The sequence below is a fragment of the Microbacterium hatanonis genome (assembly GCF_008017415.1).
GTDB lineage: Bacteria > Actinomycetota > Actinomycetes > Actinomycetales > Microbacteriaceae > Microbacterium > Microbacterium hatanonis.
Genome location: NZ_VRSV01000001.1, coordinates 1,186,084 through 1,242,140 on the forward strand (window position 1 = coordinate 1,186,084; position 56,057 = coordinate 1,242,140).

58 protein-coding genes and 1 tRNA gene (2 of these 59 only partly in view) are annotated in these 56,057 nt (G+C 69.9%); 21 read left to right on the forward strand and 38 right to left on the reverse strand.

Annotated elements, in window-relative coordinates; translation table 11 throughout:
• The 3 genes in view from FVP77_RS05710 to FVP77_RS05720 are tightly spaced (at most 9 nt apart) and all read left to right on the forward strand, a layout consistent with a single transcriptional unit that may run on beyond the window.
• Positions 1–173: the end of an HAD family hydrolase gene (locus tag FVP77_RS05710; RefSeq protein WP_147893637.1), read on the forward strand. Its footprint begins 511 nt before the window's first position; only the last 173 of its 684 coding nucleotides appear in the window; the start codon falls outside the window, past its left edge; the stop codon is at positions 171–173.
• Positions 170–1,177: a tRNA (adenine-N1)-methyltransferase gene (locus FVP77_RS05715; protein WP_147893638.1), complete on the forward strand. Its 1,008-nt coding sequence runs from the start codon at positions 170–172 to the stop codon at positions 1,175–1,177. The genes FVP77_RS05710 and FVP77_RS05715 overlap by 4 nt, the downstream gene beginning before the upstream one ends.
• A gap of 9 nt (positions 1,178–1,186) precedes the next feature.
• The gene (locus FVP77_RS05720) at positions 1,187–2,119 is read left to right on the forward strand and encodes an FKBP-type peptidyl-prolyl cis-trans isomerase (protein WP_147893639.1); all 933 of its coding nucleotides are present in this window, start codon (positions 1,187–1,189) and stop codon (positions 2,117–2,119) included.
• 25 nt (positions 2,120–2,144) lie between these two features.
• On the opposite strand, the gene FVP77_RS05725 is transcribed toward FVP77_RS05720, so the two are convergent.
• Positions 2,145–3,155, reverse strand: coding sequence for a linear amide C-N hydrolase (locus FVP77_RS05725; RefSeq protein WP_187266827.1), 1,011 nt, complete (start codon positions 3,153–3,155; stop codon positions 2,145–2,147).
• 97 nt (positions 3,156–3,252) lie between these two features.
• Between FVP77_RS05725 and FVP77_RS05730 the strand changes: the two genes are divergently transcribed.
• From FVP77_RS05730 to lnt, 6 genes are all read left to right on the forward strand, one after another.
• Entirely contained in the window at positions 3,253–4,245 is a 993-nt protein-coding gene (locus tag FVP77_RS05730; RefSeq protein ID WP_147893641.1) for a helix-turn-helix transcriptional regulator, read from the forward strand.
• Positions 4,242–5,216 (forward strand): helix-turn-helix transcriptional regulator, encoded by a 975-nt coding sequence (locus tag FVP77_RS05735; RefSeq protein WP_147893642.1) that lies wholly within the window; start codon positions 4,242–4,244, stop codon positions 5,214–5,216. The genes FVP77_RS05730 and FVP77_RS05735 overlap by 4 nt, the downstream gene beginning before the upstream one ends.
• Positions 5,217–5,291: 75 nt before the next feature.
• Positions 5,292–5,549 (forward strand): Sec-independent protein translocase subunit TatA, encoded by a 258-nt coding sequence (gene tatA / locus FVP77_RS05740; protein ID WP_147893643.1) that lies wholly within the window; start codon positions 5,292–5,294, stop codon positions 5,547–5,549.
• Between the two features lie 63 nt (positions 5,550–5,612).
• Positions 5,613–6,371, forward strand: a complete 759-nt coding sequence (gene tatC / locus FVP77_RS05745) for a twin-arginine translocase subunit TatC (RefSeq protein WP_147894454.1) — start codon at positions 5,613–5,615, stop codon at positions 6,369–6,371.
• Positions 6,368–8,851, forward strand: coding sequence for a DEAD/DEAH box helicase (locus FVP77_RS05750; RefSeq protein WP_147893644.1), 2,484 nt, complete (start codon positions 6,368–6,370; stop codon positions 8,849–8,851). Before tatC ends, FVP77_RS05750 begins: the two co-directional genes overlap by 4 nt.
• Positions 8,852–8,896: 45 nt before the next feature.
• Entirely contained in the window at positions 8,897–10,429 is a 1,533-nt protein-coding gene (gene lnt, locus FVP77_RS05755) for an apolipoprotein N-acyltransferase (RefSeq protein ID WP_187266829.1), read from the forward strand.
• Between the two features lie 44 nt (positions 10,430–10,473).
• Here lnt and FVP77_RS05760 read toward each other — a convergent pair whose 3' ends face one another.
• The 4 genes from FVP77_RS05760 to FVP77_RS05775 all read right to left on the reverse strand — a co-directional run bounded on the left by FVP77_RS05760 (position 10,474) and on the right by FVP77_RS05775 (position 13,326).
• The gene (locus FVP77_RS05760) at positions 10,474–10,848 is read right to left on the reverse strand and encodes an RNA polymerase-binding protein RbpA (protein WP_116646666.1); all 375 of its coding nucleotides are present in this window, start codon (positions 10,846–10,848) and stop codon (positions 10,474–10,476) included.
• A 93-nt stretch (positions 10,849–10,941) separates the two neighbouring features.
• A complete protein-coding gene (locus FVP77_RS05765) occupies positions 10,942–11,730 on the reverse strand; it encodes a glycerophosphodiester phosphodiesterase family protein (RefSeq protein WP_147893645.1) in 789 nt (262 codons plus the stop codon).
• Positions 11,727–12,830 (reverse strand): SPFH domain-containing protein, encoded by a 1,104-nt coding sequence (locus FVP77_RS05770; RefSeq protein WP_147893646.1) that lies wholly within the window; start codon positions 12,828–12,830, stop codon positions 11,727–11,729. The genes FVP77_RS05765 and FVP77_RS05770 overlap by 4 nt, the downstream gene beginning before the upstream one ends.
• Positions 12,823–13,326, reverse strand: coding sequence for an NfeD family protein (locus FVP77_RS05775; RefSeq protein WP_147893647.1), 504 nt, complete (start codon positions 13,324–13,326; stop codon positions 12,823–12,825). Before FVP77_RS05775 ends, FVP77_RS05770 begins: the two co-directional genes overlap by 8 nt.
• 121 nt (positions 13,327–13,447) lie before the next feature.
• Between FVP77_RS05775 and FVP77_RS05780 the strand changes: the two genes are divergently transcribed.
• A complete protein-coding gene (locus tag FVP77_RS05780; RefSeq protein ID WP_147893648.1) occupies positions 13,448–14,212 on the forward strand; it encodes an SDR family oxidoreductase in 765 nt (254 codons plus the stop codon).
• Positions 14,213–14,214: 2 nt separating this feature from the next.
• The gene (locus FVP77_RS05785) at positions 14,215–16,209 is read left to right on the forward strand and encodes a S9 family peptidase (RefSeq protein ID WP_147893649.1); all 1,995 of its coding nucleotides are present in this window, start codon (positions 14,215–14,217) and stop codon (positions 16,207–16,209) included.
• A 48-nt stretch (positions 16,210–16,257) separates the two neighbouring features.
• On the opposite strand, the gene FVP77_RS05790 is transcribed toward FVP77_RS05785, so the two are convergent.
• The 5 genes from FVP77_RS05790 to FVP77_RS05810 all read right to left on the reverse strand — a co-directional run bounded on the left by FVP77_RS05790 (position 16,258) and on the right by FVP77_RS05810 (position 20,063).
• Positions 16,258–16,815 (reverse strand): HdeD family acid-resistance protein, encoded by a 558-nt coding sequence (locus FVP77_RS05790; RefSeq protein WP_147893650.1) that lies wholly within the window; start codon positions 16,813–16,815, stop codon positions 16,258–16,260.
• 104 nt (positions 16,816–16,919) lie between these two features.
• The gene (locus FVP77_RS05795) at positions 16,920–17,837 is read right to left on the reverse strand and encodes an AEC family transporter (protein ID WP_147894456.1); all 918 of its coding nucleotides are present in this window, start codon (positions 17,835–17,837) and stop codon (positions 16,920–16,922) included.
• 4 nt (positions 17,838–17,841) lie between these two features.
• Positions 17,842–18,303 carry a hypothetical protein gene (locus FVP77_RS05800; RefSeq protein WP_147893651.1) on the reverse strand — a complete coding sequence of 154 codons (462 nt, stop codon included), beginning with the start codon at positions 18,301–18,303 and terminating at the stop codon, positions 17,842–17,844.
• Positions 18,300–19,442: a serine/threonine-protein kinase gene (locus FVP77_RS05805; protein WP_147893652.1), complete on the reverse strand. Its 1,143-nt coding sequence runs from the start codon at positions 19,440–19,442 to the stop codon at positions 18,300–18,302. Before FVP77_RS05805 ends, FVP77_RS05800 begins: the two co-directional genes overlap by 4 nt.
• Before the next feature lie 45 nt (positions 19,443–19,487).
• On the reverse strand, positions 19,488–20,063 hold the full coding sequence (locus FVP77_RS05810) for a GNAT family N-acetyltransferase (RefSeq protein WP_147893653.1): 576 nt from the start codon (positions 20,061–20,063) through the stop codon (positions 19,488–19,490).
• A gap of 60 nt (positions 20,064–20,123) precedes the next feature.
• Between FVP77_RS05810 and FVP77_RS05815 the strand changes: the two genes are divergently transcribed.
• From FVP77_RS05815 to FVP77_RS05825, 3 genes are all read left to right on the forward strand, one after another.
• Entirely contained in the window at positions 20,124–20,603 is a 480-nt protein-coding gene (locus FVP77_RS05815; RefSeq protein WP_147893654.1) for a hypothetical protein, read from the forward strand.
• Positions 20,604–20,776: 173 nt separating this feature from the next.
• On the forward strand, positions 20,777–21,298 hold the full coding sequence (locus tag FVP77_RS05820; RefSeq protein ID WP_147893655.1) for a hypothetical protein: 522 nt from the start codon (positions 20,777–20,779) through the stop codon (positions 21,296–21,298).
• Positions 21,295–21,504 (forward strand): hypothetical protein, encoded by a 210-nt coding sequence (locus FVP77_RS05825; protein ID WP_147893656.1) that lies wholly within the window; start codon positions 21,295–21,297, stop codon positions 21,502–21,504. The genes FVP77_RS05820 and FVP77_RS05825 overlap by 4 nt, the downstream gene beginning before the upstream one ends.
• Before the next feature lie 24 nt (positions 21,505–21,528).
• Here the strand turns inward: FVP77_RS05825 and FVP77_RS05830 are convergent, their stop codons facing one another.
• Positions 21,529–22,428 carry an alpha/beta fold hydrolase gene (locus FVP77_RS05830; protein WP_187266830.1) on the reverse strand — a complete coding sequence of 300 codons (900 nt, stop codon included), beginning with the start codon at positions 22,426–22,428 and terminating at the stop codon, positions 21,529–21,531.
• Positions 22,429–22,530: 102 nt separating this feature from the next.
• On the opposite strand from FVP77_RS05830, the gene FVP77_RS05835 reads away from it, so the two are divergent.
• The 3 genes from FVP77_RS05835 to FVP77_RS05845 are packed head-to-tail and all read left to right on the forward strand — an operon-like array spanning position 22,531 to position 24,576.
• Positions 22,531–22,872 carry a YciI family protein gene (locus tag FVP77_RS05835; protein WP_147894457.1) on the forward strand — a complete coding sequence of 114 codons (342 nt, stop codon included), beginning with the start codon at positions 22,531–22,533 and terminating at the stop codon, positions 22,870–22,872.
• A 34-nt stretch (positions 22,873–22,906) separates the two neighbouring features.
• The gene (locus FVP77_RS05840; protein ID WP_147893658.1) at positions 22,907–23,806 is read left to right on the forward strand and encodes an alpha/beta hydrolase fold domain-containing protein; all 900 of its coding nucleotides are present in this window, start codon (positions 22,907–22,909) and stop codon (positions 23,804–23,806) included.
• A complete protein-coding gene (locus tag FVP77_RS05845; protein WP_147893659.1) occupies positions 23,803–24,576 on the forward strand; it encodes an SDR family oxidoreductase in 774 nt (257 codons plus the stop codon). The genes FVP77_RS05840 and FVP77_RS05845 overlap by 4 nt, the downstream gene beginning before the upstream one ends.
• Here FVP77_RS05845 and FVP77_RS05850 read toward each other — a convergent pair.
• Complete coding sequence (locus FVP77_RS05850) at positions 24,548–25,663, reverse strand: hypothetical protein (RefSeq protein WP_147893660.1); 1,116 nt, start codon at positions 25,661–25,663, stop codon at positions 24,548–24,550. The two genes, FVP77_RS05845 and FVP77_RS05850, sit on opposite strands and share 29 nt — an antisense overlap.
• Before the next feature lie 79 nt (positions 25,664–25,742).
• On the opposite strand from FVP77_RS05850, the gene FVP77_RS05855 reads away from it, so the two are divergent.
• A complete protein-coding gene (locus FVP77_RS05855; protein ID WP_246133992.1) occupies positions 25,743–26,291 on the forward strand; it encodes an ASCH domain-containing protein in 549 nt (182 codons plus the stop codon).
• Here FVP77_RS05855 and FVP77_RS05860 read toward each other — a convergent pair.
• Positions 26,261–26,515, reverse strand: a complete 255-nt coding sequence (locus FVP77_RS05860) for a DUF6458 family protein (RefSeq protein WP_121149527.1) — start codon at positions 26,513–26,515, stop codon at positions 26,261–26,263. The genes FVP77_RS05855 and FVP77_RS05860 overlap by 31 nt on opposite strands.
• Before the next feature lie 239 nt (positions 26,516–26,754).
• Between FVP77_RS05860 and FVP77_RS05865 the strand changes: the two genes are divergently transcribed.
• Entirely contained in the window at positions 26,755–27,318 is a 564-nt protein-coding gene (locus FVP77_RS05865) for a dihydrofolate reductase family protein (protein WP_147893661.1), read from the forward strand.
• Here the strand turns inward: FVP77_RS05865 and FVP77_RS05870 are convergent.
• The 5 genes from FVP77_RS05870 to polA all read right to left on the reverse strand — a co-directional run bounded on the left by FVP77_RS05870 (position 27,302) and on the right by polA (position 34,878).
• On the reverse strand, positions 27,302–28,063 hold the full coding sequence (locus tag FVP77_RS05870; RefSeq protein WP_147893662.1) for an SGNH/GDSL hydrolase family protein: 762 nt from the start codon (positions 28,061–28,063) through the stop codon (positions 27,302–27,304). The two genes, FVP77_RS05865 and FVP77_RS05870, sit on opposite strands and share 17 nt — an antisense overlap.
• 18 nt (positions 28,064–28,081) lie before the next feature.
• On the reverse strand, positions 28,082–29,431 hold the full coding sequence (locus FVP77_RS05875) for an MFS transporter (RefSeq protein ID WP_147893663.1): 1,350 nt from the start codon (positions 29,429–29,431) through the stop codon (positions 28,082–28,084).
• 25 nt (positions 29,432–29,456) lie between these two features.
• Positions 29,457–30,491, reverse strand: coding sequence for an LLM class flavin-dependent oxidoreductase (locus FVP77_RS05880; protein WP_147893664.1), 1,035 nt, complete (start codon positions 30,489–30,491; stop codon positions 29,457–29,459).
• 64 nt (positions 30,492–30,555) lie between these two features.
• Entirely contained in the window at positions 30,556–32,229 is a 1,674-nt protein-coding gene (locus FVP77_RS05885; protein ID WP_147893665.1) for a DUF885 domain-containing protein, read from the reverse strand.
• Positions 32,230–32,238: 9 nt separating this feature from the next.
• Positions 32,239–34,878 (reverse strand): DNA polymerase I, encoded by a 2,640-nt coding sequence (polA, locus tag FVP77_RS05890; protein ID WP_147893666.1) that lies wholly within the window; start codon positions 34,876–34,878, stop codon positions 32,239–32,241.
• Positions 34,879–34,933: 55 nt separating this feature from the next.
• On the opposite strand from polA, the gene FVP77_RS05895 reads away from it, so the two are divergent.
• A complete protein-coding gene (locus FVP77_RS05895; RefSeq protein WP_147893667.1) occupies positions 34,934–35,365 on the forward strand; it encodes a hotdog fold thioesterase in 432 nt (143 codons plus the stop codon).
• 56 nt (positions 35,366–35,421) lie between these two features.
• Here FVP77_RS05895 and FVP77_RS05900 read toward each other — a convergent pair whose 3' ends face one another.
• From FVP77_RS05900 to rpe, 17 genes are all read right to left on the reverse strand, one after another.
• Positions 35,422–36,039, reverse strand: coding sequence for an ANTAR domain-containing response regulator (locus tag FVP77_RS05900; RefSeq protein ID WP_116646635.1), 618 nt, complete (start codon positions 36,037–36,039; stop codon positions 35,422–35,424).
• A 100-nt stretch (positions 36,040–36,139) separates the two neighbouring features.
• Positions 36,140–36,222, reverse strand: a tRNA-Leu gene (locus FVP77_RS05905).
• A 64-nt stretch (positions 36,223–36,286) separates the two neighbouring features.
• The gene (pyk, locus tag FVP77_RS05910) at positions 36,287–37,735 is read right to left on the reverse strand and encodes a pyruvate kinase (protein WP_147893668.1); all 1,449 of its coding nucleotides are present in this window, start codon (positions 37,733–37,735) and stop codon (positions 36,287–36,289) included.
• A 49-nt stretch (positions 37,736–37,784) separates the two neighbouring features.
• On the reverse strand, positions 37,785–39,251 hold the full coding sequence (locus tag FVP77_RS05915) for a glutamate synthase subunit beta (protein WP_147893669.1): 1,467 nt from the start codon (positions 39,249–39,251) through the stop codon (positions 37,785–37,787).
• Positions 39,244–43,824, reverse strand: coding sequence for a glutamate synthase large subunit (gltB, locus tag FVP77_RS05920; RefSeq protein WP_147893670.1), 4,581 nt, complete (start codon positions 43,822–43,824; stop codon positions 39,244–39,246). Before gltB ends, FVP77_RS05915 begins: the two co-directional genes overlap by 8 nt.
• Positions 43,825–43,879: 55 nt before the next feature.
• Positions 43,880–44,881: a prolipoprotein diacylglyceryl transferase gene (gene lgt / locus FVP77_RS05925; protein WP_147893671.1), complete on the reverse strand. Its 1,002-nt coding sequence runs from the start codon at positions 44,879–44,881 to the stop codon at positions 43,880–43,882.
• Between the two features lie 10 nt (positions 44,882–44,891).
• Positions 44,892–45,683, reverse strand: coding sequence for a tryptophan synthase subunit alpha (trpA, locus tag FVP77_RS05930; protein ID WP_147893672.1), 792 nt, complete (start codon positions 45,681–45,683; stop codon positions 44,892–44,894).
• Entirely contained in the window at positions 45,680–46,939 is a 1,260-nt protein-coding gene (gene trpB / locus FVP77_RS05935) for a tryptophan synthase subunit beta (RefSeq protein ID WP_147893673.1), read from the reverse strand. The genes trpA and trpB overlap by 4 nt, the downstream gene beginning before the upstream one ends.
• Positions 46,936–47,730: an indole-3-glycerol phosphate synthase TrpC gene (gene trpC, locus FVP77_RS05940; protein WP_147893674.1), complete on the reverse strand. Its 795-nt coding sequence runs from the start codon at positions 47,728–47,730 to the stop codon at positions 46,936–46,938. The genes trpB and trpC overlap by 4 nt, the downstream gene beginning before the upstream one ends.
• Before the next feature lie 2 nt (positions 47,731–47,732).
• Positions 47,733–47,963, reverse strand: coding sequence for a DUF6704 family protein (locus FVP77_RS05945; protein ID WP_121149513.1), 231 nt, complete (start codon positions 47,961–47,963; stop codon positions 47,733–47,735).
• Positions 47,964–48,025: 62 nt separating this feature from the next.
• Positions 48,026–48,619: a Trp biosynthesis-associated membrane protein gene (locus tag FVP77_RS05950; RefSeq protein WP_147893675.1), complete on the reverse strand. Its 594-nt coding sequence runs from the start codon at positions 48,617–48,619 to the stop codon at positions 48,026–48,028.
• Entirely contained in the window at positions 48,616–48,975 is a 360-nt protein-coding gene (gene hisI, locus FVP77_RS05955; protein ID WP_147893676.1) for a phosphoribosyl-AMP cyclohydrolase, read from the reverse strand. The genes FVP77_RS05950 and hisI overlap by 4 nt, the downstream gene beginning before the upstream one ends.
• A complete protein-coding gene (gene hisF, locus FVP77_RS05960; protein ID WP_147893677.1) occupies positions 48,972–49,736 on the reverse strand; it encodes an imidazole glycerol phosphate synthase subunit HisF in 765 nt (254 codons plus the stop codon). The genes hisI and hisF overlap by 4 nt, the downstream gene beginning before the upstream one ends.
• 1 nt (position 49,737) lies before the next feature.
• On the reverse strand, positions 49,738–50,580 hold the full coding sequence (gene hisG / locus FVP77_RS05965; protein ID WP_147893678.1) for an ATP phosphoribosyltransferase: 843 nt from the start codon (positions 50,578–50,580) through the stop codon (positions 49,738–49,740).
• A gap of 44 nt (positions 50,581–50,624) precedes the next feature.
• The gene (locus FVP77_RS05970) at positions 50,625–50,888 is read right to left on the reverse strand and encodes a phosphoribosyl-ATP diphosphatase (RefSeq protein WP_116646622.1); all 264 of its coding nucleotides are present in this window, start codon (positions 50,886–50,888) and stop codon (positions 50,625–50,627) included.
• Positions 50,889–50,948: 60 nt separating this feature from the next.
• Positions 50,949–51,494, reverse strand: coding sequence for a hypothetical protein (locus FVP77_RS05975; RefSeq protein ID WP_147893679.1), 546 nt, complete (start codon positions 51,492–51,494; stop codon positions 50,949–50,951).
• Between the two features lie 22 nt (positions 51,495–51,516).
• Positions 51,517–52,194: a ribulose-phosphate 3-epimerase gene (gene rpe, locus FVP77_RS05980; RefSeq protein ID WP_147893680.1), complete on the reverse strand. Its 678-nt coding sequence runs from the start codon at positions 52,192–52,194 to the stop codon at positions 51,517–51,519.
• A 151-nt stretch (positions 52,195–52,345) separates the two neighbouring features.
• On the opposite strand from rpe, the gene FVP77_RS05985 reads away from it, so the two are divergent.
• On the forward strand, positions 52,346–53,299 hold the full coding sequence (locus FVP77_RS05985) for an alpha/beta fold hydrolase (protein WP_147893681.1): 954 nt from the start codon (positions 52,346–52,348) through the stop codon (positions 53,297–53,299).
• 9 nt (positions 53,300–53,308) lie between these two features.
• Here FVP77_RS05985 and FVP77_RS05990 read toward each other — a convergent pair whose 3' ends face one another.
• The 3 genes in view from FVP77_RS05990 to FVP77_RS06000 are tightly spaced (at most 8 nt apart) and all read right to left on the reverse strand, a layout consistent with a single transcriptional unit that may run on beyond the window.
• On the reverse strand, positions 53,309–54,670 hold the full coding sequence (locus tag FVP77_RS05990; RefSeq protein WP_147894459.1) for an RsmB/NOP family class I SAM-dependent RNA methyltransferase: 1,362 nt from the start codon (positions 54,668–54,670) through the stop codon (positions 53,309–53,311).
• 2 nt (positions 54,671–54,672) lie between these two features.
• On the reverse strand, positions 54,673–55,599 hold the full coding sequence (gene fmt, locus FVP77_RS05995; protein ID WP_147893682.1) for a methionyl-tRNA formyltransferase: 927 nt from the start codon (positions 55,597–55,599) through the stop codon (positions 54,673–54,675).
• 8 nt (positions 55,600–55,607) lie between these two features.
• On the reverse strand, positions 55,608–56,057 hold the 3' portion of the coding sequence (locus FVP77_RS06000) for a primosomal protein N' family DNA-binding protein (protein ID WP_147893683.1). Its footprint extends 1,530 nt past the window's final position; only the last 450 of its 1,980 coding nucleotides appear in the window; its start codon lies beyond the right edge, outside the window; the stop codon is at positions 55,608–55,610.

The following is a 56,057-nucleotide window of genomic DNA, read 5'->3' on the forward strand; positions in this document are numbered from 1 at the left end:
CGAACGGCCTGCGATCGGCCGTCGCCAGCGGAGCCGTCAGCCTGGGCGTTCCCCTGATGCTGCCGCTCGAGGGCGTGGGCGCGCACGAACTGTGGCCCAGTCTGGAGGGCCGCACCGCGGCCGACCTCGCCGCCCTGCACGCCGCCCACGTGCGAGCGGTGGACGCACGATGAGCGAGATCCCCCGGCTGAGCGGACCTTTCCGCGTCGGCGACCGCGTGCAGCTGACGGGCCCCAAGGGCCGGCTGTCGACCATCACGCTCCGCGAGGGCGGAGAGCTGCACACGCACCACGGCGTGCTGCGTCATGAAGCCCTCGTCGGCCAGCCCGACGGCAGCGTGGTCGTCAACAGCTCGGGACACGAGTACCTCGCGCTCCGCCCGCTCCTGCGCGATTTCGTCATGTCGATGCCCCGCGGAGCCGCGATCGTCTACCCGAAGGATGCCGCGCAGATCCTGTCGCAGGCCGACATCTTCCCCGGCGCCGTCGTGGTCGAGGCCGGCGTCGGCTCGGGGGCGCTCTCGCTCTGGCTGCTACGGGCGATCGGGGCCACCGGCCGTCTCGTCTCGTTCGAACGCCGCGAGGAGTTCGCCGACGTCGCCAAGGCCAACGTCGAAACCTATGTCGGCGAGTCCCCGGCGACCTGGGAGGTCGTCGTCGGCGATCTCGTCGAGGCGCTCCCCGAGGCCGTCGCTCCCGCGTCGGTCGACCGGGTCGTGCTCGACATGCTCGCACCGTGGGAGTGCATCGACGTCGTCGCCGACGCCCTCACCCCGGGCGGCGTCGTGCTCTGCTACGTCGCGACCGCCACTCAGCTCAGCCGCGTGGCGGAGTTCATCCGCGCGACGGGGCTGTTCACCGAGCCCGACGCGAACGAGACGATGGTGCGCGGTTGGCACGTCGAGGGTCTCGCCGTGCGTCCCGATCACCGCATGATCGCCCACACCGGGTTCCTCCTCACCGCGCGCCGCCTGGCGCCCGGTGCCGTCGCTCCCGAGCAGAAGCGGCGGGCGTCGAAGTCGAGCTACGGCGACGAGGACGTCGAGCTGTGGACCCCCGGCGCCGTTGGCGACCGCCAGATCACCGACAAGAACCTCCGCAAGCGGGTTCGCGAGGCGCAGAAGGCGGCCGACGGCGTACGCCAGGCGGGGCAGGATGCTGCGGAGTCGAACCCGTAGACTGTCCCGGTGCGCAGAATCCCGGTAATCGTCGCTGTGACCGCCCTCGCTGCGGCGGGTCTCGTCGGCTGTGCGTCGACCTCCGTCGACGCCTCGTGCCCGCGTCCGTCCGCATCGTCGACGACGTCCGACCTGATCGACGTCTCGGGGGCGGTCGACACCGCGCCCGACATCGAGGTCCGCACCCCGTTCCACGTCGCCGAGACGACCTCGTACGACCTCGAGACCGGTGACGGAGCGCAGATCACGACCGACTCGCAGCTCGTGGTGCTCGATCTCTCCCTCGTCAGCGGCGAGACCGGGCAGCCGCTGGTCTCGACCTCCTACACCGGTGACACCAGTCGCCCGCTGAGCCTGACGCAGTGGGAGCAGACGTTCCCGCAGTTCGGTGACGCGCTGATGTGCGCGAGCGAAGGCTCGCGCGTCGTCGTCGCGCTGTCGGCGGACGGCGTCTCGCCCGACGCCGTGGCCGGCCTCGGACTCGAGGACGGGGAGTCGGCGATCGCCGTCGTCGACGTGCGCAAGGTCTATCTGCCCAAAGCCGACGGCGCCGACCAGTACAACGACGCCCGCGGTCTGCCGACGGTGGTCCGGGCGCCCGACGGCCGTCCCGGGATCATCGTCCCCGACGCCGACGCGCCGATCGATCCTGTCGTCCAGGTGCTGAAGAAGGGCGACGGCGCCGAGGTCAACGACGACGACAGCGTGCTGTTCGCCTTCACCTCGGTCGACTGGGACGACCCGAAGACCACCGTCAACACGACGTGGGATTCCGAGCCGCTCCGCCAGACGCTCGACGCCCTTCCGCCGGTGATCGCCGACGCGCTGCGCGGGCAGCCGGTCGGTTCGCAGCTGCTGGTGGTGCAGCCTGCGGGCGATGCCGACGCCGCGCAGTCCGAGCCCGCGATCGTCTACGTGATCGACGTTCTCGGAGTCGGCTGAAACCGGTCCGGCTCGACCCCTGCGGTCAGATCGTCACTGAGGCGAAACCGCCCGCGACGAGTTCGAGCTGTCGCGGTGCGTCGCCGGTGAAGTCGGTCGCGTCGAGGTCGACCGCCACCGGCGTCGGGTTCGCCTGCGTGCGCACGATGTAGCGACGCGCGGTGAGGCTCGAGATGCTCGACCACTTCGTCTGGTCGTCCTGCTCGATACCCGTGCCACCGACACCGCTCATCATGCCGACGGGGATGTCGAAGTTGTTGAGGGCGTGCAGGCTCAGCAGTTCGAGCGCGTCGGCGTCGTCGGGTGGCTGCAACGTCATGACGTAGGCGGTGGCGCGCAGGAACCGTCCCGCACTGCCCGAGTCTCCGGGCAGCCCGACGAACCCCTGCCCCTGGGAAAGGGGAGCGAACTCCACGCCGCGGATGGCCACGGGCGCGGGGTTGGCCGCGGTGAGGCGAGGAAGCCAATTGCGCACGTTCTCGTGGTGCCACGGGAGGTAGGGGGCGTTCGTCGCGACGCCGAGAGGGTTGTCGCGGTGCTGCTGAGCGCCGTCCTCGAACTCGATGACGCCCGCGGCACCCGTGGCGTCGTGCAGCACGAGGTGCAGGGGCGGTACGCCCTGGATCACGGGATTGTCCCGACCCCACACGCGGATACCGGCGAATGCCTCGAAGACCTCTCCGACCGTCGCGCACGTGGTGAGGGCGAAGACGACGGCGTCCAGCACGTCGAGTGTCGTCGACGCGTCGTCGCCCGGCTCCTCGTACGAAGCGAATCCGGGCATGTAGAGGGCCCCGGCGTAGAGGCCCTTCTCGTTCATACCGTCGGTCAGCAGCTGCGGGGTTCCGACGGCATCCATCCCGACGACGCCGTACCGGCTGGTCCACGAGATGCCGTCCGCGGCAGGGGCCGTCGACGTCAGCGCGAGCCCGCGCGGGATGACGGTCAGCCGGGCGCCGAGCATGTCGGGGAACTCCATCGTCCTCGCGACGCAGACGCTGCCGTCCGTCGCCCGCAGTTGGAAACTCGTGCACATGCCCGACCCCTCCCGTCGCGCACCCGTCCGGGTGCATTCGCGCGTCAGGCTACACCTCGGCGGCCACCGCAATCCCTCCCGCCCGTAGGATGAAGGCGTGCCCTCGCCCGCCTCGAAGAACGCCCCGGAAGAGCGCCTCGTCAATCTCGTGGTCGCTCTCATGGCCACCGAGCAGGGGCTGACGAAAGACACCATCCTGTCTTCGGTCGCGGGCTATCGGGAGCAGTCCGAGGCCGGCGCTTCGCGCGACGCGCTCGAGAAGATGTTCGAACGCGACAAGGAGAATCTCCGCGGCCTCGGGGTGCCCATCGAGACGATCGGCGACTACGCCGATCCCGACGACCTCCGGGAGGCCCGCTACCGCGTGCCGACGGCGGAGTACGAGCTGCCCGACGACATCGAGTTCACCCCCGCCGAGGTCGCTCTGCTCAACCTCGCCGGAGGCGTGTGGGGGTCGGAGTCGCTCTCGGCCGACGCCCGCAGCGGCCTTCGGAAGATCCGGGCGCTCGGCATCGAGGTCGATGAGCCGATCATCGGCTACGCGCCGCGCATCAGTCTGCGCGATGCCTCGTTCCCGCCCCTGCAGCGCGCGATCGAGCTCAGTCGCGTGGTGGAGTTCGCCTACCTGCGCCCCGGCGAAGAGACCGCCCGGGTGCGCCGCATCCGTCCTCTCGCCCTCGTCGAATACGAGGCGCGGTGGCACGTGTTCGGAATCGATCTCGGCGTCGAAGCCGAGCGCACGTTCCTCCTCTCCCGCATCGTCGGGGATGTCGTCGTCACGAAGGAGTCGTTCGACTCCACCCTGCGCACGGGCGCGGGGGAGCGGGGTCTGGCCGGACTCCGCGAACTCGCGTCGCGCCAGAGCGCGCTGCTGGCCGTGCATCCCGGAACGGAGGCCGCGTTGCGCTTGCGTCGTCGCGCGAGCACCGAGGGGCAGGAGATCCGCGTGCCCTACGTCGACGTGCACGTCTTCGCCGACGAGATCGCGTCGTACGGACCCGAGGTGCGCGTCGTCGAGCCCGCCGAACTGCGCGATCAGGTCATCCGGCGGCTCGAAGCGACGCTGGCGCTGCACGGAGGGCCATCATGAGCGCCCGGCCGCTGATCGCAACCGATCGTGCCGCCCTCATGCTGCAGCTCGTCCCGTACCTCGTGGGCAAGGGCGAGGTGTCGATCGCCGAGGCCGCGGACGAGTTTGACGTTACCCCCGATCAGATGCGGGCGATGGTCGAGAAGCTCACCGTCATCGGGCTCCCCGGCGACGGTGGTTTCTGGCAGCTGCCCCACGACCTCTTCGACATCAACTGGGATCTGCTCGACGAGCGCGATCTCATCGTCATCACCAACACGGTCGGACTCGAGCGCTCCCCGAAGCTCAGTGCGCGAGAGGCCGCTGCGCTCCTCGCCGGGCTCCAGCTCGCTCGCACCCTGCCGGGCGTGGGCGACAGCCCGCTCGTCGCGGAGCTGCTCGCCAAGCTCGCTCGCGGGGCGGCGACCGCGCCGGCCGACGTGATCGTGGCGCCCGGCCCCGTCGACGGGGTGCGCGACGTCGTCGCCGACGCGCTGCGCCGGGGCGTGGCGGTCTCGTTCACCTATCGCGCTCCGGATGCCGCGGCCACCACGCGCACCGTCGATCCCGTGAAGGTGCACATCGCGAGCGGCCAGTGGTACCTGCAGGGATGGTGCCACCTCCGCCAGGCGGTGCGCACGTTCCACCTCGAGCGGGTGAGCGATGTGGTCCTCACCGACATCCCCATCACGCACGGCGGGGAGCCGGTGCCGGCGCTGTTCGAACCCGGCGAGAACGATCCCGTCGCGCGGGTGCGGTACGACCCCGCGGTCGCACCCCTTCTCGGCGTCTACCTGGAACGCGCCGTCGTCGACGAGTCGGGCGACAAGCCGGTCGCCACGGTGCGCGTCGCCGACGAGCACAGCCTGAAGCGTCTCGCCGCCCGCCGGGGCGGCCAGGTCGAGATCCTCGAACCCCTCGCCGCCCGCCGGGCCGCCGCAGCCTGGGCTCAGGCCGGGCTGACGCAGTACCGCGACGCGCACGGCGCATAGGCGACCCACAGCCGCGTCATCAGCCTCGCCGCAGTCGGCGGGGTTAGACTGGCCACGCACCTCGAGAAGGGAACAATCATGGCCGGTCTTACAGGATGGCACCTCCTGATCGTTCTCGCGGTCATCCTCCTCCTCTTCGGAGCCGCGAAGCTCCCCGCTCTGGCGAAGAGCATGGGCCAGTCGGCCCGCGTCTTCCGCAGCGAGATCAAAGAGATGAAGAAGGAAGACGCTGCCGACCCGACCACCGCATCGCCGGTCGTCGCGCCGGAGGTCCGCGATGCCTCGAACGTCGCGGCCGACCCCGCGCGCGGTACCGTCGACCCCAAGCCCTGACCTGTCGTGGTGACGACCGAGCCCCCTCGCGTGGGAGGGCGTGAGCCGCGGCGCGATCGACGCATGTCGCTCGGCCAGCACCTCGTCGAGCTGCGGAAGCGGCTGATGATCGCCGCTCTCGCCCTGGTCATCGGCATGGTCGTCGCCTTCTTCATCACCGGGCCGGTGATCGATGTGCTCACCGAGCCCATCCGCATCGTGGCGGAGCAGCGCGGCACCGATCTCGTGGCGCTGAACTTCGCCGGAGTCACGTCGGGCTTCGATCTCCGGATGCGGATCGCCTTCGCCCTGGGTCTTCTGCTGTCGGCCCCCATCTGGCTGTGGCAGATCTGGGCGTTCATCATGCCCGGGCTCACGCGGTCCGAGGTGCGCTACACGATCGGCTTCGTCGCCGCCGCGGTGCCGCTGTTCTTCGGCGGGTGCGTCGTCGGGGTGTTCATCATGCCCCACATCATCGAGCTGATGGCCACGTTCGTCCCCGAGCAGGGGGCGCAGCTGTTCGAGGCGGCCAACTACTACGACTTCGTCTTCAAGCTGCTCATCTTCATCGGCGTCGCGTTCGTGCTCCCGGTCTTCCTCGTGGCTCTCAACTTCGCCGGCGTGATGAGCGGAATGGCGATCCTGAAGGGATGGCGTGTCGCCATCCTGATCGCCACGATCTTCTCGGCCCTGGCAACGCCCGCGGCCGACGTCGTGAGCATGCTCGGCCTCGCCGGCATCCTGATCGTGCTGTACCTCGCCGCGGCCGGCCTCACCCTGCTGCTCGACCGCCGCCGCAGGAAGCGTCAGGAAACCCTGCTCCCGCCGGAAGCCACCGCGTGAGTTCTCTCAGCCCGGCCGAGCGGTTCGCTCGGGCATCCGAGCGCGTGAGCCACCCGCGTACGGCGGACTTCGCCGCCTCCCAGCGGTTCGAACTCGACGAGTTCCAGATCGCCGGATGCCAGGCGCTCGAAGAGGGCCGCAGCGTTCTGGTCGCCGCGCCCACGGGCGCCGGCAAGACCATCGTCGGCGAGTTCGCGATCCATCTCGCGATGCTCGAGCCGGGCGAGAAGGCCTTCTACACGACGCCGATGAAGGCGCTGTCGAACCAGAAGTTCCGCGAGCTCGTCGACGTCTACGGGGCCGGTGAGGTCGGTCTCCTGACCGGTGACACCAACATCAACGGCTCCGCGCGCATCGTCGTGATGACGACCGAGGTGCTGCGCAACATGCTCTACGCCGACTCCGGCGCGCTCCGAGGCCTGCGGTACGTGATCATGGACGAGGTCCACTACCTCGCCGACCGGTTCCGCGGCGCGGTGTGGGAGGAAGTGATCATCCACCTCCCGCCGAGCGTGCGATTGGTCTCGCTGTCGGCGACGGTGTCCAATGCCGAGGAGTTCGGCGACTGGCTCGACACGGTCCGCGGCGACACCGCGGTGATCGTCTCCGAGACGCGCCCTGTGCCGCTCGAGCAGCACGTGCTCGTGCGGGGCGATCTGCTGCCGCTCTTCGACGACCGAGCCGGCGTCGCCACCGCGCAGGTGAATCAGGAGCTGCTGCGTATGCGCTCCGCGGGTGGGACGACCTACGAGAACAATCGGCGCGCCCAGGCCGGTCGCAGCTCCCGCCACGCGGGCTACGAGGTGCAGCGCGGGCGCTCGTCCCAGCGCGGCTCGCGTCCGATCGGCAACACCCACGCGCAGCGGATCGAACGGCTCGACCGGCCGGAGGTGGTCGCACTCCTCGAGCGCGCCAACCTCCTCCCCGCGATCTTCTTCATCTTCAGCCGTGTCGGCTGCGACGCCGCCGTGCAGCAGGTCCGCCGCTCGGGTGTGCGCTTGACCACTCCCGAGGAACGCGACGAGATCCGCCGAGTGGTCGAGGAGCGCACCCGCAGTCTCCTCGAGGAGGACCTGTCGGTGCTCGGTTTCTGGGACTGGCGCGAGAACCTCGAGCGCGGCGTCGCCGCCCACCACGCGGGCCTCCTTCCGGCGTTCAAGGAGGTCGTGGAGGAGCTCTTCCAGCGCAAGCTCGTCAAGGCCGTCTTCGCGACGGAGACCCTCGCGCTGGGCATCAACATGCCCGCACGCACCGTGGTGCTGGAGAAGCTCGAGAAGTTCAACGGCGAGGCGCGTGTCGCCATCACGTCGGGGGAGTACACGCAGCTGACCGGGCGCGCCGGTCGCCGCGGCATCGACGTGGAGGGTCACGCGGTCATCCAGTGGACCGCGGCGTTGGAGCCGCAGTCGGTCGCCGCCCTCGCCTCACGCCGCACCTACCCGCTCAACTCGAGCTTCCGCCCGACGTACAACATGGCCGTGAACCTCATCGACCAGTTCGGACGTGCGCGTTCGCGCGAGATCCTCGAATCGTCGTTCGCGCAGTTCCAGGCCGATCGCGCCGTCGTCGGGCTCGCACGCCAGGTGCGCGAGGCCGACGAGTCGCTCGCCGGGTACGAGAAGGCGATGACCTGCGACCGGGGCGACTTCCGCGAGTACTCCGAGATCCGGCGCCAGCTCGCCGATCTCGAGAAGCTCAACCGGCGCGACGCGACGGCCTCGCGCGCGACGCGCGAGCAGCGGCAGCGGGAGCTGTCGGGCCTGCGCAAGCGCATGCAGCGCCACCCCGCGCATTCCTGCCCCGACCGCGAGAGTCACGCGCGGTGGGCGGAGCGGTATTGGAAGCTGAAGCGCAGCACCGACAAGATCAGACGCCAGATCGAGCAGCGCACCGGCACGGTCGCGCGCATCTTCGACCGCGTCGTCGATGTGCTCGATGCCCTCGACTACGTGGCCGAGCGCGACGGGGTCACGACGCTCACACCGGCCGGCCGCACGATGCGCCGCATCTACGGTGAGCGCGACCTGCTCATCGCGGAGTGCTTGCGACGAGGTCTGTGGAAGGAGCTGGATGCGGCGGCTCTGGCGGCCCTGGCATGCAGCCTCGTCTACGAGCCCCGTCGAGACGACGCCGGCCCGGGAGAGCACGGTCTGCCGCGCGGTGCGTTCCGCAAGGTGCTGTCCGACACCGAGACGCTCTGGCAGCAGCTCGACGACCTCGAGCGCGACCACCATCTTCCGGGCACCGAGCCGATCTCGGCCGGCCTCGCCTCGGCGATGCATTCGTGGGCGCGCGGTCTGCCGTTGGATCGCGTCCTGGCCGACGCCGACATGGCGGCGGGGGACTTCGTCCGCTGGTCGAAGCAGACCATCGACCTGCTCGACCAGATCTCGCTCGTCGCCGAGCCCGCGCTTGCCGGAACCGCTCGCAAGGCGCTCGACGCGGTGCGCCGCGGCATCGTGGCGTACGCCACGGTGTGACCCGCCGCAGCGAGCGCTCAGGTGCGGCGATCTAGGGTGAGATCCGTGCCCCGAATCTCGGCCGTCCGCCCCGTCCTCCCGCTCTGGGCGGCATCGCTCACCGCCGTGGTCGGCGGCTTCGCCCTCGACCTGTCCTTCCCCGATGTCGGGTGGTGGCCGCTCGCCTTCGTCGGCGTCGGCTTCTCGCTCGTGTCGCTCATCGGGCGACGCGCGGGCGGGGCGCTCCTGGTGGGGCTGCTCTTCGGCGCGTCGTTCTGGTTCACGCATGTGGACTGGACGTCGCGGTACCTCGGAGTCGTGCCGTGGTTCGCGCTGGCCGGCCTCGAGACGGCCATCATGGGGGCGTTGGCGATCCCGATCGCCCTGGCCTACCGATGGATGCCGCGCGTGCTCCCGGGGGCGGTCGGGCGTCTCCTGGTGCTTCCGGCCTTAGCCGGAGGCCTCTGGACGATGCGCGAGCTCATTCTCGGCTCGTGGCCGTACACCGGGTTCCCGTGGGGGCGGATCGGCATGAGCCAATCGGAGAGTCCGCTCGCCCACCTGTCGTCGTGGGTCGGGGTCACGGGTCTGACGTTTCTGATCGTGTTCTTCGTCGCGGCGGCGATCCAGTGGATCCGCGAGGCGCGCTGGCGCGCCGTGGTCACCGCGGTCCCCGCCGCCGCGCTCGCGATGATCCTGCTGGTCGTCCCCGCGTTCCCGACGACGGATGCCGGGTCGCTCACCGTCGGGAGCGTGCAGGGGAACGGGCCGAGCGGCTACTTCGACCGCCGCGAGCGCGGAGCGATCCTCAACGCTCAGCTCGCCGCATCCGCCCCGCTCTTCGGCGAAGACCTCGACGTGCTGCTGTGGCCCGAGGGCGGGATCGACTCGGACCCGCTGTCGAATGCCGCCACCGCCGCAACCCTCGACGCGCTGTCGGAGCGCGTGGACGCGCCGCTGATCGTCAACGCGGCCACGGAACGCGGCGACGACATCTTCAACACGTCCATGCTCTGGGAGCCCGGAGACGGGGCGACCCAGCTCCACGACAAGACCCACCCGGTGCCCTTCGGGGAGTACGTGCCCGACCGGGACTTCTACGCCATGCTCGCCCCCGATCTCATCGGCCTCATCGGGCGCGAGTACACCCCGGGCACGAACGCGCCCTTCTTCGACCTGAACGGCGTCGGGGTGGGCCTCGCGATCTGCTTCGACGTCATCTACGACGACGTGGTCTGGGACGGCGTCCGCGACGGCGCCGAGGTCTACATGTTCCAGACCAACAACGCCGACTTCCGCGGCACCGACGAGAACCTGCAGCAGCTCGCGTTCGCCCGCATGCGCGCGATCGAGACCGGTCGGGCGGTGGTGAACATCTCGACGGTCGGAACGAGTCAGGTGATCGCGCCCGACGGCTCGACGATCGACTCCCTCCCGGCCGACACCGCCGGGGCGATGCTCACGGAGGTGCCGTTGCGCGAGGGGCTCACTCCGGCCGCGATCATCGGCTCGGGCGTGCAGGCCGTCATCGGGTGGGGGAGCCTCCTCGCTCTGATGGTGCTCGGAGGTTTCGCGTTCGTGCGCCGGGAAAAGAACTGACGCCGACCCCCGAGGGGATCGGCGTCAGGAGACGAAACGGAACGTCAGGCGCTGATGCGCTCTACGTCGCCACCGCCACGGCGGGCGCGGACGAAGGCGAGACGCTCTTCCAGGAGCTCTTCGAGCTCGGGAAGCGAGCGCCGCTCGAGCAGCATGTCCCAGTGGGACCGGGCCGCCTTGTCGTCGCTGTGGTCGACCGTCGCGGTCGTGTCGCCGACACGGCGCAGTGCTTCGCCACCGCAGGTGCGGCATTCCCAGCTGTCGGGAACCTCCGCGTCGGCGGCGAACGTCAGGGTGCTGTCGCGTCCACAGGACGTGCAGTTGTAGGTGTGCTTTGTACGGTCATGGAAAACGACGCCCTCTTCGCTCTGTAAGCTCTGGGCGCCGAGTCGGATGCCGCGCAGGCTGCGGTCTGCCATTTTGTGGTCCTCTCGTCGCTGATCAGGTATAACGTCTCGGCCTGGGCGATCCATCCGAACATCGGGTGAACGGTTCGCATTCACAGACGATGCTCAGAGTGACGCGGGACCCAGGATCCTCAGCGCGACGTCAGCGCAATCTGTCACCATACCGTCACAGTCGAGGTCGGTGAGCCGGCGCATGTCGGACGCGTCGTTCACGGTCCAGACGTGCACCTCGACGCCGTGGCGGTGAGCGGTCTCGATCAGACGCGGGCTGAGCACGCGGACGGCCCCCTGACGTTCGGGGATCTGCAGCGCATCGACGTCTCGGAGCGCCCGTTCCGCCAGCGACCGGGAGCGCAGGGCGACAGCCAGGAGCACCTTCGCGATCGTCTCGCGCCCCGCCGAGGTCGCGGGCCGCACGCTCGCGCCCGCCTCGACCGCGGTGCGCAGAGCCGTCAGGCGCCGGGCGTCGGAGAAGCTCGTGAGCAGCACGCGTGCGGCCGCGTGCGCAACGAGGCGTCCGACGGGCTCGGCGGCGGCGGCGGCTTTCACGTCGAGGTTGAAGCGCACGTCGGGGAAGGCTTCCAGCGCCTGTTCGAGAGTGATGAGGCCACCCCGCTCGGACATCAGCTCCTCGAGTTCGCGGAGCGTGACGTCGGAGACTCGTCGAGGATCTCCGACGGTGCGGGAGAGGTCGTCATCGTGGAAGAGGACGACCGTCCCGTCTTTCGTCAGATGGCAGTCCGATTCCACGTAGAGGGCACCGGCGGCGTGAGCGGCGGCCACCGCGGCGAACGAATTGTCGACGACGCCGTGGGCCGCCGCATCCGTCGTGACGAGTCCGCGGTGGGCCAGAACGCGGGGGACCGCGGCCCCCGCGAACCAGGGATGCGTCACGCCGCCGGGTCCGCGGGCGGAGTCGTCTCGGCGCCGGCGACGGTCGATGAGCCGGCGCCGCCGGGCATGCTGCTGCGCACCTGCATGGCGATGTCGTCGGCCTCGCTCGCCGCCTTGCGTGCGGCGTCGACGGCCTCCTGGGCCGTGCTCGTGGTGGCGGTGGTCGCGCGACCGCCCTCCTTCGCGGACGACGGGGTCGCCGCGGCGCGCCCGCCGAAGGCATCGCCGATGCCCTTGAGCGCCTCGGTGAACTCGCTCGGAATGATCCACATCTTGCTCGAGGCGCTGTCTGCGATCTTGGGGAGGGTCTGAAGGTACTGGTAAGCCAGCAGCTTGTCGTCGGGGTCGCCGACGTGGATCGCGTTGAAGACCATCTCGATGGCCTCGGCCTCGCCCTGTGCGCGCAGGACGGCCGCCTGCTTGTCGCCCTCGGCGCGGAGGATCTCGGCCTGTCGGCGGCCCTCCGCCTCCAGGATCTGGGACTGCTTCGAACCCTCCGAGGTGAGGATGACCGCTCGACGGTCACGCTCGGCGCGCATCTGCTTCTCCATCGAATCCTGGATCGACAGCGGCGGATCGATCGCCTTCAGCTCGACACGCGAGACCCGAAGGCCCCACTTTCCCGTCGCTTCGTCGAGGACGACGCGGAGCTGCCCGTTGATGTTGTCGCGACTGGTCAGCGCCTCTTCGAGGTTCAGGCCGCCGACGACGTTGCGGAGCGTGGTGGTGGTCAGCTGCTCGACCGCGCTCAGGTAGTTCGCGATCTCGTACGTCGCGGCGCGGGCGTCGGTGACCTGGAAGTAGACCACGGTATCGATCGAGACGACCAGGTTGTCTTCGGTGATGACCGGCTGCGGCGGGAAGGACACGACCTGCTCGCGCATGTCGACGAGGGGTCGTACGCGGTCGACGAACGGGATGAGGAGGTTCAGCCCCGGGCTCAGGGTGCGCTGGTAGCGACCCAGCCGCTCGACCACGCCGGAATACGCCTGGGGGATGATGCGGATCGCTCGGAAGAGCACCACGACCACGAAGATCGCCAGCACCACCAGGAGGACGATCACGAAGATCTGGCCGATGAAGGCGCCTACGTCAACCATCGTTGGTCTCACTCTCTCTCGGGGGGATCGTGCGAGGAACGGGCGTGACCTCGACGGTGGCGCCGTGGACCGCGTCGACGATCACCCTGTCGCCGGCGGCGACCACGGGGTAGGGGAGCACCTCGGCGAACCGGGCCGTCCAGGTCTCGCCGTTGTCGAGGCGGACGGAGCCGGCACCCTCCAGGAACGGGGCGACCACCCGACCGCCGATCCCGTACAGGGCATCCACGTTGGTGCGTGCGGGCGGCTCGCCGCGATGGAGCGCACGCAGGAGAAGGGGTCTGATCGTGAACAGCAGCAGCGCCGATACGGCGGCGGCGATCGCGACCTGCAACCACCATGGCCCGCCGAGGAGGAAGACGCCGAGGCCGCCGATGAGAGAACCGGCGGCGAGCATCAGGAAGGTGAATTCGAGGGTCAGCAGCTCGATGATCACGAAGAGCAGGACCAGCACAAGCCAGGCGATCCAGATGTACTGCGTCAGATCCGGAAACATCGGGCATCCTCTCCCGCTCTTGTTCGAACCCTAACATCCGGGGGTCCGACCGGGCCCGTTGATAGGCTGATGACAGGTCGAATCCCCGCGGCCGCGCCTCGATTCGACCAGGAGTTCTCGCATGTCCCAGCCTCTCGCCGCCGGTTCGCTCCAGGGCAAGACCGCCCTCGTGACGGGGTCGTCACGCGGCATCGGAGCCGACACCGTCCGCTACCTGGCCGAGGCCGGTGCCGACGTCGTGATCAACTTCCGCAACAAGGCGCCTCGCGCCGAGAAGCTCGCCGCCGAACTGCGCGAGCTCGGTGTGCGGGTGCTCGTGGTGGGCGCCGATCTCACCGACCCGACATCCGTGCAGGCCATGTTCTCGGAGGTCGAACGCACGTTCGGCAGCCTCGACGTGCTGGTGCTCAACGCGTCGGGCGGCATGGAGTCGGGAATGGCCGAGGACTACGCGCTGAAGCTCAACCGAGACGCGCAGGTCGGTGTGCTCGAGTCGGCCCTCCCGCTCCTCGGACGCGCCTCGCGAGTGGTGTTCGTCACCAGCCACCAGGCCCACTTCATCCGCACGACGCCGACCATGCCGGAGTACGAGCCCGTCGCCCGCTCGAAGCGCGCCGGTGAAGATGCTCTGCGCGAGCACATCCCCGCGCTCGAAGAACGAGGGATCGAGTTCGTCGTCGTCTCGGGCGACATGATCGAGGGGACCATCACGGCGACGCTGCTCGAGCGCGCCAACCCCGGTGCGATCTCGGCTCGCCGCGAGTCGGCGGGGCGCCTCTACAACGTGTCGGAGTTCGCCGCCGAGGTCGCCCTCGCCGCGGTGGAGCCGATCCCCGACGGTCACACTCGGCTGGTCGGCGACACCGACTCGTTCCAGGGGGAGTGACGATGCGCGCCCGCGACATCGAGTCCCTCATCTCGGTCGGGCGCCCCTCGATCGCTCCCGACGGATCGTTCGCGGTCTTCGCGACCTCGCGACCCGATCTCGACGCGAACCGGGCCGTCGGCCAGGTGTGGCGCGTGGGCCTGCCCGACGGCGAGCCCCGCAGACTGACCCGCGGCACGGCCGACTCCGGCCCGGTGCTCTCGCCCGATGGGACGCGGGTGGCCTTCCTCCGCGCCGATGCGGCGCGGCATGCGCAGGTCTTCGTCATGCCCGCCGACGGCGGCGAACCGGTGCAGGCCACCGACGCCGAGACCGGTGTGCTGGCATTCTCCTGGTCGCCCGACGGCGCAGATCTCGCGTTCACGGCGCGCGTCGCAGAGCGCGGTCGCTACGGCACGGTCGAAGGACTGGATGCCTCCGATGAGGCGCCCCGGCGCATCACCGGCATCCGCTGGCACGCGAACGGACTCGGGTACATCGCCGACCGACCGGCGCAGCTGTTCCGGATCGCTGCACCCGACCCGTCGAGCGAACCCTTCTACGACGCCGCGCCGCGGGTGCTCGCCGAGGGGGAGAAGGTCGCTGAGACGCCCCGTGTCGCCGCATCCGCCATCCGCCTCACCGACGGCCCCGCAAGCTGGTCGGGGACGACGTGGACCGCGGACGGCAGAGAGATCCTCGTCGTCCCCGACGTGATCGAGAACGACTCCGCCGACCTGCGCGACCGTCTCGTCGCCGTCGCCGCAGACGGATCGGGATCCCGCGAACTCCTGGGCGCGGAGCGGTCGCTCTCGATCGACGACGTCGCCGTCGCGGCCGACGGTCTCGTGTGGCTGATCGCCAGCGACGTGGGCGAGAGCCACGTCGACTTCGTCGCGCCGGGCACCGCCCTGTGGGCGCTCGGAGATGACGGTGAGCCACGGCGCCTGACCGATCCCGAGACGATCGACCTGGGCGAGCCCGGGAGCCGCATCACCGTCATCGGGGACGACGCCCTCGTGCAGGACCGCACCCGCGGTCGCGTCCGACTGCTGCGTGTGACGCGGGACGCAACCGTCACCGAGGTGCTCGGCGGTGACGTCGACGTGTCGGGCCACGCAGCATCCGCCCAGACCGTCGTCGTCGCGGTCGGCACGGCCGATTCGTTCTCCGAGCTCGCGGTCGTGAGCGACGGTGAGGCGCGCGCGGTGACGAGTTTCGGGTCCGCCCTCCGCGACGCGGGGCTCGCGGAGCCGCGCGAGCTCGAGATCACCGCGCGCGACGGCTACCCGGTGCACGGGTGGGTCGCAACGCCCGCGGGCGAGGGTCCGTTCCCCGTGCTCCTGCAGATCCACGGCGGGCCGTACGCGTCGTACGGCGTGCGGGTGTTCGACGAGACCCAGGTGCTCGTCGACGCCGGCTACGCCGTCGTCTACTGCAACCCGCGGGGGAGCGCCGGGTACGGTCGCGCCCACGGCCGCGCCATCCGCCAGGCGATGGGGACGGTGGACTACACCGACATCCAGGACTTCTTCGACGGAGTGCTCGCCGCGGACTCCCGTCTCGACGGCTCCCGCACCGGCGTCATGGGCGGTTCGTACGGCGGTTACATGACCGCGTGGACGATCGCTCACGACCACCGGTTCGCCGGTGCGATCGTCGAGCGCGGGATGCTCGACCCCGCGACGTTCGACGGCACCAGCGACATCGGCAGCTTCTTCGGACACGAGTACGTCGGTACCGACCCGGCGGCCATCGCGCGGCAGAGTCCGATGGCGGTCGTCGGGCGGGTGACCACGCCGACGTTCGTCATCCACTCGGAGCTCGACTTCCGGTGCCCGCTCGAGCAGGCCACGCGCTACTACAGCGCGCTGAAGCGCCAGGGCACCGAAGCCGAGATGCTCGTCTTCCCCGGGGAGGACCACGAGCTCACCCGCGCGGGGCGACCGCGGCACCGCGTCGAGCGGTTCGAGGCGATCCTCGACTGGTGGGATCGCCACCTCCCCGTCGCCGAATGACGATGAACGCCCCGCGATCCGGTCGCGGGGCGTTCTTCGGTCAGCGGATCAGCGGACGGTCTTGCCGAACGTGAAGGCGCGCGCCACCTGGAAGATGCCGAGCACGACCAGCGAGACGCCGACGAAGAGCCACAGGATCGCGACGTAGAGCGGCGAGAAGAGCAGCGTGACGCCGGCGATGATGCTGATGATCGCGAAGAAGATGGTCCAGCCCTTCGATCCCGAGTCACCGAGGGTCGACAGCGACACGACGCCCTCGATCAGCCACAGGATGCCGATGAGCACGCCGATGAACACCGCGAGACCGACGGTGGCCGCGGCAAGGTTCACCAGCGCGATGATGCCGGCGATCACGAAGAGGACGCCCAGCGCGATGTGGCCTACCCGCGACCACCCCTGACGGGTGCGCGAGAAGACGCCCAGACCGGCGTAGACCAGGCCGGCGACGATGACATAGATGGCGATGATCGCCGTGACCGCCTCCGCAGCGTGACCGGGCCAGACGAGGATCACGATGCCGGCGATGATCGAGATCACGCCACCGATCCCGAGGGCGGTGCGGATGGCCGTCACCGCGGACTTGTCGAACGAGATGGTCGCAGACATGCGCTGCCTTTCTGAGAGAACGCTGAGAACACCCTCACTGTAGACCCACCGGGCAGGGGAGTGGGGGAGGTGACGGCATGCGTCAGCGTCGGCACCCCACCGGGTCAGCCGAGCAGCAGGGTCGCGAGGAAGAGCACCGGCACGCAGCCGAGGGTGGTGATGAAGATGGTGTCGCGCGCGATGATCTCGCCGATGTCATAGCGCTGGGCGTAGTTGAAGACGTTCTGAGCGGTCGGGAGGGCTGCGAGGACGACGACGATGAGCACCTGCTCCGACGGGAGCGAGAACGCGAGCGCGAGCAGCCACGCCGCCACCGGCATGACGAGCAGCTTCAGCGTGGAGGCGACCAGCACGTCGGCGCGGCGCCCGCCGGTCGCGAGCACGCGTTGCCCGTGCAGTGAGATACCGAACGAGATCAGCATGATCGGCACGCATGCGTTGGCCACCAGCGTGAGCGGGTCGAAGACGATCGGGGGGAGTTCGATGTCGAGGAGGGCCACGAGCACGCCGAGCGCGGAGCCGATGAGCATGGGGTTGCGGGCGGTCTGTCGAAGGATGCGTCCGGCGGAGCGGGCGCCGGATGTGGCCGCGTCGAGGAGGGCGAGGGCGATCGGCATCACGATGAGCAGCTGGAAGAGGATGACGGGCGCCGAGAACGCGGCGTTCCCGAGCATGTAGAGCGAGATGGGGATGCCGATGTTGTTCGAGTTCACGAGACCGCCGGAGAGGGCGCCTATCACCGACTCACCCACCCCGCGTCGCAGGACGAATCTCGCCACCACCGCGTAGATCGCGAAGATCACCGCCGCCGCGAGCATCGACACGGGGAGGAGAGCGGAGAACAGAGTCGCGACATCGGCCCGAGCCAACACGACGAACAGCAGGAAGGGCGAGAGGACGAAGAACGTCAGGCGACTGAGCACGTACCGCGCGTGGGGCCCGAGCAGGTCGATCCTGCCCACGATGTAGCCGACGACGATCGCCACTCCGACGACCAGGAACCCCGTCAAGACGCTCAGCACGGGCTCACTCGTCATCTCCCTTGTCGGCGGGGCCCTTGCCGCTGTCGCTCTTGGGTCCTGGCTTGCCGTTGCCGTTGCCGTTGCCCGGGGCGGGACCGGCCGGCTCGTCCTCGTCCGTCTCTTCGGGCGTAGGCGTGGGGGTCGTGCTCTCCGCCGGGGGCGTCGACTCCGAGGGAGCGGGAGACGGCGTCGCCAGCGTCGACAGGTCGGCACGCACGGTCGCGACGGCGGCGAGGATCTCACCTGCGCGCGCATCGTCGATGCGCGCGTCGTCGCGGGCGGCTGTCACGGCCTGTTCGACGGCGGCCAGCGTCGCATCGGCAGCGGCGTAGTCACCTGACGAGGCCTGCTCGGCCGCCTGCGAGACCTGGTCGCGCCAGCCGTCCTCGGGAGCGGGGGAGCACCCCGCGAGCACGAGCGCCGCGGCGACCGTGACGGCGGAGAGGAGTCCGGCGCGGCGGATCACAGCGTGCTCCAGAGGTCGTCGAAGTGCGAGCCGAGCGGATCGGGGAGAGGGGGGAACGCCGGATCGGCCGGGGAGGCGGCCGCGGACAGGAAGATTCCGACCGCGACGGCGACGACGATGGCCACCACGAGGGCGCCCAGCACCCACCAGAGCCAGCGCGGGGGTCTGCGTCGCGCGGGTGCGTCGGCTGCGGGCTCGAGCACTCGCGTGGCAGGGTCGAGCACCGCGGTCGCACCCGGCTCGAGCACCGCCGTGGCGCCGGTGAGCTCCGTGCTCCGCGCGGCGGGGGAGAGCGCAGCATCCTCGCTCTCGATCCGTCTCGCGGCGCGTGTCACCGCCGCCGCGTCGGGGCGGTGCGAGGGCTCGAGAGCGGTCATCGCACTCAGCAGCGCACGCCAGTCGGCGGGCAGCTGCGGCGGGATCTCGGGGGTGCGGGCGATGCGTGCGGCCAGTGCCTCGTGCGGCGTCTGCTGGGCGAAGGCGCGCTCGGAGGTGAGCGCCTCCAGAAGGAGGAGCCCGAGCGAGTAGACATCGGATGCTGCGCCCGCGCGATCGCCGCGAGCCTGCTCGGGACTCAGGTAGGCAGCGGTGCCGACCAACGTTCCCGTGCCGGTGAGACGCGTCGAGTCGACGAGCGACGCGATGCCGAAATCGGCGAGCATGGCCCGGTCCTCGCCGAACTCGGTGCGCGGTGGGCGCAGGAGCACGTTGGAGGGTTTGATGTCACGATGGACGACCCCGGCGGCGTGGATGACCTGCAGCGCTTCGCTGAGCTCGACCGCCAGCCGCGCTGCCTTGCGCGGAGGGAGCGGGCCGTCGGCGATGGCGGTGCGGAGAGTCGGGCCGTCGACGAACTCCATGACGAGATAGGCCGGATCGGTGTCGAGGCTCGCATCGAACAGCGTGACGAGCGATTCATGGCTCAGGCCCGCGAGAAGTCGCGTCTCGGACTCGCGTCGTCTGCGATCGCGCTCGTCGGACGCCTCGACGGTGAAGACCTTGACGGCCACCTGACGCCCGAGCGATGCGTCGGTCGCGCGATACACCCGCGCGTAGCCACCCTGACCGACGACCGTCTCGAGGCGGTAACGGCCGTCGAGCACCTCGGCGGCGTCCGCGGGGGAGTCGGGCGCAGTCACGCTTCCACTCTAGACAGGCGGCGCAGCGGAGCCCGACGCCCCACCTCAGAGCGTCAGCGCAACGATGGTGCGGCCCGGCTGAGGGCGGTCGACGATCTCGAAACCGCCCTTCTCGAACACCGAGAGCACTCCGCGGAAGAGTTTGTCGGCCGGTGGTCTCGCCGTTTCCGGATCGAGCGGATAGCCCTCGACGACCGTGGCACCGTTCGCGCGGGCGTGATCGACGGCCGCATCGAGCAGGTGCGTCGCCATTCCGCGGCCGCGGTGCTCCTTGCGGACGACGAAGCACGAGACGGCCCACACGGCATCGTCGTCCCAGGGTTGTGTGGCGGCGGCGAACTCCTTGGTGCGAGCGAGCCTGACCTGCGCCGGCCGCGGGCCGACACGCACCCAGCCGGCGGGATCGTCGTCGACGTAGGCGATCAGCGCGGGCGCCACCGGGGCGCCGATCTGATCGCGCAGCAGGGACGAGCGCTCGTCACGGTCGGCGCGCTGATAGTCGGCGTTCGTCAGCATCCACCACTGGCACTGGCACGACGCGCCGTCCGCGCTCGCGTCGAGCACTCGCTCTGCATCGTCGAAGAGATCCGCCGTCGCCGGGAGGATGCGTACGTCGCTCATGGCGAGCACGGTACCCAGAGGGTGCGACGCCGCACAACAGGCTCGCGCTACGGTGCTGGCATGAGTGACGGTTTCGCCCTGAACGTCGACGAGGATGGATTCGTCTGCCTCGTGGCGCCCGAGACCTACCACGGCTTCGTCGACGAAGATTGGGAGCTCGGCCAGCTGCTCGGCCACTTCGTCTCTCAGATGAACCTGGGGTCGCTCTTCATCGCGTACCCCGGTCCCGATGACGCCGGTGCCGCCGTGGCCTTCGTGGAGCGGGCGGCGCGCCCGATGACGACGAGTGATGCGGTCGGCAGCGTCGTCGTCGGACCGGGAGGGCTGTGGGTGACCGACTATGCGCAATTGACGATGGCCGCCCAGTTCGATGATGAGGCGCCGACGAGCTCCGGCGCGGTCCGTCTGTCCGTACATGAAGGAGTGCACCGGGTGACCCTGCAGAGGGTGAACGGCGACCCGGGCTTGATCCTCACGCTGACGCCCCTTTCCGCGGACGAGCGGCGCGAGCACCTCCGCGCCGTGCCGTGGTTCGCCTGAGCGGCCTCACCGGCCTACCGCGTGGGCTCCGCCGGGACGAGATCGACGAGCGCGGTGGTCATTGCCGATAATGCACATTATGTCAGTTTGACCGAACGGTATCGTGACGACGCCGCCCTGTTCTCCTGGGCGCGCTGCAACCGTCGAGCACGCCGAGCCGCCACAATGGACCGGTGACCGAAGGATCGACCGCCGCACGACTACCGCGCCGAGCCGGGCGGATCAGCCGGTCGATCTGGGTCACGCCTGAGGCCGTGTACGGCACCCTGCTCACGGGCGTCGTCCTGGCGCTGGCCGAGGAGAACTCCTCGGACGGCGAACTCCTGGTGAACGTCGCGTCCGGGTCGTTCGTGCTGTGGGCGGCGCACGTCTTCGCGACGATCGTCGCTCGCCACGGGGCCGCTCACGGCAGGCAGGCGCTCCGGGCAGCCGCCGCACATGCCACGCACCACTCCGCGGGTTTTCTCATCGGGCCGTCCGTATCGGTCCTCGCGCTCGTCCCCGGCGCGCTGAACATCATGGACGACACTCTCTCCTACGTCCTGGCCGTGGTGGCGGGTCTGGCCGTGCTGGTCGTGCTGGGAACGGCGGCGGCGATCGAGCGACGGGTGCGCTGGTACCTCAGCATCCTGGCCGGTCTTGCCACGGGGGCCGTGGGGCTTGCCATCATCATCCTCGAGGCGGTCTTCCATTGAGCATCCGCACCCTCATCACCGCGCTGTACTGGACGGCCATCGTCACCTTCGTCGTCGGTGCGGGTCTTCGCGTCGTCGGAGGCACTATCGGCATCGAGGCCCTCGACGGCGCCGGTCAGATCGTCTGCCTGTGCGCGTGGCCGGTCGCCGTCACCGCCGCCGTGCTCGACGTGCGCTCCGCAGCCCGGGTGCGCCCCCGGGAGTAGCCGGGCGCTCTCCCCCGGCTCTCGTCAGCGATCTCCCCCGTCGCGGGCGTCGCGGACGACCCCGAGGATCGCAGGAACGAGGCTCGGCCAGGTGCGTGGTGGCGGAGCCTGGTGCCCGACGTCGGTGAGGACGATCAGCGGTGCGTCGAGTGCCTCCGCGAGGGCCTCGCCGTGCGCGAGCGGGAACAGCGGGTCGGCCGACCCGTGCACGACGATCGACGGCAGCGAGGTCAGTGCGGACAGATCGACCGGCGGCGCCGATCCGGCCACCAGGAAGTGGTTCGTCATCGCGCTCTCGAGCGACGGCGTGCGGTCCCACACCCGGCCGACGACGGCGCGCATCTCCCCCTCGTCGAAGGTTCCCGGCCCGGCGTAGGGACGCTCGCTCTCGACCACCCAGTCGATCACCGCGGCGCGGTCGGTCCAGTCGTGATGAGCGACCGGCGCGTCGAGGGTCGCGGCGATCTCGGCGGACGGGCCGGGCAGCGAACGAACGAGGTCGTCGGCCGGCGAGGTGGAGACGAGGACGAGTCCGACGACACGTCCCGGATGCGTCGCCGCGAGCTGCTGCGCGAGACCACCGCCCATCGACAGCCCGACGGCGACGATGCGCGAGACGTCGAAAGCATCCGCGACCGCGATCGCATCGTCCACGAGATCGTCGGACGTGTACGCCGGCGCACCGACAGGAGAGATCGTCGACTCTCCCGTGTCGCGCGCGTCGAAACGCAGCACCCGCACGCCAGCGTCGATGAACTCGGCGCAGAAGGCGTCGGACCACCCGTCCCGCGACCAGGTGGCGCCACCGAGGAACAGGAGCGCGGGGTCGGCGGACGGCTCCCCCGCGGCCTGCGCCGCGATCACCCCTCCCCTGACCTCGACGGCGCACGTCGCCCAGGCGATGGACGAGCTCGGTTCCTGCATGCCCTCAAGGTACTCGCAGCCCCGCATGATGCTCTTGTCTCGTCGCCGTGCGCGGAATACGGTCTCGGATGCAGGCCCGTGACCAAGACCGAGGAGCTCCCGATGACGAAGTACCTGATCTCCTTCCCCAGTGCGGCGATGCAGGTGTCCGCGGAAGATCTGCCGGCCGTGTCGGCGGCCTCGCACGCCGTCGTTCGGGAGGCGAAGGCGGCGGGCGTCTGGGTCTTCGGCGGCGGGATCGACGAGAGCATCCCGCCCGTCCTGGTCGACGGGGCCGGTGCGGTCGCACCCGGCACGTATCCGCAGACGGCGCGGCTCGAGGGCGGATACGCGATCCTCGACCTGCCGTCGCGCGACGCCGCGGTGGAATGGGCGGCGAAACTCGCCGTCGCCTGCCGGTGCGCGCAAGAACTGCGGGCGTTCGCCTTCGACCCGGAGAGCTGACGCCCGACCGAGCCCGTTGCGACAGGATGGACGGATGGCGACCGTCCCCGCTCCCCTCGTGCCCATCGTGCTTCGGATGCTGCGTGCGAACCGCACCTTCGTCACCGGCGACGGGGCGCGACGACGCGTGCGGGAGCGCGAGCTGCGGCCGTCCGCCTACGGACCTCCCCCGCGCTTGCGCGCGGATCTGCGGGTCGAGGTCGATCACGCCGATTGGCCGGTCTACACGGTCGCGCCGCGCGACCGGGAGCCGTCCGGCGGCGTAGTGTACGTGCACGGCGGCGGCTGGGTCAACGAGATCGTCGCGCAGCACTGGCAGCTCATCGCCCGACTCGCGGCGGAGTCGGGCGTCGCCGTTACCGTTCCGATCTACCCGCTCGTCCCGTTCGGGACGGCCTCGATCGCTCACGACGGAGTCGTCGCGCTCGTGGAACGGAGCATCTCGCGGTACGGGACGACGATGCTTGCCGGTGATTCCGCCGGCGGGCAGATCGCGCTGTCGGCGGCGCAGACGCTGCGCGACGCGGGTGTGGCGGTTGCCGGCAGCATCCTGATCTCCCCGGCACTCGACCTCACCTGGAGCAATCCCCGCATCCCCGAGGTGCAGCCCAGCGATCCGTGGCTGGCGACTCCCGGCGGGCGCGTGCTCGCCGACCTCTGGCGCGGCGATCGCGAGCTGACCGACCCGGTGGCGAGCCCGCTGTTCGGAGAGATGAGGGGGCTCGCTCCGATCGCGCTGTTCACCGGCACGCGCGACGTGCTCAATCCCGACGCGCATCTGCTCGTGGATGCTGCGGTCGCCGCCGGGGTCGACATCGATCTCTACGAGGCTCACGGACACGTGCACGTGTACCCCCTGCTGCCGACGAAGGTCGGCGCCGCGGCCCGCGCGAACGTCGTCGACGTCGTCCGCCGAGCGGTGATGGGCCGATGAGCGTGCGCACCGACTCCCCCGAGCCGCGTCGCCGCACCGCGCTCATCACCGGCGTCGGACGAGCGGCGAGTATCGCCCACGGCATCGCGGTCGCTCTCGCGGAGGACGGATGGGACCTGGCGCTCCTCGGCTGGCGGAGCTACGACGAATCCACGTCGTACGGCGGCGGCGTCGGCGATGTCGACGACCTCGAGCGGCGCCTGCGGAGTCTCGGCGCGCGGGTGGCCCGCATCGACGGAGACCTCGCCGACCCGGACGTCCCCGAGGCGGTGGTCTCGCGCGCCCTTCGGGAACTCGGGACGCTCGACGCTCTCGTGCTCTCCCACTCGCAGAGCATCGACTCCTCGATCTCCGACACGACCGTCGAGAGCTTCGACCGTCATTTCGCCGTCAATGTGCGGGCGGCGTGGTTGCTCATCCGCGAGTTCGCCGCCCTCGAGCGCACGTCGGGCCGGATCGTGGCGTTGACGAGCGATCACGTCGTGCACAATCTCCCCTACGGGGCCAGCAAAGGCGCGCTCGACCGCGTCGTCCTCGCGGCCGCCGGCGAGCTCGCAGCGCGGGGAATCACCGCGAACCTGGTCAATCCGGGGCCGATCGACACCGGGTGGATGGACGACGGCACCCGTCGGGCTCTCGTCGCGGAGCAGCCGACCGGCCGTCTGGGCACCCCCGCCGACGCCGCTCGCCTCGTGCGATTCCTCGTCTCGGACGAGGCGGCCTGGGTGACCGGTCAGCTCATCACGAGCGACGGGGGCTTCTCGGCGTGACCTCGGGCGGGGCGCTCTGCCCTGCCACGCCGAGATAGCGGATGAACAGCGAGATCCATCCGAAGATCAGCACGAAGACCACGATCTCGACACCGGTGAGGGAGAACGCGCCGAAAGCGAACGTCAGCCCCGACACCACGACCGCGGCGAGGATCGTCCACGACCAGACGAAGTACGTGCGCGGCAGGCCGCGCAGCAGCCACGGGCCGGCGATCAGCATCCCGAGGAACATGGCCGCCAGCGCCAGGGCCGCGACGTCGTGCCACAGGCGGTTCACGTCGACCGCCACGAGACCGACGCCCGCGAACGCGGCCCCCATCACCACGAAGAGCGCGGAGACGATGCGCGGCGACCGGGGTGAGGCCAGCACGCCGTCGGCGACCAGCGCCGTCATGTCGTGGGCGATGTACACCGCGAAGGTGGTCACGAGGAAGCCGCCCGCGATGAGCGTGCCGTTGAAGAACACGCTCGAGAGCTCGCCGTGGAACGTGCCCAGGTGGCTGAAGTGCACCTTCCACCAGTCCGGTTCCGGGGCGATGATCATGGCCGTGAAGACGCCGAAGGCGATGAAGGTGCGCAGGAGCGACGACATGCGCTGCGTGTCCATCCTCGACACGGACAGGTACACCAGGTGCGCGGTCAGCCCGACCGTGACAGCCATCATGACGATCGACCAGATCGGGCCGACGGGGAGCCCGATGAACCCGAGCCCGATCAGGCGGTAGATCACGTAGGTCTCGATGAACGCCAGCACCGTGTGGACGATGACGACGGAGAGGGTGTTCGCCGTGAGCTTCCAGGTCGGGAGGGAGCGCCGCCAGAGCTGACCGGGCAGGGAGCGGGAGCGCCAGTAGCCGAGAGCAGCCGCGAGCGCCGCGCCGACACCGCTGGCCACGGCGGCCCACAGCGCGAACGAGGTCGCGCCGTCCGCGAGCAGTTCCCCCGGCTCGACGATCGCGAGGATCAGTCCGTAGACGGCGCCGAGCGCTCCGATGGCGAACGCCGCGACGGCGGCCTCGGACTCGGCCCGCCGCGGTGCAACGGCGACGTCGGGGGCGGCGCGGGACACGGGTGCGGCGGGGCTCATGTCGTCAGTGTGACGGGTCCGTCGGCACGACCGCCAGCTTCCGGCCGGGGATGCCCCTCGATCGTGACACCATTGGGCGGTGAGTTCCGAGCGCGTCGCCCCTCCCGACCGTCGAGCAGGCGAGGAGATCTGGGCCGACTACACCGCAGCGCACCCCGCAGCCGTCGCGGCCTCGCCGGAGTACACGATCGAGCACTTCGGCGACACGGTACGCCTCGCCGATGAGCTGCTCGCCCATGTCCTCTCGGGACGCAAGCGTGCGACGTCCGAGCTGGTCGCCGACTTCCTCGAACGAGGCGACCCCGTTCCGCGCATCGGCTCGCACTGGATCGCGTGCGACGGCCGCGGTGTTCCCCGCATCGTCATCCGCAGCACCGAGTTGCGGATCGGCACGTTCGCATCCGTCGATGCCGCCTTCGCGGCGGACGAGGGTGAGGACGACCTGACTCTGGACAGCTGGCGCCGGGAGCACCGGGTCTACTGGACCCGCGTGAGCGAGGCCCAGGGCCGGGATTGGTCGGAGGACGACGAGATCGTCTTCGAGCGCTTCGCCGTCGTGTGGCCGCCGGCGCTGGCCGACCCGGGGTACGGCGAGCGTCAGAGTGTGTCGTCGGACCGCGTCGTCTGACGGGTGACGCGCTCCCCCGCCGCCGGATCGACGGCGGTACGTGTGACGGTGTCCGTCTGGCGGCGACGCGCCATGAGAATGATGCCGATGAGGAAGACGAGCGCGCCGGCGCCCATGAGGATGTAGCCGATCATGTCGAGGTTGACCCCCGGCACGTCGACGTTGACGGCGAACGCGAGGATGGCGCCGATGACGAACAGCGCGATTCCGGCTCCGATGCTCATGACAGCACTCCTCTCGAGGCGGCACGTGCCGCACATCGACACGATGGCAGGCTGGGGCCCGACGCGGCGAGGGCTTGACACAGGCCGGATGCTGCGAGTGTGACCGCGGCCCACGGGTCAGACATCGCGATCGGCCGACACATCGCGCCTGGCGGGCTGTCTGAGCCGATAGAGATGTCTCACGGTGTGCGAGCGCCTCGCGGCGGCTCCTGTCGGAGGCTGGCCCTACTCTGACGACCATGACTCGGATCGTCTACAACACCGCCACGACTCTCAACGGCTTCCTCGCCGACGACGCCGACTCGCTCGCCTGGCTCTTCGCCGTGCCCGGAGCGCCGGAGGCAGAGGACGACTTCGCGAGGTTCCTCGACGGGGTCGGAGCCTTCGTCATGGGAGCCACGACCTACGAGTGGGTGTGGGCGAACGACGAGGAGGAGAATCCGGGGTCGTGGGCGGCGACGTACGGATCGCGTCCGTGCTTCGTGGTCACCCACCGGCAGCTCCGCACCCCCGAGGGCGCCGACGTGACCTTCGTGCAAGGACCCGCAGCCGATTGGGTGGAGACGGTCATCGAGGCGGCAGCGGGGAAGGACGTCTGGATCGTCGGGGGCGGCGATCTCGTGGGTCAGTTCGCCGATATCGACCGTCTCGACGAGGTGCGCGTCTCAGTCGCCCCGGCCGTTCTCCCGTCGGGCAGGCCCCTGCTCCCCCGCCGCCTCGAGTCGGACCGGCTCCACCTCGAGCAGGTGCAGCAGAAGGGGCAGCTCGCCGAGCTCGTGTACCGGGTCAGCCCGCGGGGGTGAGTTCGACCCAGTCGGCGAACTTGGCTTGACGACCGTCACCCGACGAGCGCCCGGTCAGTCGTCGTCGCACCCAGGGGGCCACGTGCTCGCGGTAGTACGCGGCGCCGCGCGGCACGACCATCCCGTCACGGGTGGGAAGCGACCACCACTCCGCCGGCGGGGTGTAGCCGAGCGCATCGATGACGCGGGCGGCCACGCGGTGGTGCCCGCGCTCGTTCATGTGCAGACGGTCGGGCGACCAGTACGACTCCTGCGACAACTCGGTGTCCGGCCAGTTGAGCGCTCGCACGATGTCGGGCCGGTCCGAGACGCGCGCGAGCACCGCCTCCGACAGCAGGTCGCCACGGCGCTGCACCACGCGACCGAGAGGCAGATGGAACGACGGATTGGCGCCCGACAGGAAGATGAGCTGCACGCCGGCCTCGTCGCATCGGTCCTTGACGCGCGAGAACAGGTCGGCGATGCGCTCCATATCGGCCCTCGGCCGGAGCATGTCGTTGCCGCCGCCGTTGAACGACAGGTGCGTCGGCCCGAGGGCGAGTGCCGGTTCGAGCTGCTCCTCGACGATCGGGGCGGCGAGCTTGCCGCGGATGGCGAGGTTGGCGTACGAGATCGACTCGCCCGCCGCATCCGCCCATCCCTGTGCCGCCAGATCGGCCCAGCCTCGGACGGTGCCGTCGGGCAGCTCGTCGCCGACGCCTTCGGTGAAGGAGTCGCCGATGGCGACGAAGCGAACAGATGCCACGTGCTCAGCCTAGGCGCGTCAGCGGTCGTCGAGTGCGCGGCCCCGGTGGTCGGCGACCCCGAACGATGCCACCACCGCCACCGCGAAGAACGCCGCGAACACGACGAAGAGGAGCGGGGCGCCGCCCCACGCGAGAAGCGGCGGCACCGACAGGGGCGCGAGGATCGACGCGATGCGTCCGATGCCGGCGGCCCATCCCGATCCCGTGGCGCGAAGCGACGTGGGATACGTCTCGGGCGACACGGCGTACAGCGCTCCCCAGGCACCCAGGTTGAAGAACGACAGAGCCATGCCCGCGGCGATCACTGAGACCTCCCCGGTCGCCGTTCCGAACAGCACGGCCGAGACCGCGGAGCCGGCGAGGAACACGGCGAGCGTCGCGCGGCGCCCCCAGACCTCGATCAGCCAGGCGGCCACCGCATAGCCGGGCAGCTGGGCGAGCGTGATGACGAGGGTGAACCCGAACGAGCGCACGAGGTCGTACCCCTGCGAGACCAGAATGGTGGGGATCCAGATGAACGCGCCGTAGTACGAGAAGTTGACGCAGAACCAGAGCACCCAGAGGCTCGCGGTGCGCAGTCGGAACTCCGGAGTCCACAGCGCTGCGAGACGCCCGCCGGCGTCTTTCGCCGCCGCAGGAGTCGTGTCGGACAGGGGCGGCGCCGACGGCAGACGGCCGGCCGATCGCTGCAGATCGGCCACGATGGCAGCCGCTGCGGTCGACCGCCCGCGGCGGGCCAGCCACCGCGGCGACTCGGGGAGACCCCACCGCACGATCAGGGCGTACGCGGCGGGGATCGCACCGAGCGCGAAGGCCCACCGCCATCCGTCGGGTGACGTGGGGATGACGAAGAAACCGATCAGCGCGGCGGCGGTCCATCCCACGGCCCAGAACGCCTCGAGGAAGACGATGATGCGTCCGCGGATGCGGGCGGGAGCGAACTCGCTCACGTAGGTGGACGCGACCGGCAGCTCCGCACCGAGACCGAGGCCGACGAAGAATCGCAGGATCAGCAGGGCGACGAGCCCGCCGACCAGCGCGCTGGCGCCCGTCGCGATGCCGTAGACGACGAGCGTCAGGGCGAACACCTGGCGACGACCGAACCGGTCGGCCAGGAGCCCGCCGACGCTCGCCCCGATCGCCATCCCGACGAAGCCGATCGACGCGATCCACGCCGTCTCCCCCGGCTGCAGACTCCACTGCACAGCGAGGGTGGCGATGATGAAGGAGATGAGCCCGACGTCCATCGCGTCGAGAGCCCACCCGATTCCCGATCCGCTGAGGATCTTCAGGTGCCGACGGGTGAAAGGAAGGTCGTCGAGCTGCTCCGAGATGGTCGGAGCAGTAGACGGCGGCGCGTCGCTCATGGAGACAGCGTAGGAGCAGCGGGGCTCAGTCGGAGGCCAGCATGTCGTGCACGAGCGGGAGCACCCGGGTGCCGTAGAGCTCGATGCTCGACACGAGCTTGGAGTGCGCGAGCGACCCGCTGGCGAACTTCATCTGGAAGCGCGACGCGCCGATCGTGCGAACGGTGTCTGCGATCTTCCGTGCCACCGTCTCGGGCGATCCGACGTACAGGGCTCCTTCGGGGCCGACATCGTGCTGGAAGCGGAGACGGTTGTACGTCGGCCATCCCCGTTCCGCGCCGATGACGTTGTTCAGCTCGGCGACCCCCTCGTAGGCCTCGTCCCAGGCCTGCTGATCGGTCTCGGCGATGTGGCCCGGCGAATGCACCGAGATCGGCAGTGTCGGCCGCTCGAACGACTCGAGCGATCGCCGGTAGAGGTCGGCGAAGGGCGCGAAACGGTGAGACGGGCCACCGATGATGGCCAGCACCAATCCGAATCCGTAGCGCGCAGCGCGCACGACCGACTCGGGCGAGCCGCCGACGCCGACCCAGGCGGTGAGCCCGTTCTCCGTCTTCGGGTAGACATCGGCCGCGTCGAGCGGTGCGCGCGTCGTGCCCGACCACGTCAACGGCTTCTCGAGCAGGAGCTGGGAGAAGAGGTCGAGCTTCTCCTCGAAGAGCACCTCGTAGTCGCGCAGGTCGAAGCCGAAAAGGGGGAACGACTCGATGAACGAGCCGCGTCCGAGGATGACCTCGGCGCGCCCGTTCGAGACGGCATCGAGCGTCGCGAACCGCTCGTAGACGCGCACGGGGTCGTCTGATGAGAGGACCGTCACCGCGGTACCGAGGTGGATCGCGTTCGTGCGGGCGGCGGCTGCGGCGAGAACGATCTCGGGGCTCGTCACCGCGAAGTCCTTGCGGTGATGCTCCCCCACGCCGAAGAACGACAGCCCCACCTGGTCGGCGAGCACCGCCTGGTCGACGACGTTCCGAATCGTCTGAGCGTCGCTCAGAAGAATGCCGTCGTCACCCCGAGAGATGTCACCGAAGGTGTCGAGCCCGAGTTCCACTGTGTCCACGCCAAGCCTCTTTTCTATTCGCCTGAATGAACCTACCGTGCCCGCGGGCTATTCCCGTTCCGTCTCAGCTCTTCAACGCGCTGCGAAGGGTGTCGAGGCCGACACCTCCGATGTCGAGCGCGCGCTTGTGGAAGTCCTTGATGTCGAACGCGTCGCCGCGCCGGTCGCGGTCTTCGTCGCGCGCCTGCTCCCAGATGCGCTGGCCGACCTTGTAGGACGGCGCCTGGCCCGGCCACCCGAGGTAACGGTTGACCTCGAACTGCACGAATTCGTCGGACATGTTGACGTTGCGTCGCATGAAGTCGAGCGCGTAGTCGTGGTCCCAGACCCCGTCGCCCGACAGACGCGGCTTCTCGAGGTGGACACCGATGTCGAGCACGACGCGAGCGGCCCGCATGCGCTGCCCGTCGAGCATCCCGAGCCGGTCGGCGGGGTCGTCGAGGAACCCGAGCTGCTCCATGAGCCTCTCGGCGTAGAGCGCCCACCCCTCGGCGTGACCCGACGTACCGGCCAGGAGCCGGCGCCAGGAGTTGAGCTGCGCGCGGTTGTAGACCGCCTGCGCGATCTGCAGGTGGTGACCGGGAACACCCTCGTGGTAGACGGTCGTGAGCTCGCGCCACGTGTCGAAGTCGTTGACGCCCTCGGGCACCGACCACCACATCCGGCCAGGGCGGGAGAAGTCGTCGGTCGGGCCGGTGTAATAGATGCCCCCTTCGCGCGTCGGCGCGATCATGCACTCCAGACGGCGAATGGGCTCCGGGATGTCGAAGTGGGTCGCGCCCAGTTCGGCGACGGCGCGGTCGCTCGTCACCTGCATCCACTGCTGGAGCTCCTCGGTGCCGTGAAGCTTGCGCGCCGGGTCGTTCTCCAGGAACGCGACGGCCTCCTCCACGGTGGCTCCGGGCAGGATCTCGTTCGCGATGGCCTCCTGCTCGGCGACCATGCGGGCGAGTTCTTCGACGCCCCATTCGTAGGTCTCGTCGAGGTCGATCGTGGCGCCCAGGAAGCGGCGCGAGTGCAGCGGATACACCTCACGTCCGACCGCATCCTTCTCGGTCGCCACGGGAGCCAGTTCGCCGGTCAGGAACCGGCCCAGCGCGTCGTAGGCGACGCGCGCCGCGTTCGCGCTGTCGGCGAGTTCGCGGGCGAGCGAGGCCGGCAGCTGCCCCGACTCGGGGGCGGCGTCGCCGGCGAACTCGGTGAAGAAGCCGGTGTCGGAGGTGTAGCGGGCGATCTGCGTCGCCACCTCGACGACCTGGCGACGCGCCGGCACCACACCCTGCGCGATGCCTTCCTTGAGCGTCTCGACGTAGCCCTCGATGGCCGCCGGCAGCGCGCGCATGCGCGTGGCCACCACCGACCAGTCGTCGACGGTAGACGTCGGCATGAGGTCGAACACCTGACGGATGTCCTGCGCGGGAGAGGCGATGACGTTCAGGTCGCGCAGGTGCCACCGGGCATCGTCGAGCTCGACGTCGAGCTTCAGCTCGCGCAGCAGGTCTTCCTGGGTGACCGCGTCGATCGCGTCGACGGGCTGCGCGCTCTCGAGCTTCGAGATCGTGTCGCGGACGGCACCGATGTACTGCGCGTGACCGTCGGGCGAGTAGTCGCCGTAGCGGTCGTTGAACTCGGATCGGCCGATGTACGTCGCCGTCGTCGGCGAGATCTCGGCGAGAGTGTCGACCCAGGCGTCTGCGATCGCGTCGATCGGGGTGGGGTTACGGGGAGCGTCGGTCATCATTCGAGCCTAGTGACCCGCCTCGTCCCAATCACCCCCGCGCCCGATCTGCACGTCGAGCGGGACGGACAGCGTGGCGGCATCGCCCATGCGTGCGCGGACGATCTCTTCGGTCTGCTGCCACTCCCCCGCGGCGACTTCGACCACGAGCTCGTCGTGGATCTGCAGCAGCACGCGGGACCGCATGCCGGCGGCGACGAGATCGTCGTGAATGTGGAAGAGCGCGATCTTCATGATGTCGGCCGCACTGCCCTGGATGGGGGCGTTGAGGGCCGCACGTTCGGCGTTCTCGCGGAGCACTCGGTTGGGGCTCGTCAGGTCGGGGAACGGGCGGCGACGGCCGAAGATCGTCTCGGTGTAGCCGTCGACGCGAGCCTGCTCCACCGAGGATCGGAGGTAGTCGCGCACGGCGCCGAATCGCGCGAAGTACTCCATCATCAGCTGCTTCGCCTCGCTCTGCTCGATGCGCAGCTGCTTCGAGAGTCCGAACGCCGACAGGCCGTAGACGAGGCCGTACGACATCGCCTTGACCTTCGTACGCATCGGGGCGGTCACCTCCTCGGGCGTGACGCCGAAGACGCGCGCGCCGACGAACCGGTGGAGGTCCTCGCCCGAGTTGAACGCCTCGATGAGGCCGGGGTCGCCGGACAGATGCGCCATGATGCGCATCTCGATCTGCGAGTAGTCGGCGGTGAGAAGGGTCTCGTATCCCTCGCCCACTTCGAACGCGGCGCGGATGCGACGGCTCTCCTCGTTGCGGATCGGGATGTTCTGGAGGTTGGGGTCGGTGCTCGACAGGCGCCCGGTCTGGCTGCCGGTCTGCACGTACGTGGTGTGGATGCGGCCCCCGTCGTCGATCGCGACGTCGAGGGAGTCGATGATCTGCCGCAGCTTCGTCGCTTCGCGGTGCTGCAGGAGCAGATCGAGGAACGCGTGCGGGTGAGAGTCCTGCAGATCGGCGAGCACCGCGGCATCCGTCGAGTAGCCGGTCTTCGTCTTGCGGGTCTTGGGTAGCTGCAACTCCTCGAACAGCACCTCTTGGAGCTGCTTGGGAGAGCCCAGGTTCACCTCGTGGCCGATCGCCGCGTACGCCTGCTCGGCGAGCCGGTCGGCGCGCGAGCCCAGCTCGGCCGAGAACGACGACAGCTTGTCGTGCGACACGGCGACGCCCGCCAGCTCCATGGCGGCGAGCGTGCGAAGGGTGGGCAGCTCGATCGTGTCGAACACCTCCCGGACGCTGTCGGGAAGCTCGGCGGCCAGCGCTTCGGCGACGCGGAGCGTGAACCACGAGACCTGCCCCGGCGTCGCACCCTCGGTCTCGGGTACGAGCTGGGTCGGGTCGGCCTCGGGCAGCTTCTCGCCCAGGTAGCGGTCGACGAGGTCGGCGAGGGTCTTGTCGGGGAAGCTCGGGCGCCGGAGCCACCCGGCGAGGATGACGTCGAACACGAGCCCGTCGACGTCGAGACCGGCGCGCGAGAGGGCCTTCAGCTGCGGCTTGGCATCGGCGAAGACCTTCGGCGCGGAGGAGGCGAGCCAGGGCGCGATGGCCGCCGACAGCTCGGGGGTCCACTCCCCCTCGGCCGCAGCATCCGCCGTCGCGAGCCCCAGGCGCGTCGGGCGCCCGCCGGCGACGACCACGGTGACACCGACCTGTCCCTGGGCGGACTCCGCCCAGGCGGCCAGCGCCGCCGCGTCGAGCTCGGGAGAGGCGGGGGCCTCGGCGGTGGGCGCATCGGCGCTGCTCCCCGAGGACTGGTCGACCCCGGCCGCTTCGAACACGCGCGGCAGGAGGGTGCGGAACTCGAGTCGCGCGAAGATATCGCGGACGGCCTGAGCGTCGATGGGGCGAACGGCGAGATCGGCGGGAGCCAGAGGAAGCTCGACGTCGGTGAGGAGACGGTTCAGGTGCCGGTTGCGCCGAACGTCGTCGAGGTGCTCGCGCAGGTTGTTGCCCACGACCCCGGTCACCTTGTCGGCGTTCTCGAGCAGCGCGTCGAGCGAGCCGTACTGGGTCAGCCACTTCACGGCGGTCTTCTCACCGACCTTCGGGACGCCCGGGAGGTTGTCGCTCGTCTCGCCGACGAGCGCGGCGATCTCGGGGTACTGGGCCGGCGGCAGACCGTACTTCTCCACGACGGCGGACGGGTCGTAGCGCTTCAACTGCGAGACGCCCTGCACGTTCGGATAGAGCAGCGTCACGTCGTCGGTGACGAGTTGGATGGTGTCGCGGTCTCCCGAGCAGACGAGCACGTGGAAGCCGGCGGCGGCGCCCTGGGTCGCGAGGGTCGCGAGGATGTCGTCGGCCTCGAAGTCCTCTTTCTGGATGACGGGGATGCTCATCGCCGCCAGGCAGTCCTGGAGGATCGGGATCTGGCCCTTGAACTCGGCCGGTGTCTCGGAGCGGTTCGCCTTGTACTCGGTGTACTCGCGGGTGCGGAACGACTGCCGGGACGTGTCGAAGGCCACGGCCAGGTGTGTGGGCTGCTCGGCCTTGATCAGGTTCACGAGCATCGACAGGAATCCGTAGATGCCATTGGTGTGCTGCCCGTCCTTCGTCGAGAAGTTGTCGACGGGGAGGGCGTAGAACGCCCGGTAGGCCAGAGAATGGCCGTCGACGACGAGAAGAGTAGGCTTTCCGGAGTCCGTCACTCGTCAATGCTAACGAGGCCCGACGACACTCATCCGTCACCGAGCGAAGGCGATCATGACCGAGACCGTTTCCGACTCCCCCTCCGGTCTCGAATGGGTGAGGGGGCGCGGAATGGGTTCCCTCGCCGAGAAGATGGGCTTCGAGTGGGTCGAGTTCAGCGTGGAGCGCGCGGTCGCCACGATGCCCGTGGAGGGCAACACGCAGCCGGTTGGACTGCTGCACGGCGGCGCGTATGTCGTGCTCGGCGAGTCGCTGGGCTCGATGGCGGCGAACCTCTACGCCGGGCCGGGGAGGCTCGCGGTCGGCGTGGACATCAACGCGACCCACACGCGATCGGCGACCTCGGGCATCGTCACGGGGGTCTGCACGCCGATCCACCTCGGTCGCTCGATCACGGTCCACGAGATCGTCGTGACCGACGAGCAGGGCCGTCGCTGCTCGACGGTCCGCATCACGAACCACATTAAGGACGCCCCGCAGAAATGAAGAACGGATGCTGGTTCTCAGCATCCGTTCTTCGGTGAGGTTCTGATGAGGTCGCGCTACTTCTTCGGCGCGAGCTGCTCGATGATGGCTTTGGCCACGTCCTGCATCGTCAGGCGGCGGTCCATGGACGCCTTCTGGATCCAGCGGAAGGCCTCGGGCTCGGTGAGACCCATCTTCTCGTTCAGGAGACCCTTGGCGCGGTCGACGAGCTTGCGCGTCTCGAAGCGCTCGACCATGTCGGCGACCTCGGCCTCGAGCGTGATGATCTGGTCGTAACGGGCCAGGGCGATCTCGATCGCGGGGAGCAGATCGTTGGGGGTGAAGGGCTTCACCACGTAGGCGAGTGCACCCGCCTCGCTGGCGCGCTCGACGAGCTCCTTCTGGCTGAACGCCGTCAGCAGCACCACCGGGGCGATGTGGTTCTTGCTCAGACGCTCGGCAGCGCTGATGCCGTCGAGCTGCGGCATCTTCACGTCCATGATGACGAGGTCGGGGCGCAGCTCGGTGGCGAGCTGAACCGCGGTCTCCCCGTCGCCCGCCTCGCCGACGACGTCGAAGCCGTTGTCACGCAGGATCTCGACGATGTCGAGGCGGATGAGCGACTCATCCTCCGCGACCACGACACGGCGGGGGGCGGATGCCACGGGGGCGGTGCCCGGATCTAGGTCAGTCACGTATTCATCCTAAGACAGGGGGTCGGCATACCCGCCGATACCCGGGGTGGGGGGAAAGAGCCAGGAGCCGAATTCACGGACGATGGACTTCTCACTGGAGTGCCGGTGGTGGGATTCGAACCCACACGCCCTTTCGGACAGAGCATTTTGAGTGCCCCGCGTCTGCCGTTCCGCCACACCGGCGAGCACTTCAGCATCCGAACCATATCGCACGGGCGTCCGAGAACCCGGACGCCCGTGCGAGGGATCAGGCTTCGCGCTGATAGATGGGCGCCGCACCGTGGACGGCGTCGCCGATCTTGTGCACGCGCAGGTCGTTGGTCGACCCCGCGATTCCCGGAGGGGAACCGGAGATGACGATGACCTTGTCGCCGACCTTCGCGAGGTCGTTCGAGAGGAAGTAGTCGTCGACCTGGAGGAACATCATGTCGGTGTGCTCGACGTGCTCCACCAGGGTCGAACGCACGCCCCAGGTGAGGGCGAGACGACGACGGATGCCCGGCTCGGGCGTGAACGCGATCATCGGGATGGGCGAGCGCAGGCGCGACATGCGGCGCGCGGAGTCGCCCGACTCGGTGAAGATGCAGAGGTACTTGGCCTCGACGAACTCGGCGACCTCGATCGCGGCGAGCGTGATCGCCCCGCCCTGGGTGCGCGGCTTGGTCGTCAGGCGTGCGATGCGGTCGAGACCGTGCTCCTCGGTGGAGGCCACGATGCGGGCCATCGTCTCGACGACGACGACCGGGTACTGTCCGACGCTGGTCTCGCCCGAGAGCATGACCGCGTCGGCGCCGTCGAGGACGGCGTTGGCGACGTCGCTGGTCTCGGCGCGGGTGGGCACCGGGTTCGTGATCATCGACTCGAGCATCTGCGTCGCGACGATGACGGGCTTCGCCATCCGGCGGGCAAGCTCCACCGCGCGCTTCTGGACGATCGGCACCGCTTCGAGCGGCAGCTCGACGCCCAGGTCGCCGCGGGCGACCATGATGCCGTCGAACGCGTCGATGATGGCCTCGAGGTTGTCGACGGCCTGCGGCTTCTCGATCTTCGCGATGACGGGAACCGTGCGGTTCTCCTCGGCCATGATCACGTGAACGCGCTCGATGTCGGACGCGTCGCGGACGAAGGAGAGCGCGATGAGGTCGGCGCCGGTGCGCAGACCCCAGCGGAGGTCGTCCTCGTCCTTCTCGGACAGCGCGGGCACGTTGACGGCCACGCCCGGGAGGTTGATGCCCTTGTTGTTGGAGACCGGACCCCCGACGATGACCTCGGTGGTCACGGTCACGCCGTCGGTCTCGATGACCTGGACGCGCACCTTGCCGTCGTCGATCAGGAGGTAGTCGCCGGGCTTCACGTCCTGGGGCAGGCCCTTGAAGGTCGTCGAGACGATCTCCTTGGTGCCGGCGATGTCTTCGACGGTGATCTTGAAGATGTCACCGGCGGCCAGCTCGTGGGGGCCGTCGGAGAAGCGACCGAGGCGGATCTTCGGCCCCTGGAGGTCGACGAGGATCGCGACCGGCTTGCCGGCGTCGTCGGCGGCCCGACGCACGTTCGCGTAGTTGCCCTCGTGCACGGAGTAGTCGCCGTGGCTGAGGTTCAGACGGGCGACGTCGACACCCGCGTCGATGATCGCGCGAACGCTCTCATAGGTCGATGTGGCGGGTCCTAGCGTTGCGACGATCTTGGCGCGTCTCATCGGTATTTTTCTCCGAAAGATGGGGGTCGGGTGGAAGGCCTCGGCCAGCCTACGCGGGCAGAAGGCCGATCGCGACATCGGAAGGACGCACCGGAGCGGGAAGCTCGGTGGAACCCATCAGGAACCGGTCGACCTCGGCGGCCGCGGCACGCCCCTCGGCGATGGCCCACACGATGAGCGACTGTCCGCGACCCGCGTCGCCGGCGACGAAGACGCCCGGTGCCGTGGTCGCGTAGGTCGAGTCGCGCTCGACGGCTCCGCGCCCGGTGAACTGCGCGCCGAGCTGGTCTTCGAGCTGCGTGCGCTCGGGACCGGTGAAGCCCATCGCGATGAGGATGAGGTCGGCCGGGATCTCCCGCTCGGTGCCGCTCTTGGGGATGCGGCGTCCGTCGACGTACTCGGTCTCGGCCACGCGCAGCGCGCGCACCTCGCCCGAGACGTTGCCGAGGAACTCGACGGTCGATGCCAGGAACATCCGCTCGCCGCCCTCCTCGTGCGCGGAGGCCATCTCGAACAGCGTCGGCGTCATGGGCCACGGCTGCGTCTCGGGGCGCTCCTCGGGCGGCTGCTTGCCGATCGCGAGGTTCGTGACGCTGAGCGCACCCTGGCGGTGCGCGGTGCCGATGCAGTCGGCGCCGGTGTCGCCGCCGCCGATGACGACGACGTGCTTGCCCTCGGCCGAGATCTGGTGCGGCACCTGGTCGCCCGCGACGGCCTTGTTCGACTCGACGAGGTACTCCATGGCGAAGTGGACGCCGTCGAGGTCGCGACCGGGGATCGGCAGGTCGCGCGGCAGCGTGGCGCCGGTGGCGACGACGACCGCGTCGTAGCGGGCGCGCAGGGCGTCCCACGTGATGTCCTTGCCGATCTCGACGCCGGCGCGGAAGCGGGTGCCCTCGTCCTGCATCTGCCGCAGGCGTGCCTCGAGGTGGCGCTTCTCCATCTTGAAGTCGGGGATGCCGTAGCGCAGCAGGCCGCCGATGCGGTCGTCGCGCTCGTACACGGCGACGGTGTGGCCCGCGCGGGTGAGCTGCTGGGCGGCGGCGAGTCCGGCGGGGCCGGAGCCCACGACGGCCACGGTCTTACCGGTCAGACGCCCCGGGGGCTCGGGCTCGACCCAGCCGTTCGAGAACGCCTCGTCGATGATCGAGACCTCGATCTGCTTGATCGTCACGGCCGGCTGGTTGATGCCGAGCACGCACGAGCTCTCGCAGGGGGCGGGGCACAGGCGTCCGGTGAACTCGGGGAAGTTGTTGGTCGCGTGCAGGCGTTCGATCGCCGAGCGGCCCTCCCCCCGCCAGGTGAGGTCGTTCCACTCCGGGATCAGGTTGCCGAGCGGGCAGCCCTTGTGACAGAACGGGATGCCGCAGTCCATGCAGCGGCCCGCCTGACGACGGAGCACGGCGGAATCGCCGGGCTCGTAGACCTCTTTGTAGTCCATGATGCGCACGGGGATGGGGCGCCGAGCGGGCACCTCACGGTCCGTGACCTTCAGAAAACCTTTCGGGTCAGCCACCCGTCACCTCCAGAATGCGGCTCCAGACCACGTCTCCGTCGGGGTCGAGCCCCTCGTCGACGGCGGTCTGACGCGTCTGCAGCACCGCGGCGTAGTCGCGCGGCACCACACGGACGAAGTTGGCGAGCTCTGCCTCGAAGTCGTCGAGGAGCTGGCCCGCGAGGGTCGAACCCGTTTCGGCACGGTGCTGCTCGAGCAGGTCGCGCAGCATCTCGGCGTCGCCGGAACCGAGCGCACCGAGTTCGAGCTCGCCCGAGGTGAGGGCCTCGCGGTTCACGAGGGCCTCGTCGAGCTTGTAGATGTAGGCCGTTCCGCCCGACATGCCCGCCCCGAGGTTGCGACCGGTCGCGCCGAGGATCACGGCGAGACCGCCCGTCATGTATTCGAGCGCGTGGTCGCCCACGCCCTCGACGACGGCGGTGGCGCCGGAGTTGCGGACGAAGAACCGCTCCCCCACCACGCCATTCAGGAACATCCACCCCTGCGTCGCGCCGTACCCGATGACGTTGCCGGCGATGACGTTCTCGGATGCGGCGAAGACCGAGTCGCGCGGCGGCCGGATCACGATCTGCCCGCCCGAGAGTCCCTTGCCGACGTAGTCGTTCGAGTCGCCTTCGAGGCGGAGCGTGATGCCGGAGGGCATGAACGCTCCGAACGACTGGCCCGCCGAACCGGTGAGGCGCACCTCGATGGATCCGGGAGGCAGCCCGTTCTCGCCGTGCGCGCGCGTGACGCGGTGGCCGAGCATGGTTCCGACGGCGCGCTCGGTGTTGCGGATCGGCAGGTCGATCTCGATGTGCCCGCCGTGGGCGATCACGTCCTGCGCGCGCTCGATGAGCTGCACGTCGAAGTGCTCCTCCAGCTCGTGGTTCTGCTCCCGGCCGTGACGGCGGGGAACGTCGTCCGCGAAGCGGGGGCCTTCGAGGATCGGCGCGAGGTCGAGACCGCTCGCCTTCCAGTGGTCGAGGGCGCCGTCGACGTCGAGGAGCTCGGCGTGGCCGATGGCCTCGTCGAGCGAGCGGAAGCCGAGCTCGGCGAGGTACTCGCGCACCTCCTCGGCGATGAACTCCATGAAGTTCACGACGAACTCCGGCTTGCCGGTGAAACGCGATCGCAGAACGGGGTTCTGCGTGGCGACCCCGACCGGGCAGGTGTCGAGGTGGCAGACGCGCATCATGATGCAGCCCGAGACGACGAGCGGTGCGGTCGCGAATCCGAACTCCTCGGCACCGAGCAGGGCGCCGACGATCACGTCACGACCGGTCTTCAGCTGACCGTCGACCTGCACGACCACCCGGTCGCGCATGCCGTTGAGCATCAGCGTCTGCTGCGTCTCGGCCAGACCCAGCTCCCACGGGGTGCCCGCGTGCTTCAGCGAGTTCAGCGGGCTCGCGCCCGTGCCGCCGTCCTGTCCGGAGACGAGGATCACGTCGCTGAGCGCCTTGGCGACGCCGGCCGCGACCGCGCCGATGCCCGACTGGCTGACGAGCTTCGTGTGGATGCGCGCCTCGGGGTTCGCCCGCTTCAGGTCGAAGATGAGCTGCTTGAGGTCTTCGATCGAGTAGATGTCGTGGTGCGGCGGCGGGGAGATGAGTCCGACGCCGGCGGTGGCGTGGCGCGTGCGCGCCACCCACGGGTAGACCTTCGTCGGGGGCAGCTGGCCGCCCTCGCCGGGCTTCGCGCCCTGGGCGAGCTTGATCTGGATGTCCTCGGCCTGCGTCAGGTAGAGGCTCGTCACGCCGAAGCGACCCGAGGCGACCTGCTTGATGGCGCTACGACGCACCGGGTCGAGCAGGCGGTCGACGTCTTCGCCGCCCTCTCCGGTGTTCGACTTCGCGCCGATGCTGTTCATCGCGACAGCGAGGGTCTCGTGCGCTTCCTGGGAGATCGAGCCGTAGCTCATCGCTCCGGTGGAGAAGCGCTTCACGATCGCCGAGACCGGCTCGACCTGGTCGAGGGGCACCGGTGGCCGCACCCCATGACGGAGGCCGAACATGCCGCGGAGCGTCTTGAGCTCCTGCGCCTGGTCGTCGATGAGCTTCGTGTACTCGCGGAAGATGTCGTAGCGCCGCTCGCGGGTGGCGTGCTGCAGACGGAAGACGGTGTCGGGGTTGAACAGGTGCGGTTCCGCGTCGCGCCGCCACTGGTACTCGCCACCGGTCCACAGTCGCTCGTGAGCGCGCACCGCGGCGTCCTCGGGGTACGCATAGGCGTGGCGCGCGGCGTTCTCCGCCGCGATGACGTCGATGCCGATGCCGCCGAGCTTCGTCTCGGTGCCCGTGAAGTAGGCGTCGACGAGCTCCTGCGAGAGACCGATGGCCTCGAAGACCTGGGCTCCCGCGTAGGAGGACACGGTCGAGATGCCCATCTTCGACATGATCTTCAGCACGCCCTTGCCGAGGCCGTAGATCAGGTTCTTGACGGCCTTCTGCGGGGTGACGTCGGTGATGCGTCCGGCGCGCACGAGGTACTCGACGGTCTCCATCGCCAGGTACGGGTTGACCGCGGAGGCGCCGTAGCCGATGAGGGTCGCGACGTGGTGCACCTCGCGGACGTCGCCCGCCTCCACGACGAGTCCCACCTTCATGCGGGTCTCGTTGCGGATGAGGTGGTGGTGCACGGCCGCGAGCATGAGCAGCGACGGGATCGGCGCGAGGTCCTTGTTCGAGTCGCGGTCGCTGAGCACGATGAACTCGGCGCCGTCCTCGATCGCGTGGTCGACCTCGCGGCACATCTGCGTGAGCCGCTTCTGCATGCCTTTGTGGCCGGCCTCGACGCGGTAGAGACCGCGGATCGTCACCGACGAGCGCCCGGGGAGGGCGGTGTCGATGTGCTGGATCTTCGCGAGCTCGTCGTTGTCGATCACGGGGAAGTCGAGCGTCACGGTGCGGGTGTGGTCGGCGCCCCACTGCAGCAGGTTGCGCTCGGGGCCGAGCCCGAGGGCGAGCGAGGTCACGACCTCTTCGCGGATCGAGTCCAGCGGCGGGTTCGTGACCTGCGCGAACTGCTGGGTGAAGTAGTCGAAGAGGAGGCGGGGGCGCTCGCTGAGCACGGCGACCGGAGTGTCGCTGCCCATCGCGCCGAGCGGTTCGGCGCCCTTCTGGCCCATCGGGGTCAGGAGGATGCGCACCTCCTCCTCGGTGTAGCCGAAGGTGCGCTGGCGGCGGGTGATCGACGCGATCGGGTGCACGATGTGCTCGCGCTCGGGCAGCTCGGACAGGCGCACGCGACCGGCGTCGAGCCATTCCTGCCACGGCTCCTGCGCGGCGAGCTCCGCCTTGATCTCCGAGTCGTCGACGATGCGGCCCTGGGCGGTGTCGACGAGGAACATGCGCCCGGGACGCAGGCGGCCGCGGCTCTTGATGCGCTCGGGCGCGAAGTCGAGCACACCCGTCTCGCTGCCGATCACGACCAGTCCGTCGGTCGTCTCGGTCCAGCGACCGGGGCGGAGGCCGTTGCGGTCGAGCGTCGCCCCGACGAGCGTGCCGTCGGTGAAGATGAGGGCGGCCGGGCCGTCCCAGGGCTCCATCTGCATGGAGTGGTAGTCGTAGAAGGCGCGCAGATCGGGCGCGATGGTCGCCTGCTTCTCGTATGCCTCGGGGACCATCATCATGACCGCGTGCGGGAGGCTGCGCCCGGTGAGGGTGAGCAGCTCCAGCACCTCGTCGAACGAGGCGGAGTCGCTCGCGCCGTCGGTGCAGATGGGCAGCAGCGGCCGGATGTCGCCGAGCAGTTCCGACTCGAGCTGCGACTGGCGCGCACGCATCCAGTTGCGGTTGCCCTTGACGGTGTTGATCTCACCGTTGTGGGCCAGCATTCGCAGCGGCTGAGCGAGCGGCCACGACGGGAAGGTGTTGGTCGAGTACCGGGAGTGGACGACGGCGAGCTCCGACACGAACCGCTCGTCCTGGAGGTCGGGGTAGAACGGCTCGAGCTGCAGCGTCGTGACCATGCCCTTGTAGCCGAGCGTGCGGCTGGACAGCGACACGAAGTAGGCGTTGAGCTCGATGGTCGCGCGCTTGCGCAGCCGGTAGACGCGGCGATCGAGGTCGATACCCGACAGCGCCGCGGCGTCGCCGACGGCCGGGCGGGACACGAACAGCTGCTCGAAGGCCGGGCGTGCCTCGAAGGCCAGCTTTCCGAGATGCTCGTCGTCGGTGGGCACCTCGCGCCAGCCGAGCACGACGAGGTTCTCTGCCGCCGCGAGCCGTTCGATCCCCGCCTTCATGTCGGCGCGGGCCTCGCTCTCGAGCGGCAGGAAGATCATTCCTGCCGCGTACTCCCCCATCGGAGGCAGGTCGAAGTCGACGACGGCGCGCAGGAACGCGTCCGGCATCTGCGTCAGGATGCCCGCACCGTCGCCGGTGCCGGCGTCGGAGCCGATGGCGCCGCGGTGTTCGAGATTGCGCAGCGCCGTCAGCGCCAGCTCGACGATGTCGTGGCCGGCTTCGCCGCGGAGGGTCGCCACCATGGCCAGACCGCACGCGTCTTTCTCGAAGGCCGGGTTGTACATCCCCTGCTTAGCGGGGAACGCGCCGCCGACGGCGGCGACGGAACGAGGGCTCGAAGGCATACCTGCCGTCCTCACGTTGATTCTCAGGATGGGACGACGTCGGCCCTGGAAGGATTTATTTCGTGACGGAGGTGCTTGTGGCGCTGCCGACGGGTGATGTTGTCGCGGGCGGCTCGCTCACGTCGACGAAGTCGTGGGGTTCAGGCGATTGTACAGCCCCCGCACCCTTGGCTTCGCGACCCGGCATGTACGGAGACGGTTCATAGCCGGGGTGACGGCGCTTCTGCACGATCATGATGACCAGGCCGACCACGACGCCGAGGAGGGCCGCCGCGACGTTCGTGCGGAGGCCGAGGATGATCTCGCTGGGGTCGATGCGGATGGTCTCCCAGATGGCGCGTCCGGTGCCGTACCAGATCAGGTACAGGCCGAAGGTGCGTCCCCACTGCAGCCGGAAGGCGCGCGCGGCGAGGATGATCACGGCCGCACCGAGCAGGTTCCAGAGAACCTCGTAGAGGAATGTCGGGTGGAACAGCGTGTCGGGCTGGAGCCCGGGCGGGAAGGCGGGGTTGTCGCTGTCGATCTCGAGACCCCAGGGCAGGTCGGTCGGCAGTCCGAACAGCTCCTGGTTGAACCAGTTGCCGAAACGGCCGAGCGCCTGGGCGATGATGAGGCCGGGGGCCAGTGCGTCGGCGAACGTCCAGAACCGGATGCCGGTCCAGCGGCAGCCGAGGTAGGCGCCGACGGCGCCCCCGATGAGCGCACCGAAGATGGCGATGCCGCCCTCCCAGATCGCCCAGACGGAGCCCGGCATGAACGGATTCCACGTGTTGATGCCTTCGCCGAAGTAATCGCCGGGGTGCGTGAGCACGTGGTAGATCCGCGCGCCGACGATGCCGAGGGGCACGGCCAGCAGGCAGATGTCGATCACGACCCAGGGCTCGGCACCGCGCTTCGTGAGGCGGTAGTTCGTCAACAGCACCGCGGCCACGATCCCCGCGATGATGCAGAGGGCGTAGAAGTGGATCGGCACGGGTCCGATGAAGAACCGGTTGATCTCCGGACTCGGGATGCTGGCGAGCACGCTGATAGGCGCGCTCGTAGGAACGAACGTCATGAGCAGAAGTCTAGAGTCGATCCGCGGTGCCCGCAGACAGGGCCTGCGCGGTCTCGGCGAGACCCTCGACCCCGCCGTCGCGCAGCGCGCGGACGAGCGCGGTGCCGACGATCGCGCCGTCGGCGTACTCGAGCACACCCTCGATCTGGTCGGCCGTCGAGATCCCGATGCCGACGCAGGCGCGCTCGGCGCCGTGTTCGCGCAGGCGTGCCACGAGGGTGCGCGCAGCGGCGTCCAGCTCGGTGCGCTCCCCGGTGATGCCCATGGTCGAGACCGTGTACACGAAACCGGTCGAGGATCGCGCGATGAGTTCGAGGCGCTCCTCGGTCGAGGTCGGTGCGGCCAGGAACACCCGGTCGAGCCCGGTGCGCTCGCTCGCCGCGATCCACTCCCCGGCGACGTCCGGCGTGATGTCGGGGGTGATGAGCCCCGCGCCCCCGGCGGCCAGGAGATCGTCGGCGAACCGGTCGACCCCGTACTGCAGAACGGGGTTCCAGTAGGTCATCACGAGCACCGGCACCTCGACGCGACGGGTGACCTCGCGGATGACCGTGAACAGGTCGCTCAGGCGGAAGCCGGCGGCCAGCGCCACCTGGGTGGCCTCCTGGATGATCGGACCGTCCATCACGGGGTCGCTGTAGGGCGGGCCGATCTCGAGGATGTCGGCGCCGTTCTCGGCGAGGGCCACCGCGGCGTCGATGCTGGTCTGGATGTCGGGGAAGCCGGCCGGCAGGTAGGCGACGAACGCGCCGCGCCCGGCGGCGTGGGCGGCGTCGATCGCCGCAGCGACACGGGAGGTCACAGTTCGATCCCCTCTCCCTTGGCGTCGTCCTCTGCCTCGGGCACGACGACGGGCGCGTTCTCGGCGTCGTACAGCTCGAAGTAGCGGGCGGCGGTGTCCATGTCCTTATCGCCGCGGCCGGAGAGGCAGACGGCGATCACCGCGTCCGAGCCGAGCTCGCGGCCCACGCGCAGGGCGCCCGCGAGGGCGTGCGCCGACTCGATGGCAGGGATGATGCCCTCGGTCTTGGAGAGCAGGCGCAGCGCCTGCATCGCCTCGTCGTCGGTCGCGGGGATGTATTCCGCGCGCCCGATCGACGACAACCAGGCGTGCTCCGGGCCGACTCCCGGATAGTCGAGACCGGCCGAGATCGAGTGCGACTCGACGGTCTGGCCGTCCTCGTCCTGCAGGACGAACGTCTTCGCGCCGTGCAGGACGCCCGGGCGGCCGCGTTCGATGGATGCGGCGTGGCGGGGCGTGTCGACCCCGTCGCCGGCGGCTTCCACGCCGTAGAGGCGGACCGCGTCGTCGTCGAGGAAGGCGTCGAACATGCCGATCGCGTTCGAGCCGCCGCCGACGCAGGCGAAGACCGCGTCGGGAAGGCGGCCGAGCTCGTCGAGGAACTGCGCGCGCGCCTCCTCGCCGATGACCTTCTGGAAGTCGCGCACCATGGCGGGGAACGGGTGCGGCCCCGCTGCCGTGCCGAAGATGTAGTTCGTGGTCTCGACGCTGGCGACCCAGTCGCGGTACGCCTCGTTGATGGCGTCCTTGAGCGTGCGCGACCCGGTCGTGACCGGGACGACCTCGGCGCCGAGCAGACGCATGCGCGCGACGTTCAGCGCCTGTCGCTCGGTATCGACCTCGCCCATGTAGATGGTGCAGTCGAAGCCGAAGAGGGCCGCCGCCGTCGCCGTCGCGACGCCGTGCTGGCCTGCACCGGTTTCGGCGATCACGCGGGTCTTGCCGAGGCGCTTGGTGAGCAGCGCCTGGCCGAGCACGTTGTTGATCTTGTGGGATCCGGTGTGGTTGAGGTCTTCGCGCTTGAGGAAGACCCGCCCGCCACCGGCGTGCTCGGCGAAACGCGGAACCTCCGTGAGCACCGAGGGGCGTCCCGCGTAGGAGCGCAGGAGCTCGCGCAGCTCGTCGAGGAACGCCGGGTCGACGATCGCGGCCTCGTAGACCGCGGTCAGCTCGTCGATGGCGGCGATGAGCGACTCGGGCATGTACCGCCCGCCGAAGTCGCCGAAGTAGGGACCGTTCTCGGTGCGAAGACTCATGCGGATACTCCTCGGGGGTCGCCGACATCGAGGAATCGGCGAAGGGTGGCGACGGGGTCGCCGGTGACGAGCGCCTCGCCGACGAGCACGGCGTCGGCGCCGGCGGCGCGGTAGTGAGCGACGTCGGCGGGTGCGAGCACCGCGGACTCGGCGATCTTGACCACGTCGGCGGGGATGCCGTCGACGAGGCGGCCGAACAGATCGCGGTCGAGTTCGAAGGTCGAGAGGTCGCGGGCGTTGACGCCGATGAGGCGGGCGCCGACGTCGGCGGCCCGGGCGACCTCGTCGGCCGAATGGGCTTCCACCAGCGCCGTCATCCCGAGCTGGTTCGTCAGGTCGAACAGCTCGGCGAGCGTCGGCTGATCGAGCGCGGCGACGATGAGCAGCACGAGGTCAGCGCCGGAAGCGCGCGCTTCGAGCACCTGGTACGGCGTGGCCAGGAAGTCCTTTCGCAGCACCGGGATGCCGACCGAGCCCTTGACTGCTTCGAGATCGGCGAGCGATCCCTTGAAGCGACGGCCCTCGGTGAGCACGGAGATGACCGACGCGCCGCCGGTCTCGTAGAGGTTCGCCTGGTGCGCGGGGTCGGGGATCGCCGCGAGGTCGCCGCGCGAGGGGCTCGCACGCTTGACCTCGGCGATGATCTTGACCCGGTCGGCCGGGGCGAGCGCCGCGAGTACGTCGAGCGCCGGGGCGCGGTCTGCGGCGGCGCGCTCCACCTCGGCGAGCGGCTTCTCAGCCGCTCGTGCCTGCGAGTCCTCCACCGCGCCGGCCGTGAGGTCGGCGAGCATGCTCAATGCTCTTTGACCGTGACCTTGGAACCGCCGACGCCGTAACCCGCGCGCTTGAGCACGGCACCGACGACGAGGCCCACCAGCACGAGTCCGACCGACGCCCACACGAGCCACGGCTGATCGAAGTAGAACGCGGCGGTGCCGATCGAGAATCCGATCAGCATGATCGTGATGGCCGTCCAGGCTGCCGGCGAGTGTCCGTGGCCGGGGTCGCCGAGGGGGTTGCTCATGAGGCTCCTTGGTGGTGTCGGCGCGATCGTGCGCGCTGAGGTGAAGTCTACCGGTGCCGCTCTCAGGCGGTGGGATCGTCGCCGCGCGAGAGGTCGTCCCACGAGTCGATCGCGTCGTGGGGCCGCGAGCCGTCGCCACCGGCCGCCGCAGACGCGGTCTGGTAGCGACGGTCGGCGCTCCCGCGCCACCGGCGTGCGGTGACGAGGGTGAACACGCCCGCCAACACGAGCACGATCTGGGCGACCAGGGTGACGCCCGGCCACGGGGTCGCCGTCGTCGACGAGACGAGGGCGGCCACAGCATCCGTTCCCCCGATGCCGGTCGCGTCGGTGACGGCCCCGGCGAACGACGAGACGGGCGCCGCGACGGCGATCTGGGCGGTGAGCACGCCGAGGATCGCTCCGATGGCGACGCTGAGCACGCCGAAGACGTAGCGGAGCACGAGGCCGGTGATCGAGATGGCGGCGCCGAGCGCGAGGGCGGCGAGGCTGAGCGGCGTGAGGATCGGAAGCGCATCGGCGCCGGCCACGAGGAGCGGCTCCGAGGCGCCGTCGGCCAGAGTGACCGAGAGCCACGTCTGGGTGGAGCCGATCACCCCGATCGCTCCGGCCACGAGCATGCTGAGCACGGTCAGCAGGCGCGCACGGCGGATCATGAAGCCCCTTCGGCTACGGGGGCGAGATCGTCGGCGTCGAAGCATGTGCGCGTGCCGGTGTGACACGCGGCCCCCACCTGGTCGACCTCGATGAGGATCGTGTCGCCGTCGCAGTCCAGCCGTGCCCCCCGCACGTGCTGGACGTGCCCGGACGTGTCGCCCTTGCGCCAGTACTCGCCGCGCGAGCGCGACCAGAACGTGACGCGTCCCTCGGTGAGGGTGCGGCGCAGGGCCTCCGCGTTCATCCAGGCCAGCATGAGCACCTCGCGGGTGTCCCACTGCTGGATGATCGCCGGGGCGAGTCCGTCGGCGTTGAAGACGACCCTGCCGAGGCGTTCGTCGATCGTGTCGGTCATGTGCGGATCTCGATCCCGTCCGCCGCGAGCGCGGCCTTGACGTCGCCGACGGTGAGCGCGCCGGAGTGGAAGACGGATGCGGCGAGCACCGCGTCGGCTCCGGCGCGGATCGCGGGGGCGAAGTCGTCGACCGATCCCGCCCCGCCCGACGCGATCACCGGAACGCTCGAGATCTCGCGCATGAGCGAAGTGAGCTCGAGGTCGAAGCCGGCCTTCGTGCCGTCGGCGTCGATGGAGTTGACCAGCAGCTCCCCCGCGCCGCGCTCGATGGCCTCCCTCGCCCATTCGAGGGCGTCGAGTGTGGTCTCGGTGCGGCCGCCGTGCGTTGTCACCACGAAACCGGAGGGGGTGGATGCGGAGCGCTTCACGTCCAGCGAGAGCACGAGCACCTGCGAGCCGAAGCGGTCGGCGATCTCGTCGAGGAGCGGCGGACGAGCGATCGCGGCCGAGTTCACCCCGATCTTGTCGGCGCCCACGCCCAGAAGCCTGGCGACGTCCTCGTCGGAGCGCACGCCGCCGCCGACCGTCAGCGGGATGAAGACCTCTTCGGCGGTGCGGCGCACGACGTCGTACGTCGTCGACCGTTCGTCGACCGTCGCGGTGACGTCGAGGAAGGTGATCTCGTCGGCGCCCTGTGCGAAGTAGAGCCGGGCGAGCTCGACCGGGTCGCCCATGTCGCGCAGATCGAGGAAGTTGACGCCCTTCACCACCCGGCCCGCGGCGACATCGAGGCACGGGATGACCCGGCGCGCGAGCGACACGTCAGAGCCTCGCGGCGTGGATCTCGGTCACGAGGATCGCGCGGGCACCCATGGCGTACAGCGCGTCCATGACCTGGTTGACGCCCTTGCGCGGGCTCATCACGCGGACGGCGACCCACTCGGGGTCGCGCAGGGGCGAGATCGTCGGCGACTCGATGCCGGGGGCGATCGCCACCGCCTCGTCGACCAGTCGTACGGGCAGGTCGTAGTCGATCAGCACGTACCGGCGGGCGACCATGACGCCCTTGAGGCGTCGCAGCAGCGTCTGGGTGCCCTCGGCCTCGACCGGCCCGGAGACGAGCACGGCGTCCGACTCGAGGATGACCGGGCCGAAGATCTCCAGGCCCGCCTGGCGGAGGGTCGTGCCGGTCGAGACGACGTCGGCGACGGCATCCGCCACCCCCAGCTGGACCGCCGACTCGACGGCCCCGTCGAGTGGGACGAGGTCGACCGCGATCCCCCGCTCGTCGAGGAAGCCGTCGACCAGGCCGGGGTAGGCCGTCGCGACGCGCAGCCCTTCGAGCTCGGAGATGTCGGAGAACCGTCCCGGGCGCGCGGCGAAACGGAACGTAGACCCGCCGAAGCCGAGGGCCTCGATCTCGCGCGCGCCGGGCATCCGGGCATCGAGGAGCAGATCGCGCCCGGTGATGCCGACGTCCAGCGCGCCGGAGCCCACATAGGTCGCGATGTCCTTGGGGCGGAGGTAGAAGAACTCGACGTCGTTGGTCGGGTCGATGGTGTGCAGGTCTTTCGGGTCGCGGCGGCCGGTGTAACCGGCCTCGGCGAGCATCGCGGCGGAGGTCTCGGAGAGGGAGCCCTTGTTCGGCACGGCGATTCGCAGCATGGCGGAGACTTTCGGGTCGAGGGGGTGGGGCGAACGCGGAACGCTCAAAGATGTCGGTAGACGTCTTCGAGGGTCAGCCCCTTCGCGACCATCATCACCTGCAGGTGGTACAGCAGCTGCGAGATCTCCTCGGCGGCGGCCTCGGAGGATTCGTACTCGGCGGCCATCCAGACCTCGGCGGCTTCCTCGACGATCTTCTTGCCGATCGCGTGGACCCCCGCGTCGAGCTGGGCGATCGTGCCGGAGCCGGCGGGGCGTTCGATCGCCTTCGCACTGAGCTCGGCGAACAGGGCGTCGAACGTCTTCACTCTGCCAGGGTATCGAACCGCGCGGCCCGTCGGCGTCGCACCGACGCCTCGGGCGGGCGTTCAGTGGGCGGCGATGCTGAGCAGGATGATCACGATGCCCAGGAGCATCGTCGTGAGGACGCCCGCGATCCGCCACGGCCACCGGCTGCCGTTGCGCCGGGCATTGAGGTACCCGATCGCGCCGAGCATGAGGATGCCGCTGAAGAGGGCGGCGAAGTACGCGACCCATTCGTCGACGCCCAGGCCCGCGGTCATCAGGAGGGCGACCGGGATGAGCATCGCCAGAGCCATGCCCGAGGAGTGCCGCACGCCGTCACGGATCGCTGTACGCAGCGGAGGTGCCGGGCGCTTCGCGCGGCTCGCGACGACAGCGGCGTAGATGTGGGCGAGCCAGAAGACGGCCACCGTGCCCAAGACGAAGACGATGACGTCGTCGTCGGTATCTGCGTCGATCTCACCGGCGATGAGCGCGGTGACGAGCACGATGCCGTAGACGCCGTGCTCGCCGCTGTAGGCGCTGAGCAGACGCCGCGCATGGTGCGCTCCGGTCTGGCGGATGCCGTGCGGGTGGTCGGTCCCCGCGGATGCGTCGTCTGTCTCGCTCATCGTCTCCCCCGGTGATCGTCGGTCAGTGTCGGTGCGCGCGCGAGGCCATCGCGCGAAGGCTGCGGATCGCCGCATCCGGGTCGTCGGAGCCGAAGACCGCGGAGCCCGCGACGAACGTGTCGGCACCCGCCTCGGAGGCCTGGGCGATGGTCGAGGCCGAGATGCCGCCGTCGACCTGCAACCAGACCGCGGAGCCGCGGCGCCGGGCCTCCTCCGACAGCGCACGGAGCTTCGGCATCGTCTCGGGCATGAACGACTGACCGCCGAATCCGGGCTCGACCGTCATCACGAGGATCTGGTCGAACTCGTCGAGAACGTCGTAGAGGCCGTCCACGGGCGTCGAGGGCTTCACGGCGACCCCGGCGCGAGCCCCGATCTCCCGGAGCCGCCGGGCGAGGGCGACGGGTTCGGCGGCCGCCTCGAGGTGGAAGGTGACGGATGCGGCACCCAGCTCGGCGTACTCGGGAGCCCATCGCTCCGGCGCGTCGATCATGAGATGAACATCGAGCGGTACCGGGCTCGTCTGCTGGATGCGCCCGACCATCTGTGACCCGAACGTGAGGTTGGGGACGAAGTGGTTGTCCATCACGTCGACGTGCACGAAGTCGGCGCCGTCGATGCGGGCGAGCTCGGCCTGCATGTTGACGAAGTCGGCGGCGAGGATGCTGGGGTTGACGCGGAATCCGGTGGGGTCTGACACCGGACCATTATGTCGTCCGCCTTCGGCGCACGACGTGACCGATGTCACGGGCGACCATGACACGTCGGCACTACTGCCCCGGGTGCCGGCCCGGTTGGCTGGCAGGACACCGCGGCGTACCCGATGCCGCGCTCCTCGAATCGAGTGCCCCGTGCGCAGACCCCTGACAATCACCCTCACCGTGCTCGGCACGCTGATCGTCGTCCCCACTCTCACTCTCGCGACGACGGCGGTGATCAACGCTGTCGTCACCGCCGCGGAGCTGTCATCGATCGCGCCCTACGGACAGCTCGTGGCGGTCGAGGGCAAGCAGATGAACGTCGTCGTCAGCGGCGACAGCGGCGGCGGTGAGGAGACGATCGTCCTGCTCCCGGGTCTGGGAACCGCGGCCCCCGCGCTCGACTTCGCGCCCCTCATCGACGCGCTCGACGATGAGCACCGCGTCTTCGCCGTCGAACCGTTCGGCACCGGCCTGAGCGATCAGACCGACGCCCCGCGCACGGCGGAGAACATCACGCGGGAGGTCCATGAGGCACTCGGACAGCTCGGCATCGACAGGTACGTGCTGATGGGGCATTCCATCGCCGGCATCTACGCGCTGACCTACAGTGCCGCCTACGCCGACGAGATGGTGGCGTTCGTGGGAATCGACACCAGCGTGCCGGGTCAGCCCGGAGCGGAGGAACCCATCGTCACCGAAGGGATGTCGCTGCTCCGCGACCTCGGGATCAGCAGAGCGCTCGCCGCGCTCGCCGGCGACCCGTACGAAGGACTCCCCCACGACCCGTCTACGAAAGAGCAGATGGCCGCTCTGTCGACGAAGAACTCGACCGCGCCGACGATGCTCGACGAGTTCGAGCACGCGGCGCGCACCTCCGCCGAGGCACGGGGAGCCGTCTTCCCCCGCGACCTGCCGGTGCTGCTGTTCGTCGTGTCGGAAGATCCGGAGCTTCCGGGGTGGGCGTCCCTGCACGAGGAGCAGGCGGCCGGTGTCGAGTACGGGCGGGTGGTGCTGCTCGACGGCGGGCACTACCTGCACCACACCCGCTCGCCCGAGATCGCCGACGAGACCGCCGCCTTCCTCGCGTCGGAGTCGTCCCGCTGACCAGGGCCGTCAGCGCTTGCGCAGCAGCGCGATCGACATCGCGTCGGTGCCGTGCCGGTGGGGCCACAGTTGAGCGCGCCCCGAGCCGTCCTCCTGGGCGGGGAGATCGATCGGGGTTCGCGAGACACGGCCGACGACCTCGCGGGCGTCGAGCTCCTCCACGGCATCGCCGAGCTCGCGGCGCACCTCGGCGACCACGCCCGCCGTCTCGGCCAGATGCGGCGAGCAGGTCACGTAGGCGACGATCCCGCCGGGCTTCACGGCCGTGAACGCGGCCAGGACGAGCTCGCGCTGCAGATCGGCGAGAGCGGGAACGTCGGTCGGAGCCTTGCGCCATCGCGCCTCGGGGCGTCGGCGGAGCGCGCCGATGCCGGTGCACGGGGCATCGACGAGCACGCGGTCGTAGGTGTCGGGGGTGCGCGCCGCCCGGGTGCGCCCGTCTTCCTCGGTCACCTCGACCTCGAGGGGCACGCCGGAGACGGCGCGGCGGACGAGTCCCGCGCGCGCCGGGATGATCTCGTTCGCATCGAGCGTCGCGCCGTTCGCGAGCGCCTCGGCCGCGAGCAACGCGGTCTTGCCGCCGGGACCTGCGCAGAGATCGAGCCAGCGCTCGTCGGGGCCGACGGGTTCGGCGCGCGTGAGCGCGTACGCCGCCAGCTGCGATCCCTCGTCCTGCACCCGCAGGCGGCCGTCGGACTCGCGGACGAGACGCTCGGGGTCGCCTCCGCCGAGGATGAAGCCGTCGGGCGAGTACGGAGTCGCTCGCGCGCCCGCCGGACGCTGCGCCAGGCCGGGGAGGGCGAGCATGCCCACCCGCGGTGCATCGTTGTCGGCCTCGAGGAGGGCGTCGAGCTCGGCGCCGCGACCTTCGGCGCCGAGTGCCCGACGGAACGCGCGGAGGATCCACACGGGATGTGACGTGATGATCCCGCGTCGCTCGTCGTCGGACCGTGCGGAGCGTTCGAGCTGCTCGTACCAATGGCCCGGCGTCTCGCGCGAGATGCTGCGCAGCACCGCGTTGACGAAGCCCGGCGCGCCGCGCGACCCGGCGGCGCGTGCGAGTTCGACGGATTCGTTCACGGCCGCGTGCGACGCCACGCGCGTCGACAGCAGCTGGTGGGCTCCCAGGCGCAGCGCATCGAGCACGACAGGATCGATCTGATCGATGGGGCGCTTCGCGACCATCGAGATGAGCGCGTCGTAGGTGCCGCGTCGGCGGAGGGTGCCGTAGGTCAGCTCGGTCGCGAGGGCGGCGTCCTGCGTGTCGAGTTTCGCGCGCCCGATCTCGTGCGGGAGCAGCAGGTTGGCGTAGGCATCGTCGGTCGAGACGGCGTGCAGCACGTCGAAGGCGACCTGGCGCGCACCCTGCACGCTCACGAGCCCGCCACCGGACGGTCGGCGCGAAGGCCTCGCCACCAATCGACCGCTGCCATGGCGGGCTTCCCCGCGGGCTGCACGGTGAGGAGCTCGACGGGATCGGTGGCCGTCCCGACGACGACGCTGCGCCCGACAGCGGAGATGGCGCCGGGGGTGAGCGGCTGTTCATCGGTCGACGGGAAGGGGCGAGCGGAGAGGATCTTCAGGCGAGCCCCGTCGATCGTCGTGTGGGCACCCGGTTCGGGGGTCACGCCCCGGAGACGGGCGAGCACCGTCCCCGCATCCGCCGTCCACTCGAGGGTGCCGTCGGCGAGGGTGAGTTTGGCCGCGAACGTCGGTTCGCCCGTCTGGGCGACCGACCGGGCCGAGCCGTCGGCGATGCCGTCGACGACGCGCGTGAGGAGCGGTCCGCCGCGCTCGGCGAGGGCGGCGAGCACGTCGGCCGACGTCGCGTTCTCGGGCACCTCGTAGGGCTCCTCGGCGAAGACGGGGCCGGCATCGAGCTCGGCGACGAGCTGGAACACGCTCGCACCCGACACCCGGTCGCCGGCGATCAGAGCACGCTGCACCGGGGCCGCGCCCCGCCACCGGGGCAGCAGCGAGAAGTGGAGGTTGATCCACCCGAACCGGGGAGTCGTCAGGAGCGGCTCGCGGACGAGGCCGCCGTAAGCCACGATGACCCCGAGGTCGGGGGCCTCCTCCGCGATGCGGGCCGTGACGGCCTCGTCGAGGCGCGACGCCTTGTGCACGACGAGCCCGAGCTCGTCGGCGGCCGCGGCGACCGGCGAGGGGGTGAGCACGCGGCGTCGGCCCTGCGGTGCATCGGTGCGGGTCACCACCGAGATCAGCTCGTGACCGCTCCCCGCGAGTGCGCGGAGAGACGGGACGGCGACTTCGGGAGTCCCGGCGAAGACGAGGCGCATGAGTCTCCTCAGAGGTCGGGTTCGGCGACGTCGAGCCGAACTTTGAGTGTATTGCGCGGGCGGGGGCCGCGCTCGCGAGGAGAGCGGCGGGCGCGCAGCGCGTCGGCCACCACGGATGCGCGGAGGCTCTCGGCCACCGCTCGACCCAGCGGGTACTCGAACCGCACGAGCGCACGCGCGGTCGGGGCGGTGCCCAGCTCCCCCGTGACGACGGGGCCGAGTACCGCCGCGGCTCCGAGGGACGGCACGTCGGTGCGCAGGGTCGCAAGGGCCGTATCGACCGACTTCGCGGCTCCCTCGACGGTCGCGAGCCGCACGGCCGGAGGCATGTGCAGCGGAGCCCGGTCGGCGAGTTCTGCGCGCGCATAGGCCGGCTGCGTCCAGGTGGCGAGAGCACGGGCGACCGGTCCGGCCACCCCCACGAGGTGGACGGGTGCCCCCGGTGCCGCCAGCGCGGC

Excerpts from the sequence above, each read along its gene's own strand:
- FVP77_RS05715 (WP_147893638.1), top strand. The coding sequence starts at position 170 with ATGAGCGAGATCCCCCGGCTGAGCGGACCTTTCCGCGTCGGCGACCGC.
- FVP77_RS05725 (WP_187266827.1), bottom strand. The coding sequence starts at position 3,155 with ATGTGCACGAGTTTCCAACTGCGGGCGACGGACGGCAGCGTCTGCGTC.
- FVP77_RS05735 (WP_147893642.1), top strand. The coding sequence starts at position 4,242 with ATGAGCGCCCGGCCGCTGATCGCAACCGATCGTGCCGCCCTCATGCTG.
- tatC (WP_147894454.1), top strand. The coding sequence starts at position 5,613 with ATGTCGCTCGGCCAGCACCTCGTCGAGCTGCGGAAGCGGCTGATGATC.
- FVP77_RS05760 (WP_116646666.1), bottom strand. The coding sequence starts at position 10,848 with ATGGCAGACCGCAGCCTGCGCGGCATCCGACTCGGCGCCCAGAGCTTA.
- FVP77_RS05770 (WP_147893646.1), bottom strand. The coding sequence starts at position 12,830 with ATGGTTGACGTAGGCGCCTTCATCGGCCAGATCTTCGTGATCGTCCTC.
- FVP77_RS05775 (WP_147893647.1), bottom strand. The coding sequence starts at position 13,326 with ATGTTTCCGGATCTGACGCAGTACATCTGGATCGCCTGGCTTGTGCTG.
- FVP77_RS05780 (WP_147893648.1), top strand. The coding sequence starts at position 13,448 with ATGTCCCAGCCTCTCGCCGCCGGTTCGCTCCAGGGCAAGACCGCCCTC.
- FVP77_RS05785 (WP_147893649.1), top strand. The coding sequence starts at position 14,215 with ATGCGCGCCCGCGACATCGAGTCCCTCATCTCGGTCGGGCGCCCCTCG.
- FVP77_RS05790 (WP_147893650.1), bottom strand. The coding sequence starts at position 16,815 with ATGTCTGCGACCATCTCGTTCGACAAGTCCGCGGTGACGGCCATCCGC.
- FVP77_RS05810 (WP_147893653.1), bottom strand. The coding sequence starts at position 20,063 with ATGAGCGACGTACGCATCCTCCCGGCGACGGCGGATCTCTTCGACGAT.
- FVP77_RS05815 (WP_147893654.1), top strand. The coding sequence starts at position 20,124 with ATGAGTGACGGTTTCGCCCTGAACGTCGACGAGGATGGATTCGTCTGC.
- FVP77_RS05830 (WP_187266830.1), bottom strand. The coding sequence starts at position 22,428 with ATGCAGGAACCGAGCTCGTCCATCGCCTGGGCGACGTGCGCCGTCGAG.
- FVP77_RS05835 (WP_147894457.1), top strand. The coding sequence starts at position 22,531 with ATGACGAAGTACCTGATCTCCTTCCCCAGTGCGGCGATGCAGGTGTCC.
- FVP77_RS05840 (WP_147893658.1), top strand. The coding sequence starts at position 22,907 with ATGGCGACCGTCCCCGCTCCCCTCGTGCCCATCGTGCTTCGGATGCTG.
- FVP77_RS05845 (WP_147893659.1), top strand. The coding sequence starts at position 23,803 with ATGAGCGTGCGCACCGACTCCCCCGAGCCGCGTCGCCGCACCGCGCTC.
- FVP77_RS05850 (WP_147893660.1), bottom strand. The coding sequence starts at position 25,663 with ATGAGCCCCGCCGCACCCGTGTCCCGCGCCGCCCCCGACGTCGCCGTT.
- FVP77_RS05860 (WP_121149527.1), bottom strand. The coding sequence starts at position 26,515 with ATGAGCATCGGAGCCGGAATCGCGCTGTTCGTCATCGGCGCCATCCTC.
- FVP77_RS05865 (WP_147893661.1), top strand. The coding sequence starts at position 26,755 with ATGACTCGGATCGTCTACAACACCGCCACGACTCTCAACGGCTTCCTC.
- FVP77_RS05875 (WP_147893663.1), bottom strand. The coding sequence starts at position 29,431 with ATGAGCGACGCGCCGCCGTCTACTGCTCCGACCATCTCGGAGCAGCTC.
- FVP77_RS05885 (WP_147893665.1), bottom strand. The coding sequence starts at position 32,229 with ATGACCGACGCTCCCCGTAACCCCACCCCGATCGACGCGATCGCAGAC.
- FVP77_RS05895 (WP_147893667.1), top strand. The coding sequence starts at position 34,934 with ATGACCGAGACCGTTTCCGACTCCCCCTCCGGTCTCGAATGGGTGAGG.
- pyk (WP_147893668.1), bottom strand. The coding sequence starts at position 37,735 with ATGAGACGCGCCAAGATCGTCGCAACGCTAGGACCCGCCACATCGACC.
- gltB (WP_147893670.1), bottom strand. The coding sequence starts at position 43,824 with ATGCCTTCGAGCCCTCGTTCCGTCGCCGCCGTCGGCGGCGCGTTCCCC.
- lgt (WP_147893671.1), bottom strand. The coding sequence starts at position 44,881 with ATGACGTTCGTTCCTACGAGCGCGCCTATCAGCGTGCTCGCCAGCATC.
- trpB (WP_147893673.1), bottom strand. The coding sequence starts at position 46,939 with ATGAGTCTTCGCACCGAGAACGGTCCCTACTTCGGCGACTTCGGCGGG.
- trpC (WP_147893674.1), bottom strand. The coding sequence starts at position 47,730 with ATGCTCGCCGACCTCACGGCCGGCGCGGTGGAGGACTCGCAGGCACGA.
- FVP77_RS05945 (WP_121149513.1), bottom strand. The coding sequence starts at position 47,963 with ATGAGCAACCCCCTCGGCGACCCCGGCCACGGACACTCGCCGGCAGCC.
- FVP77_RS05950 (WP_147893675.1), bottom strand. The coding sequence starts at position 48,619 with ATGATCCGCCGTGCGCGCCTGCTGACCGTGCTCAGCATGCTCGTGGCC.
- hisI (WP_147893676.1), bottom strand. The coding sequence starts at position 48,975 with ATGACCGACACGATCGACGAACGCCTCGGCAGGGTCGTCTTCAACGCC.
- hisG (WP_147893678.1), bottom strand. The coding sequence starts at position 50,580 with ATGCTGCGAATCGCCGTGCCGAACAAGGGCTCCCTCTCCGAGACCTCC.
- FVP77_RS05975 (WP_147893679.1), bottom strand. The coding sequence starts at position 51,494 with ATGAGCGAGACAGACGACGCATCCGCGGGGACCGACCACCCGCACGGC.
- fmt (WP_147893682.1), bottom strand. The coding sequence starts at position 55,599 with ATGCGCCTCGTCTTCGCCGGGACTCCCGAAGTCGCCGTCCCGTCTCTC.